The following is a 57,671-nucleotide window of genomic DNA, read 5'->3' as shown; positions in this document are numbered from 1 at the left end:
AAATTCTGTGTCCGATGGTGCGATCGGCAAAACCGTGCGCGCTGATTCCACTCGTTTAGAGGAGAACGATCATGAGGCGAGGTAATTTTTCGGTGGCTTGCTTGGTTGTTGCACTCAGTATCTCAGCCGTGGACAGCTTCGCCCAGTCCACATCGGGGCAAGACCAGGCGGCCATGCCCGAAAGCAGTGCTCAGGCGTCCACGAACATGACATCGCCGCCCACGTCCGGTACGTCAATGACACAGCAAAAATCGCGCGCGGACGTAATGCGCGAACTGAGCGATTTCCAGGCCAGCGGCGGGGCGGCAAAAATGCTCGACATCTATAAAGGGGGCAGCTAATCGAAAACACGACCGGGCAGAAGATGATTACGAACGTGAAGAATCGCTCGCGAATGGCAGTGAATGCGCGGCTAACTTTTGTTTGTTGTCCCGAAGTGATAGCGTTACGCAAGAAAGGCGGGGACTCGGGAGTATCGCCATGGGGTGGCCACGATTAAAGGTGCACACGTTCAAATCAGCGGCTCAGGAGCGTGCGTTCCGAATGGACTACGCGCGGCGTTTCTTTGGACAGCGGCGGCTCGCGATTGCCATCTTCACTGCGCTATGGATCGTGTTCTCCATCGCGGATTTCGGGCGGCTAGGCGTGCTCGATCCCTCTCATCGGCACCATGGCGAACTCATTTTCTTGCGCATTGCCGGGGCAATCGGAATGACGGTGCCCGTGCTGTTATGGACTCCACGCGCGCTCGACGAACGCTGGGCGGTCGCACTGCTCAGCGTCTGGACAATCAGTTGCTGGTTTGCCGTCCTGAGGATGGTCCAGATCTATCCGGACAATCTGGCCTGGAAAGAAGCCTACCCGATCCTGACGTTCTGCCTCTTCATGATCTTCATGGCGTTTCGGCTCCGGGTGGTCACGGCCGCGAAGTTGCTCGGGATATGCATTGCGAGCTACCTGGTGATGCTTTATCTCAGGCCGAGCGGACAGCCTGTCAGCGTGCGCCTCGATTCCGTCATTTCGCACGCGACGATGGTGCCGATGACCTTCATCGTCGGCTTGCTCGTCAGTATTCCGCTGGAACGCGCCGCGCGACGCGAATTCATGTATCGGCGATCCTTGCGCGCGGCCAAGGCGCGTGTCGAAGCGGCGTCGCGCGCGATCATCGAGCAGAACAGGCGCATGCAGGAACTCGTGAAGGAGAAGGAACGGTTCTTTTCATCGGCGTATCACGACATCCAGCAGCCGCTTGCCGCGATCAACCTGTTCATTCGAAGCGCCCGCACGCGTATCAGGGACGGATACGCGGTGGAGCGCGATCTCGATGTCATCGAGGAGACCGCGTTCGATATCCTCGATATGTTCAAGGACATTCAGGATTACAGCGAGCTTGGCTCCTATTCGCCTCGTCTTACGGCTGTCAACACGTATGACGTGCTGACCGAAGTGTTCAAGCAATATCGGGAAATGGCGCGACTGCGGGGCATCGATTTCAGAATCGCGATGCGGCGACGATTGCCGCCGTCCATCGAAACGGACAGATCGCTTTTCAAGCGGGCCTTGGCCAATCTCGTATCGAATGCGATCAAGAACACGTCGTCGGGCGGAGTCGTGCTCGGATGGGTGCGATTGAATGAGCGCGTGCGCATCGATGTGTGGGATACGGGAGTAGGTATCGGCTCTGCGCATCGCGAGGCAATCTTCTCCGAGTATTATCAGATCGACAATCCGGGGCGCGATCGTTCGAAAGGGCTGGGACTGGGGCTGTCGATCGTGCAGCGTGTCGTCGGCATTCTGCCGGGGCATGGCATGAGTTTCGCATCGGTCGAAGGGCGTGGATCGCGTTTTTCTCTCTACGCCACGGTGTCCGAATCGACGCCGGTGGCCGGTGCGAACGATCAGGATCGCGATGTCTGCACGCCCGATCTCACTGGCACGTACATGCTCTTGTGTGACGATGAATCGAGTGTCCTCGAAGGCTTGCGGCGTCTATTTTCGAGTGCCGGCGCGCTCGTGCACGCTGCGGATTCGATAGCCGGATTCGACGTCATTCTCGAAGACGACAGCCGCATTCCCGATCTCATCGTCACCGATATCCGGCTGCGCGACGGCACCACCGGCAAAGATCTGGCCCACCGGATCAGGCGTCACTTCGCCTGGGCGGGCGCGATTCCCGTTGCGTTCATCACGGGCGAACTCCTGTCCGATCGCGTCCTTCGCGACTTTCCTCAACCGTTCGTGCTTTTGCGCAAGTCCACCGCGCCGGAAGAGTTGCTCGCGGAGATCAGCCGATACGTCGCCGCTCACCGGCAGCCGGTTTCCGACCTGGCGAAGGATCGCTGACCGTAAGCGAACCGAGCGTGATGCCCTTGTCCGCCAGCATGACGATGAGTTCCGTGCGACGCCGCAGGGTGAAGTGCGCCAGCAGATGACTGATGTGTTTTCGCACCGTGACGTCTTCGAGCCCCATCTTCGACGCAATGGCTTTGGATGGAAGACCGCGCACGATCCACGCCAGCGTTTCGAATTCGCGGGGCGTGAGGCCGAGACCCGGCGCGTCCCAGATTTCTCCGTGAGCGTTCGGCGGTGCGTGTCCTGATTCGCGCGCCGGAGCGTCGTCGGCGTCGATCATGCGTCGCAATCCGCCGATGCTCGCTGCGGGCAGGAACACGCCGCCCGAGAGGACGGCACGGATGGCGGCATGCAGGGTTTCGGGCGACGACGATTTCGGCACGTAGCCCATGGCGTGAAGTTCGATACATCGGCCGACGGTCTCCACGCTTTCGTCAGCCGATATCACGACGACGGGCAGGGCAGGCCGCGCCGCTTTCAACTGCACGAGCGCGTCGAAACCGTGGCCGTCGGGAAGTTCGAGATCCAGAAAAACGATGTCCGGCTGTTCGGTCATCGCCAGATTCACGCCTTGCGACAACGTACTGGCATGAATCAGTTCGACATCCGGAAGAAGCTCTTTCATGAGCAGCGCGAGGCCGGCCCGAAATAGCTCGTGGTCATCGACGAGTAGTACGCGCATCTCATCGCCCCCGCCAATACGTGCATCGTCATTGCGAATGACGCAACCGTGATCGCATCGAGACTGACCGTGACGAGCGACCGCCAGCCAATATTACACGCGGTTCGGCAGTGAGACATCCTCGACTGCCATCGCCGATGGCGACGCAGAACGCTATATGCATCAGTTGGGCGATGGCCCTGACGACGACTTCACAACGACTGCGACCCGTTCGAGCAGGGCGTTCATCGCGAAGGGCTTGGTCAGCATGTGCGAATTCCGGTCCAGTTGCTGTTCGAGGGACACTTGCTGCTGCGCATAGCCGGTGATGAAAAGCACCTTCAACTCGGGCAGAGAAACGCGCGCCCGTTCGATCATTTCAACGCCGTTCATCCGAGGCATGCCGACGTCGGTCACGACGATATCGATGGTCGCTTCCGATTGCAGGACTTCGAGCCCCTCGACGCCATCGTTTGCTTCGATCACCTCGTATCCTGCATCGCGAAGAATCTCAGCCAGGAGCGTTCGTACGCCGGTCTCGTCGTCGACCAGCAGCACAGTCAGCGTGGCGGGCAATGCGATTGCCGTTCTGGGCGAAGCGGCATCCTGTGTGGCGGCGCGCTCCGGTCGCAGCTCAGGCAGCCACAGGCGGACCGTGGTTCCCTTTCCGGGCGCCGTGTCGATGCTCGCATGCCCTTGCGATTGTCGCGTGAAGCCGTAGACCATCGACAGACCGACCCCCGTGCCTTTGCCCATCGGCTTCGTGGTAAAGAACGGATCGAAGGCGCGTTCGGCGACCTCCGGCGTCATGCCGTCCCCGTTGTCGGTTACCGCCACCGAGACATAATCGCCCGGCGCGAGTCCAAAGCGCCTGGCCCGTTGCTCATCGAGCGTTGCATGATCCGTATCGATGTGAAGCTGGCCGCCATTCGGCATGGCGTCCCGTGCGTTGATGCACAAGTTGAGCAACGCGTTCTCCAGCTGCGGCGGATCGCAGTGAGTCAGCATCGGATCCGCATGCAGCCGTGTCTCGACTTTGATCGCGGGGCCGACGGTGCTCTTCACCAGGTCCGATATCTCGAGCACCAGCCTGTTCACGTCCACCGGCTTCGGATCGAGCGTTTGCTGGCGGGAAAACGCGAGCAGACGGTGCGTCAGTGCGGCGGCCTTCTCGGTCGCGCCCGAGACATTGTGCGCGTAGCGCCCGAGGTCGGTCACATTCCCCTGTCTGATGCGCAGTTTGATTAGTTCGGTATTCGAACTAACGATTTGGAGAAGATTATTGAAGTCGTGCGCGAGGCCTCCCGTCAACTGACCGATTGCTTCCATCTTCTGCGATTGCCGCAGCGCGGCTTCGACTTCCATCAAGGCGGCGGTTCGCTCTTGCACACGCGCCTCCAGATCTCGCGCGGCCAGTTTCAGTTCGAGCAGATGGGCGCGCGTCTCGTGCTGGCGCGCTCGCGCTCTTACGATGCCGCGCGCGGCGCTTTCGAGATCCTCTCGACGCAGCGGCCGGGCGAGCAGCGTGACATTGCCCAGACTCTTGAAAAGCGCCCAGCGTTTGCGGCTGCTCGTACGGTTGCCTGCGACGGTCAGGATAATGACGGGCAGGTCGGACCAGACCGGCTGTTGACGCAGTGCGCCGGCGAGCGCGAGTTCGTCGACCAGTGCTTCCTCCGTCACGAACAGGCCGGCGAACTCCTCGCCATCTTCCGTGGACAGACGCGCACCCAACTCGTCCAGGCTGGCGAGAATGCTCGTTTCCAGATCGATTGCGTTGATCGCCTGCGCGATGGTGTCCGCATCGATACCGGACGGCGCGCAAATCGCAATGGCACCCATGACGGGGCTAGCGTGTCGATTCATCGCGTGTTCCGTCGTCGGGCACGGCGTCCAGCAGTTCCTCATGCGCGCCCGTGTAGACCGGCACGCCGGTGAATATGCCGCGCAACTCCGTCAGTTCGGGGCCGACTTGCATGCCTGCCGATGACAGTCGATATTCATGGATCGCCAGATCATGCGCGCCGGTGCGACGCTTGACGATGGCTAAGGCGCGGCGCAGCGTTCCCGCGGCCTCGAAGAAGCGGCAAAGCACCACGGTGTCGCTGAGGAAGCTCAGATCGATCGGATTCTCGACATCGCCCACTACGCCTTGTTGCGCAAGCACCAGGATCGTCACGATGCCCTGCTTGTTGAGATAGCTGAGCAACTCGTGCAAGTGCAGTATCAGCGACTGTTCTTGAGGCATCGTGCTGAGATACGAGTTGATACTGTCGATGACGACCACGCGGACGTTGCGGCCTTCGACGTCTCTTCTCACTTGCCAGACGAACTCACCGGGAGAAATGCGCGACGGATTCATGCGCCGCCAGTAGAACTTCTCGGCGCGGATCGCATCGGTGGGATCGAGATTCATCGATTCGCTGCGACGCAGGAACGTCTCATAGGTTTCATCGAAGGAGAAGAAGCTCGCCGATTCGCCCGATTGCGTGGCAGCGAGCGCATAGCTCATCGCGAGTGTGGACTTCGCCGCGCCGGAGGGGCCGATCAACATGGTTGTCGTTCCGCGATCCAGGCCCTGCGGAAATACACCATTCAGGTCCTCGAACACGCTCAGAAGCGGTGCGCCCTCCACGACGCCCTGATGCTCCTCTGCAATCAGGCTCGGAAAGACCAGGAATTCCCCGGTGACGATCGCATAGTCGTGCCATCCGCTCTGGAAATTGACACCGCGCATCTTGGCAACGCGCAGACGCCGCCGCGCCGCGCCGTAGTCGCGCTCGAACAGGCGCAACGACAGCACGCCATGAACGAGACTGTGAAGATCGCCCTTGTCGGTTTCGGTCAAGTCGTCCAGCAGCATGACGGTAACGTTTCTTCCCTGAAGATATCGCTTGAGGGACGTCATCTGCAGGCGGAATTGCAGAGGGTCCTGCGCGAGCATCCGCACTTCGGAGACGCTGTCGATGATGATTCGGTCGGGATTCGATCGCTCGATTCGATCGATCAATTGCTGAATGGTCTTTCCAAATTCCACTTCTGCCGGAAACAGCACCGTCTGCTGCCGCTCGGGAAGCGCTTCCTCCGGTATGAGTTCGAAGAATTCGATCTCGTCGATATTCCATCCATGCGTGCTCGCGGCGGTCTTCAATTCCTCCGTCGACTCGGAGAGCGTGACATACAGGCATCGTTCGTCACGACTTATTCCGTCGAGCAGGAAGCGAAGACCCAGCGTGGTCTTGCCGGTACCCGGCGCTCCCTCGATGAGATGCAGGCGGTTCCTGGGTAGCCCGCCTCGAAGAACGACGTCCAGCTCCGGAATGCCCGTTTCAATAATTGGAAGATTTGACTGCTCAGCCATGCGACGCGCCTGATCAAAGGTAGAAACGCGTTTAATGGCAAGTTTCGGTCCTGAGGTGCTCGACGAAATGACAATGGTCTGCGGGACCTTGCGCCGGCGCGCATGGGGAATGGATGCTGCCGTTGCAAAGCGAGTGCTTGAGAGAGAACCTTTCAAGTGCCTTCAACTTCGCGTGCCTATCTGAATGAGTCCGATAGCAACGACCGATTCGATTTTCATTCCGATGACTTTCTCTGGCGGGGTTCGGCCGGACCTGCGGCGCGGACAGCAGGTCTGATTGCCAGCATGGTTTTAAGTTCTTCTTATTGATTGGCTGCGGCCGATTCAGTCCGAGAGCGTTCGTCGCTATCCAACTAGTCGACTTGGCAAGAAGCGCTAAAACAGTGAGTTGGACAATGCTGAGCGCAGCCGTTCAGTCGGATAGCCGCATCATCAACGAGCAGAGAAATGCGGTCCGAGAATTGCTCAAGGCGGTTTCATCACGGGGTGACTTCCCCCGAGTTGAATAAATGGAGCAACGATGAAGTCCACGGACGTTCTCTTCCTGATCGAGTCTCTGGAACGACGTGCGCGAGAGGAGCCCGAGTGGGCAGAGTGGCTTTTGACGCGCGAAGTCCATCAAATAGCCTGGCTTTCTGAAGAGTGGCTTCATTGCGACCTGGAGCTGAGGCAATGCTTGGCTGTGGTTCGCTCATACCTGGTCCTAAGACAGCCCTACGCGGCATTGATTCGCCTTCACGCGACCATGCAGCGGCTCGCTAATAAGATCTCGTCGGAACAAAACGTGGACAGACTTTGCGCGAGTGAGTTGCCTGGAGAATCTCCAGGCAACAAATTACTTGACGGCGCGAGTGCCGCAGAGGGACTCGCTGACATGTGCCACAGCACTATCCAGTCCGGAAGAGTCAGTGATAGCAGGTAAGTAATGCATGTTTTGTCCACCGGGACCGAGTAAATTGCACGCGCCGAGAGAGATTTTCGTTAAGATGCACGGCAATTCCTCATGCAATCCGGCAGGCGTACTGCGGCCGTCATCGAGTTCCAGAGGGATATGGACCTTTCCGCCTTCATCGAACAGGAAATCCCGGCAATCGTCACAGAGTGGGCACAGCAGGCGTTGCGTCTGGCGGGCGAGGGGCGACCGCTGTCCATCATCGATCTGGAAAAGGCCGGTGCGCAACTGCTTTCCAGCGTGGCCGCCGATATGCGTACCCTGCAAGAGGACGCCAGCCAGGTTGCGAAGTCACGAGGTGAGTTCGCCAAGGCGCCTTCAGCCGTCAAGGACGCCGCGCAACGACACGCCGACGACCGGCTGTCGCAAGGCTTCAGCCTCGACGACATCATTGCCGAATACCGCGCGTTGCGCGCAACGGTCCTGCGTTTGTGGCAGGAAACCGATTCGGACGGCGCAGCCGCTTTCCAGCAGATGATTCGCTTCAACGAGGCCATCGACGAAGCGCTGACGGAGTCTGCCCGCGAGCATCAGAAGCGCACGGAGAAGGAGCGCGCCCTGTTAGCGGGCATCCTCGCGCACGACCTGCGTTCTCCGTTGTCGGCCATCACCATTTCGGTCGAGTTGATAGACCGCGTCCCTGGCACGCCGCCGGTCGTCATGAAGGCCGCCGACAATGCGCGGCGCAGTGCCTCCCGCATGAAGCGCATGATCGACGATCTTCTCGACTTCACGCGTGCTCGCCTGGGCGAGGCGTTGCCGATGACGGTCTCGCCGCAAGACTTGGCGCCACTGTGTCAACACGCGCTCGATGAAGTGCGCACATCCTATCCCGACGCTCAGATCGAACTCACCATCAGCGGCGATGTGAGCGGCGTGTGGGACGGCGCGCGCCTCAGTCAGATCCTCGTGAACCTGCTCGTCAACGCGGTCCAGCATGGAAGGGGCGAGGTGAACTTGCGGGCGATCGGTGATGACGAGACGGTGCGAATCGAAGTGTCGAACGTGGGCGACCCTATCCCGGATCACGCGATGCGCGCCCTTTTCGATCCGCTGATGCGGACCTATACCCCTCCTGAGCGACGCGGCGCTGCAGCGGGCCTCGGCCTCGGTCTCTACGTTTGCGACTGCGTGGCCAGGCTTCATCACGGATCGATCGAAGTGGAATCCAGCGTGGACGCGACGACGTTCACCGTGAGACTGCCGCGCGTCACCGCTGCTTGACCGCCGGACAGCAAGCCCAACCCGTTTCCCGACGGGTGCCCATTCCGGCTTCAGTTTTCCTGATGAGCGGCCGATAAGAGGTTTGCGAACCCGCGTAAACCCTATCGCCGGACCTGTCATGAAACTCCGCCTCAAAATCCCGCTCGCTTTTGCAGCGGCCCTGCTTGTCATGTTTGCCGCCGCTTTGTACGGCGTCTTCGCCCTCGATCAGTCGATCGATGCTTACAGGACGGTCGTCGCGCGCAACGTCGCGAACGAGCGCATGGTGTCGGCGACGCTCGTCGCTTTCAAGTTGCAAGTGCAGGAGTGGAAAGACACGCTGCTGCGCGGAAAGGACCCGGCCAAGCTCGACAAGTACTGGACGGCCTTCCAGTCCCGCGAAGCGACGGTGGACAAGCTCGCCGACGAACTCGAACGCACGTTGCCGGCGGGCGAAAGCCGCGCGCTGATCGAGCAGTTCGCGACGGCGCATCACGCGATGGGCGACGGCTATCGGCGCGGCTTCGAAGCGTTCAAGGCGCAGGGCTTCGAGCCGTCCGCGGGCGATAACGCCGTCGCGGGCGTCGATCGTCAACCGGCCGCGTTGCTCGAGCAGGCCGCGAGAAAGATCGCCGCAGACAGCGCCGCGGTGTCCGAAGCGGCCGATCGCGCCGGCGAGCGGGCCACCGTCATCAGCATCACGCTGATGTTGGTCGTGCTCGTGCTCGCTTCCATCGGCGGCTATCTGTTCAGCCGGACCGTGTCGCGTCCGCTTGCGCGTGCGCTCGGCTGTGCGCAGGCAGTGGCGGCAGGCGACCTTTCGCTCGACTTCCATTCGAACGGCAAGGACGAGATCGCGGAATTGCTCGTCGCGCTCAAGCACATGCAGTCGAGTCTGGCGAGCGTGGTCAGCAAGGTGCGCATGAATGCACACAGCGTCGCGACGGCGAGCGCGGAGATCGCCTCGGGCAATCTGGATCTTTCGTCGCGCACCGAAGAACAGGCGGCATCGCTGCAGGAGACCGCGGCAAGCATGGAACAGATCACGTCGGCGGTCCGTCAGAACGCGGATCACGCGGCGGCGGCATCGTCGCTCGCAGGATCGGCGTGCGAAACCGCAGCCAGCGGCGGGCAGATGATGGAGCGGGTCGTCGAAACGATGCACGGCATCTCCGAAAGCTCGGCGAAGGTCAGCGAGATCATCTCGGTCATCGACACGATCGCGTTTCAGACCAACATCCTCGCGCTGAACGCGGCTGTCGAAGCGGCGCGCGCGGGTGAAGAAGGGCGCGGTTTCGCCGTGGTGGCGAGCGAAGTGCGGGCGCTCGCGCAGCGCAGCGCAGGGGCCGCGAGGGAAATCAAGGCGTTGATCGAGCAGTCCAGCGAGCGCGTCGAGACGGGTTCGGCGCTCGTGCGCGACGCCGGAAGCATCATCGCGGACATCGTCGCTTCCGTGCAGCGCGTGACGGGCGTCGTGGGCGAGATCACGTCGGCGTCGGAAGAGCAGCGCACCGGCATCGAGCAGGTCAATCTCGCCGTCACGCAGATGGACCAGGTCACGCAGCAGAACGCCGCGCTGGTCGAAGAGGCATCGGCGGCGGCGCACGCGCTGGCGGAGCAGGCCGGGTCGCTGCGGGACGCGGTCGCGGTCTTCAGGCTTCGGGACGATGCGGACGTCGCGCATCGGGCGCTGGTCAACGCGTGACGGCAGGCGTTCGCGATCAACGGCGGCGCGGGACGGCACGCGAAACCGCGCGTTCATTGCTACGCTAAGCGCGGAACGTCTTTCCCAGCTCTTTACCCGCGAGTCTGAAATAGTGGCGAAAGTTGTAGATCAGCGGTGACCATTTCAGCGGATCGATATGGTTGCCGTCCTTGACGAAGGCTTCGTGTGCATGCACCCGGACGATCTCGATCTCCGCCGCGACGCCGCCCCCCAATTGCTCGAGTTTGTCTCCGCCCATGCGATGGATGTGGCGAACCCTGGCTTCCAATTGCATCGGGCACTCGGCTACGCGCGCCGGTTTGACGAGTTCCGACGCCATCGGCGTGAAGTCGCCCGCTTCGAATTTGTCTTTCTCGAAGTGAAACTGCCTGGCCTTCAGATCGGGGACAGGATCTTTACCGGTAAGCGGCGCCAGTTGCTCCACCTGTTGCCACAGTTCGGGTGACGGAACATTGACGACGCACTCGGGATGCCGCATGAGGTTATCGGCGGTTTTCGTCTCGTCGAGGAGACCGAGCATCATGGTCCAGCCGAGTGCCCAGAATGACGATATGGGCGCGATATTCGTCGTTCCGTCCTCGTTGCACGAACTGACGAGTGCGACCGGCGTTCCGAAATAAAGGATCTTGGGGTCAATGGTTTCGAACGAGGTTTCAGTCATTGCGTCTCCGCACGATCGAGCGATTGGCCGCGCTAAGAGTACGCGGTCAATGCAGTATGCGCGGCTTGCTTGCCTGACGTTTCGCCCTATAGCGAAGTATGAAATCCGAGCGGCGGCCGGCCGTCGAACCACATCGGCAAGCACCACGCGCCGTCACCCACGCGTCAAACCCGCCCGCTCACCGGAATCGACGCGCCCGTGATGCATCGCGCCTCGGGCGAAAGCAGAAACGCGATGACCGCGCCCAGTTCTTCCGCCTTCACCCAGCGCGAGAAATCGGCGTCGGGCATGTCGCGGCGGTTCGGCGCGGTATCGATGATCGACGGAAGCACCGCGTTCACCGTCACGCCGCGGTCCTTGAGTTCCTCCGCGAGCGCTTCGGTGAAGCGCATCAGCGCGGCCTTCGACGCCGCGTAGGCGCCCATGCCCGCGCCGGCTTTCAGCGCGGCGAGCGCGCCGACATTGACGATGCGCCCGCCTTCCCGCGCGCTCAATGGCGCGAGCGCCGCTTTCGATGCGTTGAGCGCGGTTTTCACGTTCACGTCGAACATCGATTGCCACGTGTCGACGCTGCCGTCCGCGATCGTCTCCCACGCAAACGCGCCCGCGACGTTCACGAGCGCATGCAGGCCGCCCATGCGCTGAACGATCGTATCGATGGCGTGTTGCGCCGAATTCGCATCCGTCAGATCGATGCCCGTCACGATGCATGCATCGGCGAGCGGCGCGGACAGCGCATCGGCCTTGTCGCTGCGTCCGATCAGCGCGATGCGCGCGCCGCGTGCGGCCAGCACGCGCGCCGTCGCGAGTCCCAGGCTGCCGAAGCCGCCCGTGACGGCGACGATCTTTCCTTCGAGGCTGCTCATCACGCTCTCCATCACAATTCCACTCCGATTGCATGGCGTGTGATGAAGCATAGGACGGAACGCGGCGCGCCGCGCTATTCCGGCAACGCCGATCCAGCTTTTCCCTGCGCTTGCGCGAGGCTCTCGGTCCGCGCGCGGGCGCCGAGCAGCCAGACCGCCGCCGCGATCGTCAGCGCGCAGACGCCCGCCACGCCGAGTGCGGAAGAAAACCCGCTCGCGAAACTCTCGCGTGCGATCGCGGTGACCGCAGCGCCCGCCGGGCCGCTCAGGTTTGCGCCGGCGTGCGCGAGATCGCCCGCGAGGAGGCGGGAAAGAAAGGCCGCGTCGAATCCGTTACCGGCATGCGCGGAATGCGCGAGATCGCCCGCGTGCGCGTCGAGTGCGGCTTGCGTGCGTGTCGCGAGCACCGCGCCGAGCACGCCGACGGAAGTGACGATCGCGGTGAAGCGCGTGGTCGTGCTGATGCCCGAGGCCATGCCCGTCCGATTCGGCGGCACGCACGCCATGATCGCCTTCTGCGTGTCGCCGTTGAGCACGCCCGCGCCGAGTCCGGTGACGATCATCCCGGCCGTGATCAGCGCGTAATCCGACATGCCCGCGAACAGCGCCGTCAGCAGATTGCCCGCGCCGATGATCGCAAGCCCGAGCGTCAAGAGCGCCATGCCCGGCACGCGCTTGCCGAGCGCCGCGCCGATGTACGGGCCGACGACCATCGCGATCGCGAACGGCAGCATGCCGATACCCGCGCGCACCGCCGGCAGGCCGAATGCGTTCTGCAGATAGAGCGGCAGGAAGGTCATCATCACCTGCGCGCAAGCGGCGTAGCCGAACATCGCGAGCACGGCGGCGACGAAGCGCGGCTGGCGGAAGAGCGCGAGGTCGATCATCGCGTGGGCGCGCGAGCGCTGCACCCGCACGAAAACGACGAACAGCACCGCGCATGCCGCCAGACGCGCCTCGGTGCGCCAGTTCGCCCAGCCGTCCGCTTGCGCGTCGATCAGCGCCCAGATGCCGAGTGCGAGCGCGGCGGCGAACAGCGCGCTGCCCGCGAGATCGAGCGCGCCTGCATCGCGGTTGCGCGATTCGCTCATGCCGCGCCACGCGCAGGCCGCGAGCAGCGCGCAGACCGGCAGGTTCATCAGGAAGATCCAGCGCCATCCGGCCCATTGCGTGATGACGCCGCCGACGAGCGGCGCGATGGTCGTCGACAGGCCCATGCACGTGCCCCACACCGCCCACGCACGCGCGCGCGCCGCGCCTTCGTGGAAGGTGTTCGCGATGATCGCGAGCGCCGACGTGAGCAGCATTGCCGCGCCGACGCCCTTTGCCGCGCGCGCGACGTTCAGCGCGACCGCCGACGGCGCGAGCCCGCAGCCGAGCGACGCCAGCGCAAACGCGGCGAGCCCGGCGATCAGCATCCGCTTGCGGCCGATGCGGTCCGCGAGCGCGCCGGCGGGCAGCAGGCACGCGGCGAACGCGACCATATACGCGCTGACGACCCATTCGACGTCGGCGAAACCGGCGTGGAAATCCCGCGCGATGGACGGCAGCGCGACCGCGACGACGTTGGTATCGAGCGTGATCAGCGCGCACGTCGCGGACGCGGTGAGCAGCACGAAGCGGGCAGAACCCGCGCTTTCGTTCGATTCGGTCATGACGTGGGACGGAAAGACAATCGGATACGCCGATGCTAGCGGCGCGAGTCTTTCCTGTCATTGGCATAGAATCGCAGAATAATTAACGAATGTGTGAATACTGAAATGCCTGTCGAACTGCGTCATGTGCGCTGCTTCCTGAGTGTCGCGAGGCATCTCCATTTCGGGCGCGCCGCGGAAGAACTCGGCATCGCGCCGCCCGCGCTCACGCGGCAGATCCAGGAAGCGGAGCGGCTGCTCGGCGTGGGCCTCTTTCATCGCACGAAGCGTTCGGTCGAACTGACGGCGGCGGGCGTCGCCTATCTCGACGAAGCCGCGACGGCGCTCGATCATCTCGCGCGCGGCGCCGAACGCGCGGCGCTGGCCGAGCGCGGCGAACTGGGCAAGATCGTGATCGGCTATGTCGGGTCGGCGGTGTATTCGGGCGTGCTGCAGGCGACCGTGCGCGGCTTTCGGGCGTGCTTTCCGCAGGTCGAGATCGGCATCGAGGAAATCGTGATGCGCGACGCCGGTGCGCTGCTGGGCGACGGCCGCATCGACATCGCGTATGTGCGCCCGCCCGTGCCTCATCCGGAAAGCGTGGAGGCACGCACCGTGCATCGCGATGCGTTCATCGTCGCGTTGCCCGCCGATTCGCCGCTGACGGCGAGCCGCGTCATCGCGCCGGCGCAGTTGCGCGATCAGGCGTTCGTGGTGCCGGAGCAGGAATCCGGCACGCTCGAAGTGGCGCGGCGCGGACGCTTTTCGGCGCGCATCGTCGCGCGGCCGGGCACGCTTGCCGCCGTGCTCGCGCTCGTGTCGCTGGGCGGCGATGTCGCTGTCGTGCCGCGTTCGCTCGCGCAGTGCGTGACGGTGCCGGGTGTGGAGTATCGGGAGATCGCGGGGAAGGCGGTGCCTTCGGAAGTCGCGATGATGTACCGGCGCTTCGAGCGGGCAGCGGCGGTGCGGGCGTATCTGGATTTCGCGGCGCGAACGTAAGTGTCGTGCATCGCGACGTTCGATTGCTGCGCCTTTACGAAGGCACGACTCAGATTCAGCAGCCAGTCATCGGCAAGCATTTGATGAAGGCTTCGTGAGCATGAGTCCGCGACGCTCGACGCCGCCTACCATCGCAAAAGCCGCGGCCCGAGCCATGCGCCGATGAGCGCCGGCAGCAACATGCCCATTGCGTACCACACGCCCCAGAACGCGGGGCTCATCTCCGGGCAATGCAGGCAGTACACGATGGTGGCGGTCGAACTCGCCAGCAAGCCCGCGACGGCGCCCGCGAGCCGCAGGCGCGTCGGTGCGAGCGATTGCATCGCCCACATCGCGGCGGGAAACGTCGGCACCGAGAGCAGCAGGATATTGAACGGGCACGTGCGCCACGTATGCCCGAGCACGAGCGGCCAGCGCGCCGTGGAATCCGCCGCGTCCAAAACGAGCCAGCCGCCGATCCACACAGCGACGAACGGCAACGCGACGATCGCCCACGAATAGCCGAGACGCGCGCCCGGCCGCCCGATCCTTTCGATGGCGAGCATTGCGCCGATGGCCGTCGCCAGCGGAAACGCGAGCTTTGCCCAGAAGATGCCCGTGCGCGCGACGACGCCGATGTCATGCCGCACGCCGAACACGATGCTCATCAGAACGAGCGAGCCTGCCGCGCCGAGCAGCAGCGCCTGCGCGAAGCGGCGCGACGCGACCGTGCGATCGACGCGCGTCACCTGATTCGAGAGCAGGGTGATGAGTTCATCGGTTTTCATCGGAGTCCCCGGATCTTGGCGGCGAGTGCCTTGAGACCGCGATGCACGCCCACTTTCACGGCCGATTCGGAAAGACCCGTGATCCGCGCGGTCTCCGTCACTGACATGCCCTCCAGTTTCATATGAACGATCGGCAGGCGCTGCTTGTCCGGCAGATGTTCGAGCAGCTTGCCGACGTCGTGGCGCGCCTCTGCCGGTTCGTCGTCGATGGCGCCGAGCAGTTCCTCATGATCGTCGAGCGGGACGTTCAGCGAGTCGCGGCGCGCATGCGCGCGAAAGAAGTCCATCAGCTTGTAGCGCGCGATGGCGTGCAGCCACGCCGTCAACGGCTCATCCGGACGATACGTGTGCCGCGCGTTATGAACCGCCAGCAGAATTTCCTGCACGAGGTCTTCGACATCGTCGGGACGACGCGCGATGCGCTTGCGCAGATAGCCGCGCAAATGCCGCGTGAGGTCCTGCAGAAAGCCGCGATATGCGCTCTGGTCGCCATCGAGTCCGCCGATGAACAGCGCTTTCAACCGGCTTTCCGCATCTTGCAACATGGTTCCTGTGTATCCGGTGCGACGAGGCGAAGTAAGGGATGAAGCAGCGGACCACGCAAGCGCCGCTGCAAGAGAGAAACGGCCGCCGTGCCGCGGCTCGATCGCTTCAGGGTAGCCGAAGCCGTGATTCGTCTCAATAGCGCCTTCCTGATCCATGGTTGTCGTTCACCTCCTTGCTTACGTTAGTTCGCTGCCTGGCCGTCGCGCGTTACAGCGCGGCTGTAACTTTTTTCGGGCGGCGGGCGAACTCACCTGACGAAGACGAAGACGCAAATTCGATGAAACGCGTGTAACCGGCGACGCATCCGCGACGAACTAACCAGTAACCGACTCACAGGCCGACGATCAAAGGTGACCGACATGGAAACGACGGAAACGATCAAAGCGCCGCTGGCATCCGCGCACGAACGCTCGCCCCGCGATGCGCCGATTCATCCGCGATGGCTGCGCGTGACGCACTGGCTCAACGCATTGGCCGCGCTGATCATGATGTTCTCCGGCTGGCGCATCTACGACGCATCGCCGGTGTTCAGGCAGATCGTCATTCCGCCTTCGATCACGCTCGGCGGCTGGCTCGGCGGCGCGTTGCAGTGGCATTTCGCGGCGATGTGGCTGCTGGTCTTCAACGGCATCGTCTATGTCGTGCTGAACGTGGCGAGCGGCCGCTTCTTCTCGAAGTTCTTTCCGCTGTCGCCGCGCGCCGTGCTGCGCGATCTCGTCGCCGCGTTGAGCGGAAAGCTCTCGCACGCGGATCTGCGCCAGTACAACGCGGTGCAGAAGCTCGCTTATCTCGCGGTCATCGTCGATCTGTTCGTGCTCGTGCTGTCAGGACTCGCGATCTGGAAGTCGGTGCAATTCCCGCTGCTGCGCGACCTGATGGGCGGTTACGACAACGCGCGCATCGTGCATTTCTGCGCGATGGCGTTCATGGCGGCGTTCGTCGTCGTGCATGTGGCGATGGTCGCGCTCGTGCCGCGCTCGCTGCTCACGATGCTGCGCGGCCGCTGATGCAACCCGGACATGACGCCATGAAAACCGACGACAAGCGAATCATCAACGTGGATCGCGCATCCGTGCTGGCCGATGCGCACCGCGAACTCGACAACCCTTCGCGGCGCCTCTTCGGCAAGCGCGTGCTGACGCTGGGCGGGCTGTCGCTTCTGACAGGCTGCTCGCTGACCGACGACAAATCGGTGAACACGTTCCTCGCCGCCGTATCGCGTTTGAACGATCGCGCGCAGGCGTTGCTCTTCGACCCGAAGCGGCTCGCGCCCACGTACACCGAGGCGCAAATCACGCGGCCGTTTCCGTTCAATGCGTTCTATGGAATCGACGACGTGCCCGAAGTGAACGGCAACGACTATCGCCTGAAGGTGAGCGGTCTCGTCACGGGCCAGCGCGTATGGACCTTGCCGGAGCTTTACGCGCTGCCGCACGCGGAGCAGATCACGCGGCATATCTGCGTCGAAGGGTGGAGCGCGATCGGGCGCTGGGGCGGCACGCCGTTCTCCGAATTCCTGCGTCGCGTGGGCGCGGATACGACGGCGAAGTACGTGGGCTTTCGTTGCGCCGACGACTACTACGAGAGCATCGACATGCCCACGGCGCTGCATCCGCAGACGCTGCTGACTTTCGAATACGACGGCGAGCGTCTGCCCGCGAAGTACGGCTATCCGATGAAGCTGCGCATGCCGACCAAGCTCGGCTACAAGAACCCGAAGCACATCGTCGAGATATTCGTCACGAACACGTATCCGGGCGGCTATTGGGTCGACCAGGGATACAACTGGTTCGGCGGCTCCTGAGCGCCGCGCCATCCACCGGTTCCGGATTGTCCGGATGCCATGCAAGACTCACCAAGGAGAGAAGCAATGAAACGATTGATGACGGCAGTACTCGCAGCGGCGCTTTCGATGGGCGCGATCAATGTGTTCGCCCAGGCGAGCGGCGCGATGTCGAACGACGCCATGTCGCACGATTCCATGTCGCACGATTCGATGTCGAAAGACTCGATGAAGAAGGGCGGCACGTCGCACGGCTCGATGAGCAAGAGCGACAAGATGAAGAAGCACGATGCGATGGGCATGGACCATCCGGCATCGGGCGCGATGTCCCAGTAACGCGCGCGAAAAAGGACCGGGCGTGCGGACAAGCCCGGTCCCTTTCGCGTTCATCTATTTGATTAACTATCCCGCGATACATCCGCGTCGCCGCTGCTATAGAGCGGAACGGTCTTCCCGCTGGCGATACTGTTGCCGACAGCCTGAAGGTCGAGCGACGGCGCTCTCGCCAGCAGCACATAAGCGAGCCGGTTCGCGCGCCACGTGACCGTCTTCATTTCGCCGACCTGACCGGCGTGCACCGGCGCGTCGCCCTTGTTTTCCTCGATCACGCACAACGCGACCGGATCGCCGCGCTCCGGCAGATACACCATCTGAATGAGCGGGCGGTCATGGTAGTTCAGGCGCTGCACGCGCTTGAACTTGAGACCGGCCTGACGCAGATCCGGAACGTCGACCGGCATGCCGTCGCGCTGATGGATGTCGGCGAGCACCTGCTGCGTGCTCACCTTGTCTTCGCGCAGATTGGAAACCGTGTCGCGTCCGTACAGCACCTGATAGTCGGCCACGCTCTGCACCCACGGATCGGCGCCGCGATTGAACGGGTTGTAGCCGCCGAGATAGCCGGTCAGCACGCCCGAGCAGATCGCGCCCGCGACGAACGCCGCAGCCGCCCACTGCATCGGGATCACGGAAAAGCGGCGCGAGGCGCGCGAACGCTTGCGCTCTTGCGTCGTGCTCACGCTCACGAGTTCCTCGATACGGCGCGTGAGGCTTTCCGGCACGGGCGGCACCGTTTGCCGGTCGTACGCGGCGCGATACGGCAGCACCGACGCCTGCAGCGCCGCCGCGCGCGCCGCGAGTTCGTCGGAGTGCGCGATCGCCGCTTCGACTTCCGCGCGCTGCTCCGGCGAAAGCTCCCCGTCGACGTACGACATCAGCAGCGAATCATCGACATTCATCATAAGGATTCCCCTTTTCTGGCTGCTCCCGGCGCCTGCACGCTGAACCGCTGACCGATGGTCAGCCGCGCGCGCGACAGCCGGCTCATGACCGTGCCGATCGGCACGTCGAGCACGTCGGCCGCCTCGCGATAGCTCAATCCTTCGATCGCCACCAGCACCATCACGACGCGCTGCGCTTCGGGCAGCGCCTCGACCGCGTCGATCACCTGGCGATGCAGCAAGTCCAGCTCCGGATTGCGCGCCGAAGGATCGGCGAACGATTCGATTTCCTCGTCCTGCCAGTCCATGCTGCCCCGGCTGCGAATCGAACGTGCGCGCAATTCGTTCATCCACGTCGAATGCACGATCGAAAAGAGCCAGCTCAACGTCGACGTCCCCGGCTGCAACTGACTGCGCCGCTCCAGCGCCCGCACGCAGGCGCGCTGCACCAGATCCTCGGCGTCGTGCTGGTTCTGCGTGAGCCGCAGTGCGAACCGCCACAAGCGCGGCAACAGCGTCGGCAGAACGGTCGGCAGATCGTCGTCGTTCATCGGGGCAGCTCCTGTGATGGGCGCGCTCATGATTGACAACACTCGAAAAGCCGATCTATTCCGCGAATTTTTCGATTTTTTTTGCGGAATAAGCGGACGGGGGCAGTTGTTTTCGGGTCACGGATCGCGCAACGGCGCGCACTCGAACCGAATAGGAGACAGATCATGGAGACCCTCCTCGACCGCGCACGGCAGGCAGGCATGGCGGTCATGCTGGACGCGTGCATCGGACGCGAACGTTTTCATAGCATAGCCGCTTCGACGGCAACGCTCGAACGTTTTGCACAGCTTTGCGAAGCACCCGCCGTGAGCCGCGAAACGCTCGAACACTGGGCGGCGCTCTGCGAACGCGGTGACGTGACGGCCGTGGCGGCGTCGATCCGCCGGGCGCTCGCCTAAACGCGTCGCGTTTCGCACGCGGCGAAGCATCGGTATCAATTAGACATCCGAACGAAATCAACCTTCGCGATCAATGGCGACGCGAATTTTGCCTGTGCCGCGAGGCGCATTTTTCTCTGGAGACTGAAATGGCTTTCGACATGTTTCTCAAGCTGGGCGATATCAAGGGTGAATCTCTGGCGGCGGGTCACGCCGAAGAGATCGAGGTATTCAGCTGGTCGTGGGGATGCGCCCAGACCGGCACGATGCACAGCGGCACGGGCGGCGGCACCGGGACGGCGGCGGTGCAGGACCTTTCGATCAGCAAGTACGTCGACAAAAGCTCGCCCACCATCGTGCAGTCGTGCTGCCAGGGCGTGCACATGCCCGAGGCCGTGCTCACGCTACGCAAGGCGGGCGGCAAGGACCCGGTCGAGTATCTGAAGATCACGCTCAAGGAAGTGCTCATCAGCAGCCATTCGATGGGCGCGGGCGGCGGCGATCAGATCTCCGAGACCATCACGCTCAATTTCGCGCAATTCAACATGGAGTATCAGCCGCAGGACAACACCGGCGCGAAGAAGGGCGGCGTGGTGACGGGCAAGTGGAACATCCCGAAGAACAAGTCGGAATGAGCCGCCTCACGGACTAACCCACGCCTCTCACGGACCTCACCATGAATCGCGCAGATATCGCAGCCTGGCTCGCCGACCTCACGCCGGATCGTCCGTGCGGCGAGGACGAAGAGTACAGCGCCGATTTCCGGTCGCTGGAAGAGGCGATCGCCGGCAAGCCCGACGCCCAGTACGGCGGCACCGTGATCGCCGCCACGCCGCCCGACTGGACGCTCGCCCACGCGCTCTCGATGACCCTGCTGGAACGCACGCGCGATCTGCGCGTGGCGGTGCATTACACGCGTTCGAGCACGGTTCGCGAGGGTTTCGCAGGACTCGCGCGCGGCTTGGCGCTGATCGAAGGGCTGCTCGATCTGCACTGGAGCGGCGTGCATCCGCAACTCGACGCCAACGACGGCGACGATCCGACCGCGCGGGTCAACGCGCTCTCGGCGCTCATCGACGACGCGGGACTCGTGGGCGAACTGCGCGACGTGCCCTTCGTCGCGCCGCGCGGCCAGCGTGGGTTCTCGCTGCGCGAACTCGATGTGATGTCGGGCGAAGCGCCGCTTGCCGATGGCGACGAGATGCCGACGTTCGCGGCCATCGATGCCGCCTTCGCGCAGGCAGGCATGAGCGAAGCGCGGGCGATGGACGAGGCGCTCGCGTCGGCGAGGGCATCGCTCGCGAATATCGAGAGCACGCTGACCGCTCGCGTGGGGCCGTCGCGCGCGCTCGATTTCGGCTCGCTCGCCCGGCCGCTCGGACGTATCGGCGAGTTCGTCGCGGCGCGGGTCGGCGTGCTGGAGCCGGCTACGGGGGAAAGGAGCAGTGCGACGGAGACCGGCAGCAGTGAAGAGGGCGCGGGTTCCGGTCCGGCGACGCATCGCGCCGCCGCGGCCGGACCCGCCACGCCCCGGCGCATCGCGAGCGCGCGCGACGTGAGCGAAGCGCTCGACGCGATCTGCGCGTACTACGCCGAATGCGAACCGTCGAGCCCGTTGCCGGTGCTATTGCAACGCGCGCGGAGACTGGTCGGCAAGAGCTTCATCGAAATCATCGAGGACGTCGCGCCGGATGGCGCACATCAATTCAGGCATCTGGGCGGGGTCGTCTGACGGTCCCGAACACAAGCAAAGGAATGGACATCATGGCCAAGGAAAGCAGTCAGAAATTCATTGCGCGCAATCGTGCGCCGCGCGTGCAGATCGAATACGACGTCGAGGTTTACGGCTCGGAAAAGAAGGTCAACTTGCCCTTCGTGATGGGCGTGCTCGCGGATCTCTCGGGACAGCCCGCCGAGCCGCTCGCGCCCGCCGCCGAGCGGAAGTTTCTCGAAATCGACGTGGACAACTTCGACGAGCGTCTCAAGTCGATGAAGCCGCGCGTCGCGGTGCAAGTGCCGAACACGCTGACAGGCGACGGCAACGTCGCGGTCGACCTCACGTTCGAGAGCATGGACGACTTCACGCCCGCCGCGATCGCCCGCAAGGTCGAACCGCTGCGGCAACTGCTGGAAGCGCGCACGCAACTGGCGAACCTCATGACCTACATGGACGGCAAGACCGGCGCCGAAGCACTGATCGCGCGCCTGCTGGAAGAGCCCGCGCTGATGAAAGCGCTCGCCGCCCAGCCGCGTCCGAACGACGACGCCGATCAACCCCACACCGGAGCATGACGCGATGAACGATCTCAGCATCCAGCCACAGCGCAGCCCCGCCGTCATGGACGCGGCGCCCGAACTCGACGACTTCTCCACGCTGCTGCAAAAGGAATTCAAGCCGAAGTCCGATCATGCCCGCGACGCCGTGGAGAACGCGGTGCGCACGCTCGCGGAGCAGGCATTGCGCGACACCGGCGTGATTTCCGGCGATGTCCTCGCGACCATCGAAGCGCTCATCGCGCAGATCGACCGGACGCTCACCGGGCAGATCAACCTGATCCTGCATAGCGAGCCGTTCCAGAAAGTCGAAAGCGCATGGCGCGGCCTGCATTACCTCGTGAACAACACGGAGACCGACGAATCGCTCAAGATCCGCGTGCTGAACATCTCCAAGCCGGAACTGCACAAGACGCTGAAGAAGTATCGCGGGGTCGCGTGGGATCAAAGCCCGCTCTTCAAGAAGCTCTACGAGGAGGAGTACGGCCAGTTCGGCGGCGAGCCTTACGGCGCGCTCGTCGCGGATTACTACTTCGATCACAGCGGCCCGGATGTGGACCTGCTCACGCAGATCGCGAAGATCGCGGCGGCGGCGCACGCGCCGTTCATCGCGGGTGCGGACCCGGCTGCGCTTCTGATGGAATCGTGGCAGGAACTCGCGAATCCGCGTGATCTCACCAAGATATTCCAGACGCCCGAGCATGCCGCGTGGCGCTCGCTGCGCGATTCGGAGGACTCGCGCTACATCGGTCTCGCGATGCCGCGCTTTCTCGCGCGCGCACCCTACGGCGCGAAGTCCGATCCGGTCGAAGCATTCGACTTCGAGGAAGACACGGCGGGCGCGAACAGCAGCAAGTACGCGTGGGCGAACGCATCGTATGCAATGGCGGCGAACATCACGCGCTCGTTCAAGACGTTCGGCTGGTGCTCGCGCATTCGCGGCGTCGAGTCGGGCGGCGCGGTCGAGGGGTTGCCCGTGCATGCATTCCCGACGGACGACGGCGGCGTCGACATGAAATGCCCGACCGAGATCGCGATCAGCGACCGGCGCGAGGCGGAACTGGCCCGCAACGGCTTCATGCCGCTCGTGCACAAGAAGAACTCGGACTTCGCGGCCTTCATCGGCGCGCAATCGCTGCACAAGCCGGCTGAATACGAAGACCCGGACGCCACCGCCAACGCGAATCTCGCCGCGCGGCTGCCGTATCTGTTCGCGTGCTGCCGCTTCGCGCACTACCTGAAGTGCATCGTGCGCGACAAGCTCGGCTCGTTCAAGGAACGCGACGACATGGAGCGCTGGCTGCAGAACTGGATTCTGCAATACGTCGACGGCGATCCCACGCATTCCTCCGACGACACCAAGGCGCGCAAGCCGCTCGCCGATGCGCAGGTCATCGTGGAAGAAGTGGCGGGCAATCCGGGCTACTACACGTCGAAATTCTTCCTGCGTCCGCACTATCAGTTGGAAGGTCTGACGGTGTCGCTGCGGCTCGTGTCGAAGCTGCCGACGGCGAAGGCCGCGTGAAATCCAACCATTCCGTGCACAAAGGAGCCGCCATGTCCGAACCTTCCGCCCGCGACCGCCTGCAGCCTTCGTTGCTGGATCGCCTGACCGATTTCGAACCGCAAGCGCGTCACGAATCCCGCGAGCGTCGCGTGATCTCGGCGCGTGCGCTGCGCGAGAGCGTGCAACGCGATATCGGCTGGCTGCTGAACGCGAGCGGTCTCGGGAATGGAACGGACGCGGCGAATCTGCCGCATGTGGCGACGTCGGTGCTCAACTACGGCCTGCCGGATCTCGCGGGCCGCGACGTCGCCGCGCTCGCATCGGGTGCGCTGGAGCGCCTGATTCGCGATGCGCTGTGGGCGTTCGAGCCGCGTCTCGCGCGCGAATCGGTGCGCGTGACCGCGATCGACGACGCGAAAGGCGCACGCGGCGGCCACGTCATCCGCTTCGAGATCGAGGCGGACATGTGGTCGCAGCCGTATCCCGAACGCCTGTTCCTGCGCACGGAACTGGATCTCGAAGCGGGCGAGGTGCGCGTGTCGGACGCATCGGCGATGGAGCAGTCAGCATGAACCCCGCCTTCCTCAAGTACTACAGCCAGGAGCTTCAGCACGTGCGCGAGATGGGCGGCGAATTCGCCGCCGCGTTCCCGAAGATCGCCGGACGGCTCGCGCTGGATGGCGTCGAATGCGCGGACCCGTATGTCGAGCGGCTCTTGGAAGGCTTCGGCTTTCTCGCCGCGCGCGTGCAGATGAAGCTCGACGCCGAGTTCCCGCGCTTCACGCAGCATCTGCTGGAGCTGGCGTATCCGCACTATCTCGCGCCGACGCCGTCGATGGCGGTCGTGCAGCTTCAGTCCGATCACGCGAATCCGCAACTCGCGGGAAGCGCCGATGGCATCGTCGTGCCGCGTCATACCGCGCTGCGCGGCATGCTCGACAAGTCCGCGTCGACGCGCTGCGAATTTCGCACCGCGCATGCGGTCACGCTGTGGCCCGTCGAGATCGCGCAGGCGAAGTTCTTCACGCATGCGGGCGCGCTCGGCGCGCAATCGCCGGCGTTGCCCGCGAACGTCAAGGCGGGACTGCGCCTGCGGCTGCGCGCGACCGGCTCGCTCGGCTTCGACCGGCTTTCGCTCGACACGCTCGCGCTCTATTTGCGCGGCCCGGACGGTCTGCCGTCGAAGCTGCACGAACGCCTGCTCGCGCATTGCGTCGGCGTCGCGGTGATGCAGCCGGGCAATGGCACGAGCAACGGCGCGAGCGCTTCCACGACGCTCGCCGTGTTGCCGAAGACCGCGCTGCGGCCGCTCGGTTTCGCCGAAGACGAGGCGCTGTTGCCGGTCGGCCGGCAATCGTTCGATGGCTACCGGCTGCTGCAGGAGTATTTCGCGTTCGCGCCGCGCTTCATGTTCGTCGAACTGAACGGCTTGCGCGACGCGTTGCGTCATTGCCGCGGGCGGGAAGCGGAGATCGTGATCCTGCTAGATCGGGCCGATGCATCGCTCGAACGCAGCGTCGATGCATCGAACTTCGCGCTCGATTGCACGCCTGCCATCAACCTGTTTCGCCGGCGCACCGACCGCGTCGCGCTGTCGGAGACGGAGTTCGAATATCACGTCGTCGTCGATCGCACGCGTCCGATGGACTACGAAATCCATCAGATCGACGAAGTCACCGGCTACGGCGCGGGCGCGGATGCGCAGAAGCAGTATCGGCCGTTCCATTGCGCGAAGGATCTCGACATGCCGGGCGAAGGCGGCGCGTTCTATCAACTGCGGCGCGAGTCGCGGCGCGCGTCGGTGCGGCAGCAGCAGAACGGCGCGCGCAGCAGCTACCTCGGCAGCGAAGCGTTCATCGCGCTGGTCGATGCCGCTAGCGCGCCCGAGCGCGGCGACGTGCGTCAGCTCGGCATCAGCGCGTGGTGCACGAATCGCGATCTGCCGCTGTCGATGCCCGTCGGCGCGGGATCGACCGACTTCACGCTGGAGACCGAAGCGCCCGTCACCGCCGTGCGCTGCGTCGCGGGCCCGAGCCGGCCGCTGCCTTCGTTCGCGGAAGGCCCGGCGGCGTGGCGGCTGCTCGACCATCTTTCGCTCAACTACGCGTCGCTCGTCGATGCCAACGAGCACGAAGGCGCACGCGCGCTGCGCGAACTGCTCGCGCTCTACTGTCCCGCCGGCGATGCCGCCGCGCATCGCCAGGTGGAAGGGCTGCGCTCGGTGTCGTGCGCGCCGGTCGTGCGGCGGCTGCCGTCGCCGGGGCCGATCGTCTACGGGCGCGGCCTCGCGATCGCGCTGCATTTCGACGACGCCGCGTTCGAAGGCGCGAGCGCCTTCCTGCTCGGCGCGGTGCTCGCGCGGTTCTTCGCGCAGTACGTGTCGATCAATTCGTTCACCGAGACCGCCGTCGCGACGCTCGCGCGCGGCCCGATCATGCAGTGGCCAGCGAGGACCGGACGATGCGCGACGCTCTGACCATCGACGGCATGCTCGCGCGCGACGCCCGCCGCTTCGACTTCTTTCAGGCGCTGCGGCTGATCGAGCAGGCGCATGGCGAGCGTCCGCGTCTCGGCCGGTCGCTTTCCGCGCGCGACGACGCCGTGCGGCTCTCGCAAGACCCGGAACTGATCTTTCATCCGACGACGCTCGGCGATTACGTCTCCGGCGAGGACGGCAAGCCCGGCCGGCTCGCGGTGAATTTTCTCGGCCTGCTCGGACCGAACGGCCCGCTGCCGACGCATCTGACCGCGTATGTGCGCGAGCGCGTGCGCCACGCGAACGATCCGACGCTCGCGCGCTTTCTCGACGTGTTCCATCACCGGATGCTCTCGCTGTTCTATCGCGCATGGGCGGATGCGCAGCCGGTCGTGAGCGCGGACCGTCCGCACGACGATCGTTTCGCGGATTACGTGGGCAGCCTGTTCGGTCTGGGCGCGCCCGCGCTCGCCGGTCGCGACGCCGTCCCCGATTCCGCCAAGCGTCATTTCGCGGGCGTGCTTGCCGCGCCGACGCGCCACGCCGACGGGCTGCGGCTGATTCTCGCGCGCTTCTTCGGCGTGAAGGTGTCGATCGAACCGTGGCGCGGCCACTGGATCACGCTGCCGGAAGACGCGCGCACGTGTCTCGGCGGCGCGCGGCTCGGCGTATCGACGGTCGTCGGCACGCGCGTGTGGGACTGCCAGCACAAGTTCCGCATCGTGATCGGGCCGCTCGGTCATGCCGATTTCACGCGCTTTCTGCCGGGCGGCGCGAGCCTCGCGAAGCTCGCCGACTGGGTCCGCAACTACGTGCGCGATCCGCTCGACTGGGACGTGGCGCTGCATCTCACGCGCGATGAAGTGCCGCTGCTGCGTCTGCAGGCGAATGCGAAGAGCGGCGCGCGTCTCGGCTGGAACACGTGGCTCACGAGCGGCGCGCCGGTCCATGACAACCATCGGGTCGTGATCGCCGGGCAGGCGAAAACGGGCCAGAAGCCAACCCCAGGCAAGGAGATTCATCATGACTGAAATCAGCCGCATGGCGTTGTTCGGCAAGCTCGATCCGCTTGCCTATCGTGCGATCGAAAACGGCGCCGCGTTCTGCAAGCTGCGCGGCAATCCGTATGTCGAACTGGCGCACTGGATGCATCAGATTCTGGTCGCGGCGGATTCGGATGTGCGCCGCCTCGTGCGCCATTTCGAGCTGGACGAAACCGCGCTCGAACGCGATCTCACCGCCGCGCTCGATCGCCTGCCGCGCGGCGCGACGTCCGTTTCCGATATCTCCGCGCAAGTCGACGAAGCCGTCGAGCGCGGCTGGGTCTTCGGCTCGCTCATGTTCAATGCGGCGAAGGTGCGCACGGGGCATCTCGTGATCGGCATGTTGCGCACGCCGAACCTGCGCAATGCGCTTTACGCGCTGTCGCGGCAGTTCGAGAAGATCAGTTTCGATGCGCTCTCCGCCCGCTTCGACGCGCTGCTCGCCGGTTCGCCCGAAGCGCACGCTTCGGCTGTCCCCGAGGCCGCGGAAGCCGCGGAAAAGGCCGCCGCGCCGCTCGCGCAGAACGATGCGCTCGCCCGCTACACCGTCGATCTGACCGCCGAGGCGCGCGAAGGCAAGCTCGATCCTATCGTCGGGCGCGACATGGAGATTCGCCAGGTCATCGACATTCTCATGCGCCGCCGGCAGAACAACCCGATCCTCACGGGCGAGGCGGGCGTCGGCAAGACGGCGGTGGTGGAAGGCTTCGCGCAGCGCGTCGTCGCGGGAGACGTGCCGCCCGCGTTGCGCGACGCCGTCGTGCGCACGCTCGATGTCGGTCTGCTGCAGGCGGGCGCGAGCGTGAAGGGCGAATTCGAGAACCGCCTGAAGCAGGTGATCGAAGCGGTGCAGGCGTCGGAGAATCCGGTGATTCTTTTCATCGACGAGGCGCACACGCTCGTCGGCGCGGGCGGCGCGGCGGGCACCGGCGACGCGGCCAACCTGCTCAAGCCCGCGCTCGCACGCGGCACGCTGCGGACCATCGCGGCGACGACGTGGGTGGAATACAAGAAGCACATCGAGCAGGACCCGGCGCTCACGCGGCGCTTTCAGGTGGTCAAGGTGCCGGAGCCGACGGAAGCGGGCGCGATCGCGATGATGCGCGGCCTCGTGCGCAAGATGGAGCGGCATCACGGCGTGCAGGTGCTCGACGAGGCGCTGGAGGCGGCGGTCAAGCTGTCGCATCGCTTCATTCCGGCGCGCCAGTTGCCGGACAAGGCCGTGAGCCTGCTCGACACCGCCTGCGCGCGCGTCGCGGTGAGCCAGCAGGCGCTGCCGCCCGCCCTCGACGATGCGAAGCGGCGCATCGAGACGTGGACGACCGAAAGCGAGATCGTGGCGCGCGAAGCGGCGCTCGGCATCGATACGACAGAACGCGCCGCCGATGTCGCCGCGCGGCTCGACGCCGAGCGTTCGCGCCTCGCCGATCTGACCGCGCGCTGGGAAGCGGAACGCGCGCTCGTCGGCCGCATTCTCGCGGCGCGGCGGGTTATCGAAGAAGGCGGCGAGTCCGTCACGCTCGCGGACCTCAAGACGCTGACCGGCGAACTCGCGCAACGCCAGGGCGAAGCGCCGCTGATTTTGCCGGGCGTGGATGCGCACGCGGTCGCATCGGTGGTGCAGGACTGGACCGGCATTCCCGTCGGCCGCATGGTGCGCGACGAAGCCGCGAGCGTGCTCGATCTGGCCGAGACGCTGAATCGGCGCATCGTCGGACAGGATCACGCGATGAAGATGATCGCGCGACGCGTGCAGACCGCGCGCGCCGGCCTCGACGATCCCTGCAAGCCGGTCGGCGTGTTCATGCTGGCGGGCACTTCCGGCGTCGGCAAGACGGAAACCGCGCTCGCGCTCGCCGAGGCGCTGTATGGCGGCGAGGACAACGTCATCACCGTGAACATGAGCGAGTATCAGGAAGCGCATACGGTCTCGCTCTTGAAGGGCGCGCCGCCGGGATATGTGGGCTATGGCGAGGGCGGCGTGCTGACCGAGGCGGTGCGTCGCCGTCCATACAGCGTCGTGCTGCTCGACGAATTCGAGAAGGCGCATCCGGACGTGCACAAGCTCTTCTTTCAGGTCTTCGATAAAGGCCGCATGGAAGACGGCGAAGGCCGCGAGATCGACTTTTCCAACACGCTGATCCTGCTCACGACGAACGTCGGCACCGAACTCATCACGCATCTGTGCGGCGGCAGACATGAAGCGCCGTCGCCGGAAGACATCGCGCGGGCGTTGCGCGAACCGCTGCTCGAAGCGTTTCCGCCGGCGCTGCTGGGGCGCGTCGCGGTGATCCCGTATTACCCGCTAGACGCAGCGATGCTCGATGCGATCATCCGCCTGCAACTCGCGCGCATCGGGCGGCGCATCGGCGAGCGGCATCGCGTGAGTTTCGTGTATGACGACGCGGTGGTCGGCCAGATCGCGCGGCGCTGCACGGAACGCGCGAGCGGCGGCCGCATGATCGACGCGATCCTGACCAACACCGTGCTGCCGCGCGTGAGCACGGAGTTTTTGAGCCGTCTCGTCGATGGCCGCAGCGTGGAGAAAGTCGAAGTCGGCGTGAGCGACGGCGACTTCACCTATTCGTTCGATTGAGCGTTCGACTGAGTGTTCGATTCAGGAGCCAGCCATGCCACAACAAGTCGTCATGGGCGCGACGTTGCAATGCTCGTTCGGCGTGACGCCGTCCGCGCTCGTCGTGCTGCCCGTCAACCGCGTGCGCTGCGAAGGATCGATCGCCGCGAACATCATGGATCACGAGCCGCTCGTGAACATCATGCCGTTCGGCATGTGCACGTCGCAGGCGAATCCGGAAGTCGCCGCGGCCACGGCCGCCGCGTTGGGCACGCCGACGCCGATGCCCTGCGTGCCCGCGACGCTGACCCCGTGGGTGCCCGGCGCGGTCACGGTGCTGCTCGGCAACGAGCCGTCGCTCGACAACGTCTCCAAGTGCGTCTGCAACTGGGGCGGCGTGGTGACGATCGTCGATCCGGCGACGCGCGAAACGCAGATTCCCTAACGAGGCCGCGATGATGCTCACCGATACCGATCGCATCGCGCAGGTGACCTGCGCGCTCGGCAAGAACGCGCTCGTGCTCTACCGCATGCGCGGGCGCGAGGAACTGGGACGTCTCGCGCAATGGGATATCGAACTGCTCGCGGAGCGCTCGAATGCCGATATCGCGAAGATGCTCGGCAGCGACTTCTCGCTGTCGCTTGCCATTCCTTCCGGCGGCACGCGCGAGTACAACGGCATCGTCACGGCGTTCGAGCTGGCGCGGCCCGCGAGCACGCAGCCCAATCTCCCGGCGATGTATCGCGCGACGGTGCGCCCGCGCCTGTGGCTGCTCACGCGCGCGTCGCACTGCCGTTTCTTTCATCAGATGAGCGTGCCCGCGATCATCGGCAGCGTGCTCGCGGACTATCACATCGACTTCGAGAACACGTGCTCGGCGGCGTATCCGGCTCTCGAACATTGCGCGCAGTATCGCGAGACGGATTTCGATTTCGTGAGCCGGCTCGCCGAGCGCGAAGGCATTTACTACTACTTCGAGCATCGGGGCGGCAAGCATCGTTTGATTCTCACGGATTCCTCGCAGGTTCACGACGCGACGCCGCATTGCAAGGCGCTGCCGTTTCGCGCGCAGACCGGCGCGCCGCACGAACACGAGTGGGTCTACGCGTGGTCCACGGGCGGCGAAGTGGCGACGGGCATCGTCGAGATCAACGACTATGACTTCGAGAAGCCGTCGCAATCGGCGCAGCAAGGGCTTGTGGCGCGTGCGCATCGCGTGAAGCGTTTCGATGAAGCCGTCTACGCCATGCAGGAGCACGCGCCGGGCTACACGCGCCACGAGGACGCCGAGCGTCTTGCGCGCGCGCATGTCGAGGCGCATCAGGCGGCCAATGTCTTCGTGAACGCACGCACGACCGCGCGCGCCATCTGGCCGGGCGGCATCGTGCAGTTGAGCGATCATCCGCTCGCGCAGCATGACGGCGAATATCTCGTCGTCTCGGCTGAATACGAAATCAGTTCGGATGCCTATCTTTCTTCGTTGGATGCGCGCGACCGTCCGCCCGTTTTCGATTGCGCTTTCACGGCGCTGCCGCGAGACGCCGGATTTCGCGCCGCGCGCAGCACGCCGCGTGCAAGCGTCGCGGGGCCGCAGACGGCGGTCGTCGTCGGGCCGAAAGGCGAAGAGATTCATACCGACAAATACGGCCGCATCAAGGTGCAGTTTCATTGGGAACAGCTCGCGCCCGATGCGTCGCGCGAGTCGCTGCAACGCTGCTGGGTGCGCGTCGCGCAGCCGTGGGCGGGCAAGGGCTACGGCGCGTTCTTTCTGCCGCGCATCGGACAGGAAGTGCTCGTGCATTTCATCGAAGGCGACCCGGACCAGCCGCTCGTGATCGGCAGCGTCTACAACGCGGCGCAGACCGTGCCTTACGAACTGCCCGCGAAGATGGCGCGGACCACGATCAAGAGCAATTCGACGAAAGGCGGCAACGGCTTCAACGAAATGCGTTTCGACGATACGAAGAATGCCGAACAGTTGTTCTTTCACGCCGAGCGCGATCTGGAAACCTGGGTCAAGCACGACGCGCTCACGCGGATTGGCAACGAGCGGCATGTCATCGTAGAGAAGGACGACTTCGCGCGCTGCGGCGGCAATCGCAGCGACGCGGTGCAGGGCAGCCAGCGCACGCACATCGGCGGCAAATTTTCCCTCGATGTCGGCGGCGATACGCAACACAAAAGCGGGGCGAATATTTCGGTGGGGGCGGGTGTTAACGTCGATGTGAAGGGCGGGGCCAACGTCACCATCGAGGCCGGCGCGACGCTCACGCTCAAGGCGGGCGGCAACACCATCGTGCTCGGACCGTCCGGTATCGCGATCAGCGCGGCCGGGCCGGTGTCGATCGACGGCGTGGTCGTGCAGATCAACTGCGGCGGTGCAGGCGGCGGGGCGGGGGCGGCGAGCGCGTCGCCCGATGCGCCCGATGCGCCGCGCCAGGCCGACGACGGTTCCAGATGAACGGACACGAAGGAGACTCCATGTATCTCACGCTCACGGTGGAGAGCTATCAGGGCAGCGCGCCGGATGCGCCGCTCGCGAGCCGGTTCGGCACGGCGGGCGGCACCATCGGGCGCGGCCCCGGCAACGCGATGGTGCTGCCGGATGCGGCGAAAACCGTGTCGCGCGTGCATGCGCGGATCGACTGGACGGAGGACGGCTGGCGGCTCGCGGATCTCGGCAGCAATCCGAGCCGCGTCGGCGGACGTCCGCTCGCGGCCGGCCAGCGCGCGCCGCTCGCGGATGGCGACGTGCTGGAGATCGGCGGCTATCGGCTCGGCGTGCGGACGATGACGCGCGCGCCCGCCGAAGCCTTCGACGCGCCGCTCGGCGTGCACGACCAGCGCGGTTTCGATCCTTTGCACGCGGCGACCGATGAAGGCGTTGCCGCAGCGCTCGCGCACGATCCGCTCGCCTGCGCGGCGGTGCTGGCCGATTCGCCGCTGGCGGGGCCGCGCTTCGATCCGCTCGACGCGGCCTTCGGCTGCGCGCATGACGCGCCGCATCGGTTGGACGGCCACGCGGCGTTCGCCGGATCGCAGAGCGATCACGTGCCGCCCGAGCAGATCGCTTACGTGCCGCCCGTCCGTGCGGCGGCGCATGCGCCCGCAGTCGGCATTCCGCACGACTACGATCCGCTCGGCGACATCGCGTTCGCGCCTTGCACGAGCGCCGCCGCGAACGACGCCATCGCCGAATCGGCCTATGCGGCGCTGCTCGACGGCATGGGCGTCGATGCCGCCGCGCTCGGCGCCCGCGACGCCGCCGAGGTCGCGCGTCTCGCGGGCGCGATGCTGCGCACGGCGGTGCGCGGCGTGGTGGACGTGCTGCTGTCGCGCTCGGTCTTGAAGCGCGAGATCAGCCTCGACACGACCATGCTCGTCCAGCGCGACAACAATCCGCTCAAGTTCTTTCCCGACGGCGACGGCGCGCTCGCGCAAATGCTGCGCGGCGCGAGCACAGGCTATCTGCCCGCGCAGACCGCGCTGGAAGGCGCCTTCGACGATATCCGCCGTCACGAACTCGCGGTCCTCGCGGGCACGCGCGCGGCGATGCAGCATCTGCTCGGGCGTTTCGATCCGCGGACGATAGCGGCGTCCGGCACGCAACGCGGCTGGCTCGACTGGCTGCCCGCGTGCCGCAAGGCGCGCCAGTGGGATCGTCTCGTCGCGCTGCACGCCGAACTGACGCGCGCGAGCGCCGACGATCTCCAGGCGCTGTCCGGCAGCGCTTTCAACGACGCATACGAGCGGCAGGCGAGCGGTTTCGCCGATGCGAAGCCGCTTGCTTCTTCACTCTGAATCCACGCGCGAGGCGACGATGTCCAGGAACAACAAGGTGATCTGGTCCGAAGGCATGCTGCTTCAGCCGCAGCATTTGCAGCAGCACGACCGCTACGTGCGCGCGCAGATCGACGCGCGCTGCGCCGCGCTGCGGCCCTATGCATACGGCTTCTCGGAACTGGAGATCGATGTCGAGCAACTGAAGCTCGGCCGCATCGCGCTGATTGCGTGCGCGGGCGTGCTGCCCGACGGCAGTCCGTTTCGCCTTCCCGCCGACGACGAGCTTCCGCTGCCGCTCGCCGTGCCCGAGGACGCGCGCGATCTGACGGTCGTGCTCGCGCTGCCCGTCGCGCGTCACGGCGCGCCCGAGGCCGCGTATGCGGCGCAGGCCGGTCACGATGGCTTCGCGCGGCATCGCATCGCGGAAACGGAAGTGCTCGACAGCAACGAGGGCGCGACCGGCGCCGCGCTCGTGCAGGTCGGCAAGCTGCAACTGCGCCTCGCGTTCGAAGCGGACGTGGCGCACGCGCATACGTCGCTCGGGATCGCGCGCATCGTGGAGCGTCGCGCGGACAACAGCATCGTGCTCGATGCGGCCTACGCGCCGCCGTGCCTCGACTATCGCGTGTCGCGCCGGCTTGCCGGATTCGTCGACGAACTCACGGGCCTCATGCACCAGCGCGCCGATGCGCTCGCCGCGCGCCTCGCCCAGCCCGCCGCGACCGGCGCAGCCGAAATCGCCGACTTTCTGCTGCTTCAGGTGCTCAACCGGGCGGAGCCGTTGTTCGCGGGCATTGCATCGACGACGGGCTTGCATCCGCACGACCTGCATCAGCACGCGCTGCAACTGGCGGGCGAGCTTGCCACGTTCAGCCAGTCGGGGAAGCGTCCCGCCGCGTTTCCGGCGTATCGCCACGAGCGGCTCGACGAGACGTTCGCGCCGCTCGTCAACGCGCTGCGCGCCGCGCTCGCCGCCGTGATGGACCCGCATGCGGTGCCCATCGCGCTGGAGGAGCGCAAGTACGGGCTGCGCGTGGCGATCGTGCCGGATCGCGAACTGTTCCGCTCGGCGAGCTTCGTGCTCGCGGTCAAGGCCGATCTCGCGCCCGCCGCGCTGCTCAACGGCTTTCCGCAGCAGGCGAAGCTCGGGCCGGTCGAGCGCATCCGCGACCTCGTGAATCTGCAATTGCCGGGCATCGCGCTGCGTGCGCTGCCGGTCGCGCCGCGCCAGTTGCCGTTCCATGCCGGCTTCACTTATTTCGAGCTGGAACGCGGCGGCGATTTGTGGCGGCAGTTCGCGACTTCGGCGGGCGTGGCGCTGCACGTGGCGGGGGATTTTCCCGGCATCGAGTTCGAATTCTGGGCGATCCGTCCATGAATCCCCGGCTCCATTCGACGAAGGAACGCAACGTGAATGCATCGACCTTTCCGCAAGCCGGCTTCGATCCGGACGACACCATCCTGATTCCGCAACCGGGCGGACGCGTCGCGGAGCGCGCGCCCATGGAAGACGCGCCGCGCGCGCCGGCTCTTGCGACCGCGAGCGGCCTGAACCCGCTCGTGCGCGCGGCGAATCCGCTCATCGAACTGGCGCTGCCGCTGCGCCAGCGGGCCGCGATGACCGATATCGAAGGGCTGCGCGGCGAACTCGTGCGCATGGTGCGCGCGTTCGAACAGGAAGCGCGCGCGAGCGGCGCCGACACCGAAAAGCTCGCGGCGGCGCGCTATTGCCTGTGCACGTTCATCGACGAGGCGATCGCGGGCACGCCGTGGGGCAGCGGCGTGTGGGCGAGCCGCAGCCTGCTCGTGACGTTTCACAACGAAGCGTCGGGCGGCGAGCGATTCTTTCTCATCCTGCAACGGCTCGCGCAAGATCCGGCGCGCAACGTCGACGTGCTGGAACTGCTCTACGTGATCCTGTCGCTCGGTTTCGAAGGACGCTATCGCCTGATCGATGGCGGACGCAGCCAACTCGAATCCGCGCGCGAGCGGCTCGAACGCATGATCCGCGACCGGCGCGGCGCTTTCGAGACCGAGCTTTCGGTGCGCTGGCGGCCCGCCGAGCGCGCGCGCCGCCCGCTCGGGCAGCGCGTGCCGCCTTGGGTCTGCGCGGCGCTCGCGGGCGTCGTGCTGGTGGCGACGCACATCGCGCTCGCGATGAGCCTCAACCGCACATCCGATCCCGTATTCGACGCGCTCAACCGCATTCGCGTGAGCGCGCGCCCCGCCGCGCCGCCGAGCGTGATCGCGCCTGCCGCGATGCCCGCCGCCGCCGCGACGCTCGCGACCTTCCTCGCGCCTGAAATCCGTCAGGGGCTGGTGTCGGTGCGTGAGGCGGCGGACCGCTCCATCGTCACGATCAACGGCGACAACCTGTTCGCCTCCGCCAGCGCGACGCTCGATCCCGCCTACGACGCGCTGATCGCGCGCATCGCGGACGCGCTCAAGAGCGTGCCCGGCAAGGTCGTCGTGACGGGCCATACCGACGATCAGCGGCTCGTGTCCGCGCGCTTTCCGTCGAACTGGCATTTGTCGCAGGCGCGCGCGGAGAGCGTTCGCGCGATGCTCGCGTCGCTGACCGGCACGCCCGCGCGCTTTTCCGCGGAAGGACGCGGCGACGCGGAGCCGCTCGCATCGAACGATACGCCCGCCGGCCGCGCGAAAAACCGCCGCGTGGAGATCACGCTGCTCGCGCCGGGCGCGTCGTCGTGAGTCACTTGTAAAGCACAACAGCACGGAGACATCGATGAAAAAAGTTGCCGAAACGCTCAGGATGCCGAAATGGTTCACGCTGGCGGGCGTGCTCGCGCTGCTCGTCGTCGTGTGGTTCGAAGGGCCGCTCTTCGCGTTCAACGGCCACGCGCCGCTCGAAACGCCGCGCAGCCGCTGGATCGCGATGGCCGCGCTCGTCGCCATGTGGGGAATCGTCTGGGGCGCTCGGCTGATCGCCGCGCGGCTCGTGAATCTGCGCTTCACGAGCGGCATGTCGGGGCAGGGACAGACCGCAGCCGCCGGAAGCGCGGAGCTTGTGATCCTGCGCGAACGTTTCGAACAGGCGCTCGCGATCCTGCGGCAAGCGCGCATGAAAGGCGTCAACGGCCGGCAATGGGTGTATCAGTTGCCGTGGTACATGTTCATCGGCGCGCCGGGGACGGGCAAGAGCACGGCGCTCGCGCATTCCGGCCTGCGTTTTCCGCTGCGCGACAAGCTGGGCGACGAGGCGATCGGCGGTGTCGGCGGCACGCGCCACTGCGACTGGTGGTTCACCGACGACGCCGTGCTCGTCGACACGGCGGGCCGCTTCACGACGCAGGACAGCGACGCGCAAGCCGACGAATCCGCGTGGACGGGCTTTCTGCAACTGCTGCGCAAGTACCGGCCGCGGCGTCCGCTGAACGGCGTCATCGTCACGCTGTCGGCGGCGGATTTGGTGCGCGAGGACGACGCCGCGCGCGACGCGCACATCCGCGCCATCCGCAGCCGTCTCGCGGAACTGAGCGAGCGGCTCGGCGTGCGCTTTCCGGTGTATGTCGTCGTGACGAAGTGCGATCTGCTCGCGGGATTCACCGAGTTTTTCGACGATCTCGGCGAAGCGGAGCGCAATCAGGTGTGGGGCATCACGTTCGCGCTCGACGAAGCGCCGGGAGCGGGCGCGGGCGCGGCGCTCGCGGCGTTCCCCGCCGAATTCGATGCGCTCGGCACGCGGTTGCAGGCGCGCGTGCTGCATCGCATGCAGCGTGAGACGGACGTCGCGCGGCGCGCGCGCATCTACGGTTTCGCGCAGCAGTTCGCGGGATTGCAGCCGGCGCTCGGACGTTTTCTCGACGGCGCGTTTCGCGGCACGCGCTTCGAGGCGTCGCCGCTCCTGCGCGGCGTGTATTTCACGAGCGGCACGCAGCACGGACGGCCGATCGATCGCGCGATCAGCCGCATCGCGCAATCGCTCGGCTTGCGGCGCGACGCCGCGTATAACCGCGACGCGTCGGGCCGCGCGTATTTCATCAACCGGATGCTGAAAGACGTGGTGATCGCGGAAGCCGGGCTCGTCGGCGCGAACGCACGCTTCGAGCGTTGCAGCGCGTGGCTGCGGCGCGGCGCGCTCGCGTTCGTCGGCGTCACGCTGATGCTCGCGCTCGCGTGCATGGCGGTGAGCTATCAGCGCAATCGCGCGTATGTCGCGGCGTTCGAGCGCGAGACGCAGCACGTGGCGCAACTCTCGCGCGAAGCGAACGCCACCGCCGATCCGCTCGCCGTGCTGCCGCTGCTCGACGCGGCGCGCGCACTGCCCGGCGGTTACGCGGACGCGGCAAGGCCAGTGCCGTGGCTCACGCGGCTCTGGCTGTATCAGGGCGACAAGCTCGGCCAGGAAGCGCGCGTGACGTATCGGCGGTTGCTGGATCAGACCTTGCTGCCGCTCGCGGTCGGCAAGCTGACGCAGGAATTGCGCGACGGCGGCGGAGGAAATGATTCGGCATCCGAAACATATAAATACGAAGCGCTGCGCGCCTATCTGATGCTCGGCGACGCGCGCCATTTCGACGCCGCCGCGCTGCGCACGCATCTGGTTCCGGCGCTCGCGGGCGACGCCGCTCCGGCGCAACGCAGCGCGCTCGATGCGCATCTCGCCGCGCTCTTCGACAAGACGCATTTCGATCCGTCGCTGCCGCTCGACGACGCGCTCGTCAAGGCGGCGCGCGCGCGGCTGGCGCAGTTGCCGCTGTCGCAGCGCATCGGCAACCGCGTGGATGGCGAACTCGCGCAGGCCAACGTCCCGGCGTTCAGCGTGAGCGCCGCCGCCGGTCCCAACGCGCCGCTGCTGCTGCGGCGCACGAGCGGCGCGCCGCTCACGGCGGGCGTCGCGGGCGCGTACACGCGCGCGGGCTACGCGCAATACACGCGTTTGCGCGACGCCGCGCTCGGCAGCGTCGCGAAGGACGCGTGGGTGCTCGGCAGCGAGGACGCCGCGCTCACGCCCGACGGCATCGCTTCGTTGCGCGCCGCGCTCGACGAGCGCTACTTCGACGCCTATATCCGCGCATGGGACGCTCTGCTCGACGACGTGACCGCGGCGCCCGTCACCGGTCTCGCCGATGGCGCGCGCATCGCGAACGAACTGTCCGCACCGGATTCGCCGCTCAGGAAGTTCATCGTCGCGGCGTCGCGCGAAACGACGCTGGCGGGGAACGCACCGACGCGCGTCGACGATCATTTTCAGCCGCTGCATCAACTCGCGGGCAAGCCGGGCGACGCCACGGCGCTCGATCGCGCGCTCGCGCCGCTCAAGGACGCCGCCGTCTATCTCGATGCCGCCGATGCCGCGCGCAGAATGGGCCAGCCCGCGCCCGCCGCCGACGCGCTCGGCAAGCTGCGGCTCGCGAGCCAGACGAGTCCCGCGCCGCTCACGCCGGTCGCTGCGTCGATCGCCACGGCGGGCACGGCGCTCGTCGAAGGCGGCGAGCGCGCCCGGCTCGACGCGCAGTGGAACGCGAACGCGGGCCCGCTCTGCCGCCGCGCGCTCGATGGCCGCTATCCCTTCGTGCGTGCATCGACTCGCGATGTCGCCGCCGACGACTTCGGCAAGCTGTTCGCGCCGGGCGGCCTCATCGACGATTTCTTCCAGAAGAACCTCGCCGCGCTGGCCGATACGAGCGGACCCGTGTGGCAATGGCGCGCCGGCACGCCGCCGGCGGGCATGCCCCGCGACGCGCTCGCGCAATTCCAGCGCGCCGCGCAGATTCGCGATGCGTTCTTCCACGACGGCAGCCGCGACATGTCCATCCGCTTTCGCGTGAAGGCGCTCTCGTTCGATCCGGCGATCACGCACGTGAATCTCGACATTGACGGGCAGCAGCTTGCGCTCACGCAGGACGGCCTTCAGTCGATGCTGCTGCAATGGCCGAGCGGCAAGAACACGGGCCGCGCCAGCGCGCAGTTCGATCCGGCTTCCCCGGCGCAGTCCGCTGCGTTCGACGCAAGCGGTCCGTGGGCGCTGCTGCATCTCATCGACGCGGGCAGGCTCGACGCCACCGCGCAGCCGGACCGCTACAAGCTCACGCTCGATTCGGCAGGACGCAAGGCCGTGCTCGAACTCGATGCGACGAGCGTCGTCAATCCGTTCCGGCGCGCGCCGCTCGAACAGTTCCGCTGTCCGGAGCATGTGTGATGGCGTCGCCGGGCGTCGCCGGATGCTTCGGCAAGCTCCGCTGCAATGGCGACTTCGTGACGCGGCGCTTGCCCGCGCGCTTCGTCGATCCGTGGGATGCGATGTTGCAGGCGGGCCTGCTCGCGGGACGCGCGGCGCGCGGGCGTGCATGGCTCGACGCGTATCTGACCGCGCCGCCGTGGTGCTTCGCGATTGGCGGCGGCGTGCTGGGAGAGAGCGGCTGGGCGGGCGTGCTGATGCCGAGCATCGACAGCGCGCGCCGCCACTTTCCGTTGACGATCGCCGCGCCCGTCGAGCCGCACGCTTGGCCCGTCTGGCGCGCGCATGCGGATGCGTGGTTCGCGCGTTGCGCCGCGCTCGCGCTCGCGACGCTCGACAAGCACGCGCGTCTAGCCGATTTCGATGCCGGATTGCTGGCGCTATCGCTTGAGAATGACGCGAACGGCGCTTCGATGCCGCCGCATGCGGGCGCCTCGGAAACGAGCGTATGGTGGCACGCGGAAACGGTGCGCACGAGCGCAGGTTTGCCCGATGCCGCGTTCGTCGCGGCGCTTTTCGATGACTGCGTCGATTAACCGCCGTCGAAGCACGCGATGACCGCCGTGATGTTGTCCTTGCCGCCTGCATCGAGCGCGAGCGCGATGAGCCGCCCGCATGCGCCGGCGATGTCGTGCGGCGTCATCGCGGCGAGCGTCGCTTCGATCTCGCCGTGCGGCACTTCGCCGTGCAATCCGTCGCTGCACAGCAGGTAGCGGTCGCCGGGCAGCCACGCATGCGCTTCCACGGCGGGCGCGATGGACGGCAGCGGCCCGAGCGCCTGCAGCAGCATGTTGCGCGGCGGCATATGTTCGACGGCGCCCGACTCCAGCGCCTGCTGATAAAGCGTCTGGTCGCGCGACAGTTGCACGAGCGCGCCGTCGCGATACCGATAGAGCCGGCTGTCGCCGACGTGAAACGAAATCAGCCGCGCCGATCCGGCCGGCTGCCAGATGCCCGTCAGCGTGGTGCCCATCGCACGATGCGCGAGACGCTCGCGCAGGTTCATCGCGTGGAGCGTCGCGTTGGCGTGGCCGATCGCGTCGGCGGCGGCGCGCATCGCGCAGGCGGACGCATCGTGGACGGTGGCGTCGGGATCGTTGGGATCGTCGCAATGAGCGGTATCGGCGGCATCGGCGGCGAGTTGCGTGGCGATGCAGTCGAGCGCGGTCGCGCTGGCGCGCGCGCCGAACGCGTGTCCGCCCATGCCGTCCGCCACCGCGACGAGGTTCAGCGCCGGATCGATCAGAAAGCGGTCCTGATTGTCGCGGCGCATGCGGCCGGCATCGGTGACGCCGAACGCGGTGCACGCGGCAAGCCGGATCGGCGCGCGGCGGATGAGCGTGTCGGGATTCATCGGTCGTGCTCCTTCGGATTCGTATCGTGATGAGCGTGATGAGCGGGCTACGGCCCGACATCGCGCTGAAAACGCGCGCGGTCGTGTTCGTTGGAGATCGCCGCCGCGAGCCGTTCGTGCAGCGCGCGCAGGCTGTCCGCGCGCGCGGACTCGCGTTTCGCGATGATCGTCGCGATCGGGCCGAGATAGACGGCGAGCTTGAGCGCGGCGGCGCGCACCGCTTCGGCATCGAGGGATGAAGGAGCCGATGTCGAAGCCGATGCCGTGCCCGCAACGGACCCCTCCGCGAACGCCGCGACGAATTGCGCGCGGCCCTTGTCGGAGGGAACATGCGGCGCGAGCAGCGCGACGAGCGCGGGCAGGTCCGGCGCATCCGCGATGCGCGCCGCCGCGCGCCGCACGAGCAGACGCGCGACCGGCCCGATCTGCGCGGCGAGCCGCGCTTCGACCGAGGCGAGCGTGGCGGCGGGCCACATCGTCAGCGACGGCAGCGATTCGCCGCGCCACGAACCCGTTCCCGACGCGAGCGGCGCGGCTGGCGTCACCGTCTGCGCTTCGAGGATGGTGCAGTCGTCCGTGGCCGCGGGCGTGCCGTGCGAGGCATCGGCGAGCGCCTGACGCAGCGCGTCGGCGGTCTGAAAACGTGCGGCGGGACGGCGGGACAGCGCGCGCATCAGCACGTCGTCGATCTCGTGCGGCAGCGCCGGATTGCAGGCGGACGGCAAGCGCGGCGTCTCGTGCATCACTTGCCGCATCACTTCGGCTTGCGACGCGCCCGCGAACGGCCGGCATCCGGTCAGCATCTGGTAAAGCACGATGGCGGCCGAGAACAGGTCGGAGCGCCCGTCGACGGACTCGCCCGTGAACTGCTCCGGCGACATGTAGCACGGCGTGCCGATCATCGCGCCCGCGAGCGTCAGCGTCGACGATTCCACATGCGCGACGCCGAAGTCCGCCACCTTCAGCCGCCCTTGCTCGCTGACGAGCAGGTTCGCGGGCTTGATGTCGCGATGCACGACGCCATGCGCGTGCGCGAAGCCGAGCGCGGCGAGCAGTTGCGCGAACCAGTCGAGCGCGGTCGCGAGGTCGAGCGGACGGCCCGCGTCGAGCCAATGCTTGAGCGCGCGACCGTTGACCAGTTCCATCGCGATGAAGGCGGTGTCGCCGGTTTCGCCATAGTCGTACACGCCGACGATGTTCGGATGCGCGAGCCGTCCCGCCGCCTGCGCTTCGCTGCGCAAGCGCGTCATCAGACTTGCGCGCTCGCCGGTTTCGAACAGCTCGTGACGGACCGTCTTCAGCGCGACATGCCGCTCGATATGCGGATCGAACGCGCGATAGACCACGCCCATCGCGCCCGCGCCCAATATCGCTTCGATGCGGTACTTGCCGAGTTCCGTGATGCGCGGCGGGTCCATCGCGGCGGCGTTCACCTCATGCCTCGATCATCTTGAACGCTTCCACGAGGCTCGTCTTCATGCGCGCGAACGACGCCGCGAGCGAAGCGATTTCGTCGCGGCCGCGCTCGGTGAAGTCCGCGCCGTCGAGTTGTCCGAGGCTGGCTTCGTCGGCGGCGCGCGAGAGGGCGCGGATGCGCCGCGTGACGAGCAGATGCACCATCACGTTCAGCGCGATCAGCAGCAGCACGAACACGGCGAGCAGCGAGCCCAGGAACGTGCGCAGCACCGCGTCGCTGCGCGCGACCGGCAGCGCCATCGGCACCGAGACGAAATCCGCGCCGATGACATCGTGCATCGTCCAGTTGAAGCCGTTGTCGGGACCGTATTTGTCGATGAGCGTCTTCGGCGCCCGCGACGGCACGCTGTGACATTCCATGCACGCGGCGTCGTTGATGCGGTTCGGGCGCGCGATGTACAGGGTCTGCCCGGACGGCGTGTCGCGCAGTCCGACGATTTCCTTCAGTTCCGGCTTGTCGTGCAGATGGCGGATGACGTCCGTTTCCCAGTCCGATGGACGGTCGCGCGGATTGGTCGGATTGAGCATCGTCGAGCGATACGAATAGCCCGCGAGGCGCTTTTCCAGCGTCATCAGCGTTTCGACCGCCGAGAAGGCCGGCACCGACTGCGGCACGAAGCTGTATTTGAGCTGCGTTTGCAGGAGCGGCGTGACTTGCGTGGCGGTGTAGTTCTGCGCCGCGCTCGCCGCTTCCATGAGCACGCGCGCGTTCTGCACGGTTTCGTCGATGGCCTCGCGACGCAGCAACTCGCGCGCCGCGTACCCGGCCGACACGAAGCCGACGACGAACACCGCGAGAAACACCAGATTGAACTTGACGGCGAGCGACAGTCTCATGACTCCACCTCGGTTGATTGGTCCTGCACGGGCGCGGACACAGGCGCGAGCGCGCGCCGGCGCGGCATGGCGGGCGGCGGGCACAACACGCGCCGCCATTCGGGAAGATCGCGCAGGTTCTGGCGCACCTGGGCGCGAAACGGCGCGCTCTGCGCAAGCGGCCGAAAGCGTGCGACGAAGCTGCGCCGGATGGACAGCGGCGCGACGAGCCAGTCGGCGATATCGGCATAAGTCGCCGTGCGGCCCTGCGCAGGCGCGACGAGCTTCGTCTTCGCGGGCGTCGCGGCGGGCGCGAGCGGATCGCGAAACGGCAGCGGCATCGCGGCGATGAACGACTGCGCGGGGCGCGTGCCGACGTCCAGCGGCTTGCCGGTCGCGCGTTCGGCGTAGTGCTCGCCGTCGAGTGGCCGATGCGCGTCGGCATGTTCCGGCAGCGCGAGCGTCGTGCTGCCCGTTTCGATGAAGAGCGCGGTCGTGTCGCGGCTCGCATGCAGCACGGCGGCGCCGTCGCGCAGGCCGATGTCGAGCGCGGGCGTGCCGATCGACAGGGAATCGGCTGCGCTCGTTCGCGGACGCGCGACCTTGATCCAGCCCGAGAGCAGCGCGAACGCATCGCCGTGCGGCGCGGTATCGATCGCGATGCGCGTGTCCGCACCGAGCGCGACGATCGTGCCGTCGCCGGCTTCGATTTGCGCGCTGGCGTGTGCGTCGGTGGCGAGCAGATCGCCGGGCTGAAGCGCGATGGGCGCATCGACGTTGAACACGGATGTCGCGCGGATCAGCGTGACGGCGCCTTCGGGCAGCAGCGTCGCGTCACCCGCTTGCGCGCCGTGAAGCGCGCACAGACATGCGAGTGCGACGCCGAAGCGAATGGTGTGCAGCAAGGTCCGGGCGTTCATCGCGGCGATGCCTCGAAGCGTGAAGGGATTGCGACGAAAACAGCCGAGCGCGGGGTTCTATTCCAGAGTTTTTTTTGGCGCGTCGTGCTTCACGAAGGCCAACGCCTTCGCATGAGCGAAGGCGTCGGCGGGTTCATGCGCGAAGCGCTTCACGCGTTCAAAAAACCGAGCACGGCTTTGCGCACCTTCAAGTCCCACGTCTGCTCTTCCTTGTGGCTCGTGGCGAGCTTGAGCAGGCCTTTGATCATCGCATCGCCGGAATCGAAGGCGAAACCCGCATCGCCCAGATAGTCCGAGCCCCACACCTTGAGGCTGTCGACGTACTTGCAGCCGGCCGTGAATTGCGCCTGCGTGACGATGCTGTCGTCGTCCTTGAACATCGCGAGGAAATGCATCTTGTCGCCGCAAATGCCCGAGTTCAGCGCGAGCACGGAAAGCGCGGGAATCGGCACTGCATAGCGCTTGAACCAGCTATTGAAGGCGATGGGCCGCGTATGCAGCGCGTCGCGTTGCAGGCGTGCGTCCCAGTGTTCCTTCGCCTGCTCGCAGAACCGCTTGATACGCTTGATCTCCACGATCTTCCAGATGACCTTCGCGAGCGTTTCCATGATGGACACCACTGCATCGATGATGGTCGATGCGCCCTGGCTCGCGAACTGCAAGCCGAGGCTCGCGCCGCCTTTGACGAGATCGTAGACGCCGGAACCGATGCTCAGTTTCATCGCGCGCCTGATGGCTTCCACGATGGTGCCGGGATGCCCGGCGAGCACTTGCACATCGCGGCCTAGCACCCATTCGCGATACTTGCTGATGCTGCTGTCGACGGTATTCGCAATGCCCTTCGCGATATCGAGGCCCGCGCCGATGAACGGCGCAAGCGTGGCAAGCAGCTTGCCGCACAGGAAATCGACGAGCTTGCGCAAGAGCCCGGGCATGGTGTCGAGCGCGAATCCGCCGGGATCGCTGCGAATGTCGGCGACCTTCTCGCGAATCATGTCCCACAGCTTTTTCGCGCCTTCCGCGACTTTCGCGCGAATGGCCTCGTAGAGCCGCCGCGCCGCGCTGCTCAACGCGGGCAGTGTCAGTGCGGAAGCCGTGAGTTGATTCGACTTCACGAGCGTCGGTTCCTTGCGCTTCGTGATCTTCTTCTGCACCTGTTCGAGCGCGAGCGATGCCGACTTCTGCACGACGCTGTTGTCCAGTATTTCCGACGCACGCGCCGCCGCGACATTCGTATCCGGCGCGAAGCCGAGCCCGACGTTGGTGACATCGAAAGCGCCTTCCAGCAGTACCTGAAAGGTGTCGTCTTCCAGTTCGAGATTGCCGAAGAGATACAGCACGCCGAGCCGCGCGTTGATGAGCGCGGGCGTCATGAAGTCCTGCGCGCCGGCTGCGGCGTCCGTGTCGCCCTTGCCGCGTAGTTGCTGATCGAGCAGCGTGAAATACTTCGAACCGTTGCGCGAGGCGCTTTTCCAGACATCGTTGGGACCGGCTGAATCTTGCCAGCGCTCGAACGCCTTCACGAGCGCGTGAAATTGATGCACCGTCCGATTGCGGTGATACATGAGGATCTGCTGATCCAGCTCCTTCAGCGCCGCGCTGCGCACCTGAAGCAGCGCCGAGGTTCCTCTGAGCCATTCATCGTGGGGAACGATGTCGGGCAAGTGGGCGTAAGCGTAGGGCATGGATGGGTCTCCTCGAAAATCCGATGTCGTCGTTGAATGTCGGGGAGGCGCGCTAGCACCACGCGATATCGCTCAGCTTCACATAGTGCGTTTCGATTAGGCGGCCGCTGCGACTGCGCAGGTCCACCCGATAGATGCAGCCGAAGCTGAAGAAGTTGTGTTCGAGGACGAAGAGTTCGCGGTGCATGATGCCTCCTGCCGGTGCGATCGTGGCCGCTGTGGGATGTCGCGACCGTCGATAGCAAAACAGCGGGGCTCAAGGATTTGTTCCGCGTGGAAATGGCGATTTATTTGTGCGGGCAGGGCGGAATAAAGGCGCGGCTGAAGTGTCTGGCGTGCGCGTCGTCGCTCGTACTCATTGATCAGTCGATTGCGACTGCATCACCGAATCGCCAGCGCATCGTGAAGTTCGGACAAGACCCGCGCGCAGCAGTGCCCGAACGTTGATTCAGTGTCTTACTAGCGATATGCTTGATTCGTTCGTCGTCGAATAGCGTCAACCGGAGACAACCGATCGATGAAGCGCGCGTGGACCGTGTTGTGCATGTTCGCCTTGAGCGCAGCCCTATGCGGATGCGGCAAGAAAGGATCTCAGGACGCGGCTCAGGAGTCGGGCGCATCCGCGAGTCAGGCGTCCTCCGAACCGCAGGCATCGAGCGATGCAGTCGCCGCATCGGGCGCGCTGGCGCGAGGCCCGTTGGCTTCGGTCGGCCAGAAGCAGTTGCCCGACGAAGCGGTGGAAACGCTGCGGCTCATCAAGGCGGGCGGACCCTATCCTTTCAGCGAAGACGGCGTCCTCTTTCGCAACAGCGCAACGCTGCTGCCGCAACACGCTCGCGGCTATTACCACGCATACACGGTGCGCACGCCCGGAGCGGCCAATCGCGGGCAACGCCGGATCGTATGCGGTGGCCCGCGCAAGCAGACAGGCGACTGCTACTACACCGACGACTATTACGTGAGCTTCAAACGCATCGCGCAATGAGTGCCGCGGGCGCGATGCACGTATCGTCCGCGTCTATAAGCCGTAAGCGTGAATCTTGTGGTCGAATCCCGCGACGAAGAGTTGTCCATTCACCACCGTCGGCGATGTAAAGATGCCGCCCGCCACACGGTCCGCTGCCGGAAGATTGTTAGTGCTCCAAAGTTGTAATCCACTGCGTGCATCGACGGCGAATACTTCGCTTCCCACTCCGTCGGCGTAATAGACAACGCCGTTTGCAACGATGGGCGAGATCGACGGATTCTGCCCCGCCGAATTCACGCCGACCGGCAGATTCCACGCGATCGCAACCGAGCAGTCCGATTGAATGGATAGCGCTACGAGGCCATGGCCGACGATGCCCGAACTCGAATCGACCGGATTGCCGAGATAGATTCGATTGAGCACCGGATCGAAGGCGGGCAGGCCGATGAAATTGCCGGCCGGTGTACTTCGGCCGATCTGGAATGAATAGATGGGACCGTCGGCGAGCGTATTGCGGTCATAGATATAAAGCCTGCCGGTTTTCTGCATCGCGGCCAGCATCGGGTGACATGATGCGGTTTGAAAGAGCAGGGGCGTCGCGCCGAAATCCACGTCGATGGTGGTGGAGAGCGGCGGGGCGTTCGCGGCATCGAGTGTCAGGTTCCTCGTGAGCCTCACGACATGTTCCGCATAAGGCGCGTTCTGTGCGTCCGGAAACGCGTTGCCCGTGGCCGTGTAAATCCACAGTCCGTTCGGGGAAATGGATACGCCGCCCGGTCCCCAGATGCCGCCTCCATCCGGACCGTTCGCGCCCGTCGTGTACCACCTGTTCAGAATCGCACCGTTCGTCGTCGAGACGCGCACGACCTGACCGTGATACGGCCGCACGTCGCATGGGCTGGCCGTGGTGATGTAGATATCGGAGCCGTTCAGCGTGGGACTGCCGAATACGATCGTTTTCGGCGATGCGCTCTGCGCGTCGATCAACTGAACCCACGGCATGACGTCGGCGCCCGTGGACAAGTCGAGCGCATGCAGAAAGCCGTAGCCTGTGACGACATACATCCGGTTGGTGCTGCGGTCCAATGTCGGCGTGCCGACTGTCCCCACGAAGCCTTGCGATGGATTGAAGTTGCTGCAGCGCGTTTGCACCGTGGGCGCCTGAACGCTCCAGATGATCGCACCCGTCGCGGCATTGAGCGCAACGATTCGCCCCGACCACGTGGCCGCGTAGACGACATCGGTTGGCCGGCCGTTGATCGGCACGCCCGTGATCAGCGTCGGCTGCGTGGTGATCGGGCCGCCTATGTCGGTCGTCCAGTGCGCGCGGAGTTGAGACACATTACCGGTATTGAGCACGCGCTCGACCGCGTTATAGCCGGAACGCTGTCTGTCCATGCCGAAGGTGGGCCAGTCGGTGGCCGCAGTGAGTGCCGAGGCGCCCGGCACCGTCGACGCGGTATTCCTGCTCAACTGGGGACTCGCGATGAAAGGCGGATCCATGCGCAAGCCGTTTCCCGGTGGCACACCTTGAGCGAGCGCAGTGGCATTCATCGACATAACCGATGCCATGCCGATGAGCATCGCAGCAAACCGACGCGCGCAGTGAGTTCGTTTCATGCCACACCTCTCGATCGAGAAGACGGAGTTGCACCGGTAGGGTATGGACGGGCTGGGTTTGATGGAGTACGAACTAACGTTCGCAAAAATGGAAGCGTGACGCGTCACTTCGTTATAGCAGGTCTGGATGCAAGCTCAAGCGCTTGCTCGATCAATCGCCAGGCAATGGCGCGACGTTACCGCGCTTGGAGTTAATTGTCTGGAGGGAGTGACTTTCAAAGATAGCCTGACGCTGCCACGTCTTGCGATGATGACTTACGACAGAAGACGTTCAGGCAACGCGACGCAAATGTTATTGGTGTTGCGCGATTTTTCAACTATAAAAGTCTCGGGAGACTCAGTGGCGAGCGACCTTCGCACGACCACCATCGACGGCCAGAGAGGTGCTTTCATGATGAATCACCCGCCGAAACGATTCGCAATTGCCATCGTGTTGTGTGTTGCAAGCGGTGGCGCTCTGGCGAAAACCGAAACGTGTCATCCGGCGTCGAGCAAACAGATTGCCGCACTGTTCGATCGATGGAACGATTCGCTCAAAACGGGCGATCCTCGGAAGGTCGTGGCGAACTACGCTCCACGTTCGATTCTGCTGGCAACCGTATCGAACAAGCCGCGAGTCTCGGTCGAGGATAAATTGGACTATTTCAAGCACTTTCTGGAAAGCAAACCCGTCGGCACCATTGACTTCCGCGACATCATGATCGAGTGCAACACTGCGATCGATGCCGGAACCTACACGTTCAAGTTCGGCGACGGTTCGACGGTGAAAGCGCGTTATACGTTCACCTATGTGTGGGACGGCCATAAGTGGCTAATTACTAGCCATCATTCGTCGAAGATGCCGGAAGGCGATTAAGCGAGACAGGCTGAGCAGGCGCGCCGTTGGCGCGAATGGCGCAGGCCGCTCCTCATGAAGAGAGTTTGCGTGGCAGAGGGCGATTCCTCTTCTTACGCCGGGTGTCTGGCCGCTTTCGCGCTGTAGCAGTGACATCCCATGAAATGGATTCTTCCATTTCCAAGGAGCCGTTTCGCCTACTCTGTGTGTGGCTCGACACCGCCCCTACGCCAACTAAAAGAATCGGTGCTGGCCGATTTAGTCGTATCAAACTCTTACCCCACATAGAACATACCCATATTTGCATAAGGAGTGCTATCCATGGATAGGCGCGATTTCATCAAAAAGACATCGGCCGTCGGCGCTGCCATCGCAACGACGAATGTAGCCGCTCAGAGTGCCGAAAGCGCTCAAGGCGGCAAGCCCAACATCTTGTTCATCCTTCTGGATGAGATGCGTTTCCCCCGCGTATTTCCGAAAGGCGTTTCGGATGCGCGTGAGTTTCTCAAGACCTATATGCCCAGGACGTTCGATCTCTGGCGAAAAGGCGTCAAGTTTTCCGGCCACTACACTGCGGCCTCGGCATGCAGCCCGGCGCGCGCGGCACTCATCACAGGGCTATATACGCACCAGAACTGGCTGCTCACGACCATTCTGGATTCACCCGACACCAAGGTTTCCATTCAACCGGTGTTGAATCGTCAATTTCCAACCTACGGCAAGATCCTGCAGTCTCTCGGCTACATCACGCCGTATATAGGGAAGTGGCATCTGTCGATTGTGCATAAGGGGCAAAGACCGCTTGCGCTCTATGGCTTCGAGGGCATGACATACCCCGATCCGACTGGCAGCAACCTGCAGGGCACGATCGGAGATCCGGGGGAAGGTTACTTGAGCGACACGAATATCGCCGATCAGGCAACGCAGTGGTTGCAGCGGCGCAGACCCGCAGACCCGCCGTGGTGTCTGACCGTCGGCTTCATCAATCCGCACGACAAGGAGTTCTTTCCTGCGGGCACGGAATTCAAGCGCTTCACTGAACTCTTTGCTTCGAACAAGTACAACCCGAACGGCTATTCGCAGTGGATCGACTACACCGCAGGCCCACCGACGTACAACTGGGAATTCAATCCGCTGCGCAATCCGCCGCAGTATGGGTATCCATCAACTGCGCCGAACTGGGAGTCCGGTGCGCAACTGGCCGCCAACAAACCGCCGATGCAAACTTTTAACCGCACACTTCAGGAAGCGGTCTGGGGTGGCGTGCAGGACACGCGTGGAACGGATTACGAAATCTCGGCTTATCCGCTCAATCCGAACTTGCCGCCGCCTTCCGTGATCAAGGGGGTCGCGAAGGCGCCTTTTCACTACTGGAAGCGGGGCCTCGATTCCTATACGCAGATCATGTCCATCGTCGATTCGAAGATTGGCCAGGTCGTCGACTCGTTGCCGCCTGCCGTCGCGAAGAAGACGATCATCGTGCTGACTGCGGACCACGGCGATTATGCGGGCGCTCACGGCCTGATCTCGGGCAAGACCGGGACGTGCTACGAGGAGGCGTTCAACGTGCCGCTCATCGTCGTCGATCCGACCGGGCAATACAACGGCGATCTCCATGTCGTCCGGAGCGGACTGACCTCGTCCGTCGATATCGTTCCGATGCTGGCCAGCATCGCCAACGGCGGCTCGCGAAGCTGGATCACCGGGGACTATGCGCAAATGTATGGCTGTCGTCACGACATGCTTCCGATGCTAAAGAGCGCGAGTGCGCCGGGGAGGCCTTATGTGGTCTTCGCGTCCGATGAAATCGTGCCCGAGGTGTACAACTTCAATTCGTCGGCTTCGCACATCATTGGCGTGAGAACCGACGAGGGCAAGCTCGGAACCTACTCGAACTGGGCGCCATCGACGACGACCATTACCGGCAAGAGCGATCTCGAGTATTACGACTATTCGACCGAGCGAGGCAGGCTCGAACTGGACAACCGCAGCGGGTCGCCCGCGGCGAACGACCTTTATCACCGATTGATGACGGACATCCTTCCGAATGAGTTGCAGGCTCCGTTACCCGGCAAATACGTTTCCGCGCAAGATACGGCGCAGTCGCGTTATATCGAGTACATCAGCTTGATCAACAGCGGAGGTAACTTCGAACTGCCGTTCAAGATCGGGGATGTTTGAGCATTGAGATAGCGGTGTCGGTGTTGCGGTGCCATGGGCGTGCTCGGATCAGAGATTGATCTGACCGCCCATCTCGACGACGCGGTTAGGCGGCAAGCTGTAGTATTCGGCCGCCTGCGCCGCGTTCCGCACGAGAAACGCGAACAGCCGTTCTCGCCATAACGACATCGCGTGACTCTTTCCCGTCGCCACGATCGTGTCTCTGCCGAGAAAGAACGAGACGTCGGCGGGATCGTATCGCCAGTCGGGAATCTGCTTCTCCACGAGTTCGAGAATGGCCGGGACGTTCGGAATCTCCATGAATCCATGACGCACCGTCACGGCATAACAGCCGTGGCCGAGGCTCTCCACACTCACTCTGACATCGTCGGATACATGCGGCGTGTTGTCGGTCGAGCCGGCCAAGAAAATGTTGATGCGATGCATCACGCCGTTATGCTTCAGGTTGTGCAGAAACGCGGTAGGCGTCATGCGGGCCACGCCGCCGGGAAACACTGCTGTGCCTTGCGTACGCATGACAGGATGTTCGCCTGCGGTGAGCGACTTGATGAGCGGCGCGAGTTCCAGGCTCTCACTTTTGATTCGCTCGACGATCGTTTCGCGTCCCTTGTGCCATGTCGTCATGACGGTGAATAGCGCGGCGCCTGCGAGAAGAGGAAACCATCCGCCGTCCATGATCTTGTTCGCATTGCTCGCCACGAACAGCGCATCGACGAGCGCCATCGGGCCGATGACCGCAATGGTCGCGATCGGTCGCCAGCGCCACAGGCAATGCGTGACGAAGTACATCAGGAGCGTCGTGAGCAGCATCGTGGATGCGACTGCAATGCCGTAAGCGGCCGCGAGATTGTCGGATGACCGGAAAAACAGAACGAGAAAGACGACGGCCACATACAGCGTGAGATTGATGAACGGCACGTAGACCTGACCCACTTCATGGCTCGATGTATGAACGATGGGTATGCGTGGAAGCATGCCGAGTTGCACCGCCTGCTTGGTCATCGAAAACGCGCCGGATATGACTGCCTGTGAAGCGATGACGGTGGCGAGCGCTGCCAGCAAAACGAGAGGAATGAGCGCCCACGCGGGCACCGACTCGAAGAAGGGCTGGCTGATGACCGACGGCTTGTTCAGTACCAATGCGGCCTGACCGAAGTAGTTGAGCACCAGCGCAGGAAACACGAGCAACAGCCACGACAAGCGGATGGGCGTCTTGCCGAAATGCCCCATGTCCGCATAAAGCGCCTCGCCGCCTGTCAGAGCGAGAAACACGGACCCGAGCACGATGAAAGCAGTACCCGGCGCATGCGCAAGATACTCGAGCGCAAACACAGGAGACACCGCCCGCAGAATGCCGGGCCGGCTCGCGATGTTCATCACGCCGGTCACCGCGAGCGTGAGGAACCATATCAACATGACGGGTCCGAACACTTTGCCCACCGCACCCGTTCCACGCTTTTGAAACCTGAAGAGCGCCGTGAGAATGACGAGCGCAATCGGGACGATCCACGTCGAAAGATGCGGGTCGACCAACGTCACGCCTTCGACTGCGGAGATGACCGAGATCGCGGGCGTGATCATGGAGTCGCCATAAAACATGGCCGCACCGAAGACGCCGAGTGTCAGCAGCACGCGACGAAGGCGCACGGGCGCCACGCCCGACGCGAGTGCGGTCAGCGCGAGAATGCCGCCTTCGCCGTCGTTGTCCGCGCGCATGACGAAGCATACGTACTTGAGCGTGACCACGACGATGATCGACCACAAGATTAATGAAACGATGCCATAAACGTTTGCCGGATTAACACCGCCAGCGGCTTTGAGACATTCCCTTAGCGTATAGAGCGGGCTCGTGCCGATATCGCCGAACACGACGCCGATGGCGCCGAGCGCAAGCGCAGGCGTGGCGCGTTTGGCTTGTGCAGCAGTCTGTAGGGCGGATGTAGACATAGTGCAAGCTGAGTGAATTGGCGGACGCGGGGCGCAGAGATTCAACCGTCGTGCGCAGAATCCGGACCTGACGGGCGGCGAAACCGGCGTGATGTGTGCGCTGGATAGCACATCGACTTTATTATCGAAAATCAGAACGGCAGGCTTACACACGCATTGCAGTCAGTTTTCATTGAGAACTGGTTCGGACGACGCAAAACAATTAGACATCCGAATGATCGAATCTGTGCATAAACGTGACGTGCGATCCCTCAGCGTGCGCAAGAACAGAAACGCTCGCGCGATCCGGCAACTCACTCCGAACGCAACGCGGAAGTATCGGCCGTCCAGCCTTATGGCTTGCTTAAGTCACGCGCGCTCGCATGCCGGTGAAAACGATAGCAATCTTTTGTGTCGCGTCGTACGTATTCTGTGCGGGCGTCCGTGACTTGCGACGCGCGCTGCATGCAGGCTATTCAACCGTTGGAGGGGATAAGCAATGCAAACGTATAGGTGGAAACAAGTCTTGGCGGCCACAGCCGTCATCGCGCTCGCGGGGTGTGGAGGTCATGACGACAACAATAGCGGGCCGCGCTATGTGTCGGATATCGCCGTGCCCAATATCAAAGCCGGTGTAAATTTCTCCTTCGATATCGGCGCGATTGCGGGCACGCGTTACGTCTTTACCGATCGCAATAACGCGTCTCTCGATTCGATCGATATCAATTCGAAGGCATTCCTCAAGACGATACAGGGAAGCGGCGACCTGGCTTTCGCGGGACTCGGCCCAGGCCCGAACGCTTCGGCAGGTCCGGACGGGGCGATCACGGTCGGCAATCTCGTGTATGTCGGAGACGTCAACTCGGTGAAGATCGTCGATCCCGCAGCAGGCGTCGTGCAGAGCAAGATCACCGTGAGCAGCACCGGCGTGCGCGCCGACGAAGGCTGTCTCGATCCGACGCACGGCATCCTGATGATCTCGAGCCCGGAAGAACCGACACCGTTCGCCACTTTCATCGACACGGCGACGCAGCGGATCGTCGCGAAAGTGACTTTCACCGATAACGCAGGAAAACCGACTGCGGGTCTCGAAGCGTGCAGGTACGACCCGACGGGCGACAACTTCTATGTGAACGTCGACGGCAGCACGGCCAACCCGCATGGCGAACTGGTCAAGTTGCCGGGCGCAGCCGTACGCGCCATCCCGAGCGGCGGCACGCAGAACTACACGGCGCTCGCCGGCGTCGCCATGTACGCGGAAGGCAATTGCGATCCCACTGGACTCGCGCTCGGACCGGGAACGGATATCGCCGTGGGATGCAGAGAAGCGACGACCGGCGCGCCATTGCTCGTGCAGATCATGAACCGGTCGAGCGGCGCGCTCGTTGCATCGCTTAATGCAGGCGGCGGCGATCAGCTCGAATACGATGCGCCGACTAACCGCTACTACAACGCGGCAAGCCGGTGGACATCGTCGGGCAACGCATCGACGAACGGGACGTGTTCGACCGCCTCGCCCTGCACGCCGGTGTTGACCATCATCGATGCAGCCGCGCGCAGTGTCGTGACGCGGCTCAACGCGGGCAACAACGCGCATTCCGTCGCAATCGATCCGGCGACCGGGATGATCTTCATGCCGTATTCGTCGGCGACATCGCCAGCGGGATGTCCGGGTTGCGCGGCGAATGGGTTCGTGAACGGCGGCGTGTCGGTTTTCGCCGCCAAGTAGTGAGTATCGCTAGCTAGCAGGAGAAGGGCGGTGCGTCGCGCCGCCCTTCGCATCAACGCGAAAATCGACTCACTTGAATAGCGTCATTTGCAGTACCTTGAAAACCACGAGTCCCACCGCGATCACCAGATAAGCGCGCAAGACGCCCATCCATACACGCGTCGCGAGCGTCATTTTCTGCGGCTTGAGTGTGTTCAGCGAAGGCATGCGCCACGCATTGCGCTGCGCGTGATCGACCGTCGCTTGCGGTGCATGCTTGTTCGCGCTTGCGCGACGCATTAATAGCGTAGAGGCGTAACCGACAATAGCGAGTGCGGTACCGCCGACCAGTACGTCGATAATCGTCTTGCCGGCGATGTCGGGATACATCACCGACGCCGTGAGGATGATCGACAACATCACGAGCATCCAGATCACCGAGCCCGTGAAGAGGTTGAGCTTCTTCGAGTTGACCCACGGACCGAGCACGGCTGCGTCGTTGCAAAGGAGCAGCAGGAACACCGTGGCGCTGGGCAGCAGCACGCCCGCCAGTGTTTGGACCGCTTCCGTCAACAGGCCGAGCGGACTTCCGGGAATCAGCACGATCGCCGCCGCGAGCGCGACGATGCCGAAGTACACCAGATAAAAGCCCTTTGCATCCGATACGCCGCGATGCAGCGAGTGACGGATCTTGAAGACGTCGCCGATGGCATAGGCGGTGGACAACGAGACGGCCGCCGCGCCGATGATGCTCGCATCGAGCAGCGCGACCGCGAACAGCGTCGCGCTGGTGCGGCTCACGTACTTCCCGAGGCCCGCAATGACGCCGCCCGCATCGGTGAAGTTGCCGGCCTCCGGATGGCCCGCGAAGAGCGCCGCGGTGAAACTCATCATCGCGACTGCGCCGATCAGCACGAACGCGATGCCGATCCACAAGTCCACCTTCTCGTACTTCATGAAGCGCGGCGTGATGCGCTTGTCGATCACATAGCTCTGCTGGAAGAACAGTTGCCACGGCGCGACCGTCGTGCCGACGATGCCGATCACGAGCAGCATCACGTCCGACAGCTTTGCATGAGCGGGCCAGTTGGGCACGACGAGATCGCGCGTCATCTGCGAGACCGGCGGATGAATTGCGACGAGCACCGGCACGAGCACGAGGCTCAGCACGCAAAGCCCCACCGCGAAGCGCTCGAAGCGCCGGAAGTCGCCGGTACTCACGGCGGCCATCGTCAGCGCGGCCGCGATGCAGACGCCCGCGATCCGGGGTATCCCGAAGAAGTCGAGTACGAACGTGATGCCGATGAATTCGGTGACGATGGTGAGTGCGTTGAGCAGGAAGAGATCGATCACGCTGAACGCACCCCAGAACTTGCCGAAGCGCTCGAAGATCAGTCGCGCATGGCCGACTCCCGTCACCGCGCCGAGACGTAGCACCATTTCCTGGTTGACATAGAGCACGGGCACGAGCAGCAGCATGGTCCAGAGCAGCGTCGTGCCGTAGTTCTGGCCCGCTTGCGTGTAGGTGCCGAACGCACCGGCGTCGTTATCCCCGACCATGACGATGAGGCCCGGTCCGAGAATGGCGAGCAGCGTGCGCAGACGCGCCCACCAGGTGCCGCGCGGTGCGGTGTCGTGATGCGCGATCGAGCCGAACGCGCCGCGAATGTCGCCGATGTGCGCGTCGTCGAGGACGGCGCCGCGTTGAGTGATATCCGGCGGAGAGACGTTGGATGGCGTGGACATGTTGGCCCCCGTGGCAACTCATGTTTTTTGGACAAACGTCGACTCTCGGCATCCGCACGCAACGACTGCTTGCGCATGCCGAGACACGCTTGGTGTGTCAGGAAAACAGGGCTTTCAAATGGCGCAGGAAACGGACCAGCACCGACTGACGCGCATCGAGCGCGAGCATCGCTTCGTAGTGGGCACGCGATGCGTCGCGCTGCGGCAGTTGCGAAAGAAGAAGGAAGTTCATGATCTGGCTCCGTGCGGCAGCAGCATGTCTGCTCACCGCGTCATGGGCGCGGGCCAGTCCGGCGGAGCTGAGCTGACTCAGGCTACCTGGCCGAAGTGTCCCCGCGACCCGGGTTCAAAAGGGTCGTGCGGCGTAAGGGACAACTGTCACTGTCGCTCATGGCGGCTCCTGTTCGATGTTCCGGAAGAACACGGTTGAGCGCCGTCCGGCATGCGCTTACCGCGTACGCGAGCCTGACGAAAGGCGTGCGTAAGCGCGGCCGCAAGCAAAAACGGCGGCAAAGCCAGACCGGCGCATGCGCGAAGGCGCTACGCAATCTGACGCGAATGAGGTGCACGTGGAAGTGACTGGAAAGTACTGCTGCGCGCACCGCTTGCCTGGGTGACAAACGGCGGCGTTGATAAGGCGCGGACGTGAGTCGCTCAGGCGGAAATCTGGTTCGAAGGTCGACTACTGCTTGTGTCCAAGGCGTTCGCCCAATTGTTGAAGACTGTCAATTTTATGGATTTAATTAAGTCGCCGTCAACCCTTTGGTGTTCGTTAGCGACACTTTCTTTTTCGTCGTGAAAACGGAATGAATCGCGTTTGGAATTTACGGGCGAGTCGCGTTAGGCAATCGAAGGGAAGGGCGAGTAGTTACAGACTTGCGAATGCATTTAAATATATGGGATCCTAACAAAAGGA

Annotated in this window: 48 protein-coding genes; 28 read left to right on the top strand and 20 right to left on the bottom strand. The window is 64.5% G+C overall.

What is annotated here, in order from left to right; genetic code table 11:
* The first annotated feature begins 71 nt into the window (after positions 1 to 71).
* Together NCR39_RS24750 and NCR39_RS24745 are read left to right on the top strand one after the other, a co-directional pair.
* Entirely contained in the window at positions 72 to 341 is a 270-nt protein-coding gene (locus tag NCR39_RS24750) for a hypothetical protein (protein ID WP_250454760.1), read from the top strand.
* 202 nt (positions 342 to 543) lie between these two features.
* Entirely contained in the window at positions 544 to 2,343 is a 1,800-nt protein-coding gene (locus tag NCR39_RS24745) for an ATP-binding response regulator (RefSeq protein ID WP_250454758.1), read from the top strand.
* Here NCR39_RS24745 and NCR39_RS24740 read toward each other — a convergent pair.
* From NCR39_RS24740 to NCR39_RS24730, 3 genes are all read right to left on the bottom strand, one after another.
* Positions 2,285 to 3,034 (bottom strand): response regulator, encoded by a 750-nt coding sequence (locus NCR39_RS24740; RefSeq protein WP_284507346.1) that lies wholly within the window; start codon positions 3,032 to 3,034, stop codon positions 2,285 to 2,287. The genes NCR39_RS24745 and NCR39_RS24740 overlap by 59 nt on opposite strands.
* A gap of 162 nt (positions 3,035 to 3,196) precedes the next feature.
* Positions 3,197 to 4,879, bottom strand: a complete 1,683-nt coding sequence (locus NCR39_RS24735) for a response regulator (protein WP_250454753.1) — start codon at positions 4,877 to 4,879, stop codon at positions 3,197 to 3,199.
* Positions 4,863 to 6,530, bottom strand: coding sequence for an ATPase domain-containing protein (locus NCR39_RS24730; protein WP_250454751.1), 1,668 nt, complete (start codon positions 6,528 to 6,530; stop codon positions 4,863 to 4,865). Before NCR39_RS24730 ends, NCR39_RS24735 begins: the two co-directional genes overlap by 17 nt.
* An 847-nt stretch (positions 6,531 to 7,377) precedes the next feature.
* Between NCR39_RS24730 and NCR39_RS24725 the strand changes: the two genes are divergently transcribed.
* Positions 7,378 to 8,550, top strand: coding sequence for a sensor histidine kinase (locus NCR39_RS24725; RefSeq protein WP_250454749.1), 1,173 nt, complete (start codon positions 7,378 to 7,380; stop codon positions 8,548 to 8,550).
* Positions 8,551 to 8,668: 118 nt separating this feature from the next.
* Positions 8,669 to 10,234, top strand: a complete 1,566-nt coding sequence (locus tag NCR39_RS24720; RefSeq protein WP_250454746.1) for a methyl-accepting chemotaxis protein — start codon at positions 8,669 to 8,671, stop codon at positions 10,232 to 10,234.
* Positions 10,235 to 10,298: 64 nt separating this feature from the next.
* On the opposite strand, the gene NCR39_RS24715 is transcribed toward NCR39_RS24720, so the two are convergent.
* From NCR39_RS24715 to NCR39_RS24705, 3 genes are all read right to left on the bottom strand, one after another.
* Positions 10,299 to 10,916 carry a flavin reductase family protein gene (locus NCR39_RS24715; protein WP_250454744.1) on the bottom strand — a complete coding sequence of 206 codons (618 nt, stop codon included), beginning with the start codon at positions 10,914 to 10,916 and terminating at the stop codon, positions 10,299 to 10,301.
* Positions 10,917 to 11,080: 164 nt separating this feature from the next.
* Entirely contained in the window at positions 11,081 to 11,785 is a 705-nt protein-coding gene (locus tag NCR39_RS24710) for an SDR family NAD(P)-dependent oxidoreductase (RefSeq protein ID WP_250455169.1), read from the bottom strand.
* Between the two features lie 71 nt (positions 11,786 to 11,856).
* Complete coding sequence (locus NCR39_RS24705; RefSeq protein WP_250454742.1) at positions 11,857 to 13,437, bottom strand: MFS transporter; 1,581 nt, start codon at positions 13,435 to 13,437, stop codon at positions 11,857 to 11,859.
* 105 nt (positions 13,438 to 13,542) lie between these two features.
* Here NCR39_RS24705 and NCR39_RS24700 point away from each other — a divergent pair, with 105 nt between their 5' ends.
* Positions 13,543 to 14,415 (top strand): LysR family transcriptional regulator, encoded by an 873-nt coding sequence (locus tag NCR39_RS24700; protein WP_250455167.1) that lies wholly within the window; start codon positions 13,543 to 13,545, stop codon positions 14,413 to 14,415.
* Positions 14,416 to 14,540: 125 nt separating this feature from the next.
* Here NCR39_RS24700 and NCR39_RS24695 read toward each other — a convergent pair whose 3' ends face one another.
* Both NCR39_RS24695 and NCR39_RS24690 read right to left on the bottom strand, forming a co-directional pair.
* Positions 14,541 to 15,182, bottom strand: a complete 642-nt coding sequence (locus NCR39_RS24695) for a DUF1109 domain-containing protein (protein WP_250454740.1) — start codon at positions 15,180 to 15,182, stop codon at positions 14,541 to 14,543.
* Positions 15,179 to 15,724: a sigma-70 family RNA polymerase sigma factor gene (locus tag NCR39_RS24690; RefSeq protein ID WP_250455166.1), complete on the bottom strand. Its 546-nt coding sequence runs from the start codon at positions 15,722 to 15,724 to the stop codon at positions 15,179 to 15,181. Before NCR39_RS24690 ends, NCR39_RS24695 begins: the two co-directional genes overlap by 4 nt.
* Before the next feature lie 363 nt (positions 15,725 to 16,087).
* On the opposite strand from NCR39_RS24690, the gene NCR39_RS24685 reads away from it, so the two are divergent.
* The 3 genes from NCR39_RS24685 (at position 16,088) to NCR39_RS24675 (ending at position 17,847) form a co-directional block, all read left to right on the top strand.
* A complete protein-coding gene (locus NCR39_RS24685) occupies positions 16,088 to 16,735 on the top strand; it encodes a cytochrome b/b6 domain-containing protein (RefSeq protein WP_250454738.1) in 648 nt (215 codons plus the stop codon).
* A 20-nt stretch (positions 16,736 to 16,755) separates the two neighbouring features.
* Complete coding sequence (locus NCR39_RS24680) at positions 16,756 to 17,532, top strand: molybdopterin-dependent oxidoreductase (protein WP_250454735.1); 777 nt, start codon at positions 16,756 to 16,758, stop codon at positions 17,530 to 17,532.
* A 66-nt stretch (positions 17,533 to 17,598) separates the two neighbouring features.
* Positions 17,599 to 17,847 (top strand): pentapeptide MXKDX repeat protein, encoded by a 249-nt coding sequence (locus NCR39_RS24675; protein ID WP_250454734.1) that lies wholly within the window; start codon positions 17,599 to 17,601, stop codon positions 17,845 to 17,847.
* 62 nt (positions 17,848 to 17,909) lie between these two features.
* Here the strand turns inward: NCR39_RS24675 and NCR39_RS24670 are convergent, their stop codons facing one another.
* Both NCR39_RS24670 and NCR39_RS24665 read right to left on the bottom strand, forming a co-directional pair.
* Entirely contained in the window at positions 17,910 to 18,752 is an 843-nt protein-coding gene (locus NCR39_RS24670) for an anti-sigma factor family protein (RefSeq protein WP_250454732.1), read from the bottom strand.
* Positions 18,749 to 19,282 (bottom strand): RNA polymerase sigma factor, encoded by a 534-nt coding sequence (locus NCR39_RS24665; protein WP_250454730.1) that lies wholly within the window; start codon positions 19,280 to 19,282, stop codon positions 18,749 to 18,751. The genes NCR39_RS24670 and NCR39_RS24665 overlap by 4 nt, the downstream gene beginning before the upstream one ends.
* 165 nt (positions 19,283 to 19,447) lie before the next feature.
* Here NCR39_RS24665 and NCR39_RS24660 point away from each other — a divergent pair, with 165 nt between their 5' ends.
* The 16 genes from NCR39_RS24660 (at position 19,448) to tagF (ending at position 40,057) form a co-directional block, all read left to right on the top strand.
* Positions 19,448 to 19,681 carry a hypothetical protein gene (locus NCR39_RS24660; RefSeq protein WP_250454728.1) on the top strand — a complete coding sequence of 78 codons (234 nt, stop codon included), beginning with the start codon at positions 19,448 to 19,450 and terminating at the stop codon, positions 19,679 to 19,681.
* Between the two features lie 128 nt (positions 19,682 to 19,809).
* Complete coding sequence (locus NCR39_RS24655) at positions 19,810 to 20,295, top strand: Hcp family type VI secretion system effector (protein WP_250454726.1); 486 nt, start codon at positions 19,810 to 19,812, stop codon at positions 20,293 to 20,295.
* Positions 20,296 to 20,336: 41 nt separating this feature from the next.
* A complete protein-coding gene (gene tssA, locus NCR39_RS24650) occupies positions 20,337 to 21,392 on the top strand; it encodes a type VI secretion system protein TssA (RefSeq protein WP_250454723.1) in 1,056 nt (351 codons plus the stop codon).
* A 32-nt stretch (positions 21,393 to 21,424) separates the two neighbouring features.
* A complete protein-coding gene (gene tssB / locus NCR39_RS24645; protein ID WP_250454721.1) occupies positions 21,425 to 21,952 on the top strand; it encodes a type VI secretion system contractile sheath small subunit in 528 nt (175 codons plus the stop codon).
* A 46-nt stretch (positions 21,953 to 21,998) separates the two neighbouring features.
* Positions 21,999 to 23,459: a type VI secretion system contractile sheath large subunit gene (gene tssC, locus NCR39_RS24640; protein ID WP_087128788.1), complete on the top strand. Its 1,461-nt coding sequence runs from the start codon at positions 21,999 to 22,001 to the stop codon at positions 23,457 to 23,459.
* A 32-nt stretch (positions 23,460 to 23,491) separates the two neighbouring features.
* The gene (gene tssE, locus NCR39_RS24635; protein ID WP_250454719.1) at positions 23,492 to 24,013 is read left to right on the top strand and encodes a type VI secretion system baseplate subunit TssE; all 522 of its coding nucleotides are present in this window, start codon (positions 23,492 to 23,494) and stop codon (positions 24,011 to 24,013) included.
* The gene (gene tssF / locus NCR39_RS24630) at positions 24,010 to 25,917 is read left to right on the top strand and encodes a type VI secretion system baseplate subunit TssF (RefSeq protein ID WP_250454717.1); all 1,908 of its coding nucleotides are present in this window, start codon (positions 24,010 to 24,012) and stop codon (positions 25,915 to 25,917) included. Before tssE ends, tssF begins: the two co-directional genes overlap by 4 nt.
* Complete coding sequence (tssG, locus tag NCR39_RS24625) at positions 25,902 to 26,948, top strand: type VI secretion system baseplate subunit TssG (protein ID WP_250454715.1); 1,047 nt, start codon at positions 25,902 to 25,904, stop codon at positions 26,946 to 26,948. The genes tssF and tssG overlap by 16 nt, the downstream gene beginning before the upstream one ends.
* Positions 26,941 to 29,556: a type VI secretion system ATPase TssH gene (gene tssH, locus NCR39_RS24620; protein ID WP_250454713.1), complete on the top strand. Its 2,616-nt coding sequence runs from the start codon at positions 26,941 to 26,943 to the stop codon at positions 29,554 to 29,556. The genes tssG and tssH overlap by 8 nt, the downstream gene beginning before the upstream one ends.
* Before the next feature lie 34 nt (positions 29,557 to 29,590).
* Entirely contained in the window at positions 29,591 to 29,980 is a 390-nt protein-coding gene (locus NCR39_RS24615; protein WP_250454711.1) for a DUF4280 domain-containing protein, read from the top strand.
* A 10-nt stretch (positions 29,981 to 29,990) separates the two neighbouring features.
* A complete protein-coding gene (locus tag NCR39_RS24610; RefSeq protein WP_250454709.1) occupies positions 29,991 to 31,997 on the top strand; it encodes a type VI secretion system Vgr family protein in 2,007 nt (668 codons plus the stop codon).
* Between the two features lie 20 nt (positions 31,998 to 32,017).
* Entirely contained in the window at positions 32,018 to 33,337 is a 1,320-nt protein-coding gene (gene tagH / locus NCR39_RS24605) for a type VI secretion system-associated FHA domain protein TagH (RefSeq protein ID WP_250454707.1), read from the top strand.
* A gap of 19 nt (positions 33,338 to 33,356) precedes the next feature.
* A complete protein-coding gene (gene tssK, locus NCR39_RS24600) occupies positions 33,357 to 34,697 on the top strand; it encodes a type VI secretion system baseplate subunit TssK (RefSeq protein ID WP_250454705.1) in 1,341 nt (446 codons plus the stop codon).
* Positions 34,694 to 36,031: a DotU family type VI secretion system protein gene (locus NCR39_RS24595; protein ID WP_250454703.1), complete on the top strand. Its 1,338-nt coding sequence runs from the start codon at positions 34,694 to 34,696 to the stop codon at positions 36,029 to 36,031. The genes tssK and NCR39_RS24595 overlap by 4 nt, the downstream gene beginning before the upstream one ends.
* Before the next feature lie 34 nt (positions 36,032 to 36,065).
* Positions 36,066 to 39,482: a type VI secretion system membrane subunit TssM gene (gene tssM, locus NCR39_RS24590; protein ID WP_250454701.1), complete on the top strand. Its 3,417-nt coding sequence runs from the start codon at positions 36,066 to 36,068 to the stop codon at positions 39,480 to 39,482.
* On the top strand, positions 39,482 to 40,057 hold the full coding sequence (tagF, locus tag NCR39_RS24585) for a type VI secretion system-associated protein TagF (protein WP_250454698.1): 576 nt from the start codon (positions 39,482 to 39,484) through the stop codon (positions 40,055 to 40,057). Before tssM ends, tagF begins: the two co-directional genes overlap by 1 nt.
* Here the strand turns inward: tagF and NCR39_RS24580 are convergent.
* The 6 genes from NCR39_RS24580 to NCR39_RS29705 form a co-directional block, all read right to left on the bottom strand.
* A complete protein-coding gene (locus NCR39_RS24580) occupies positions 40,054 to 40,875 on the bottom strand; it encodes a PP2C family protein-serine/threonine phosphatase (protein WP_250454696.1) in 822 nt (273 codons plus the stop codon). The genes tagF and NCR39_RS24580 overlap by 4 nt on opposite strands.
* Before the next feature lie 47 nt (positions 40,876 to 40,922).
* Complete coding sequence (locus NCR39_RS24575; protein WP_250454695.1) at positions 40,923 to 42,308, bottom strand: serine/threonine-protein kinase; 1,386 nt, start codon at positions 42,306 to 42,308, stop codon at positions 40,923 to 40,925.
* 1 nt (position 42,309) lies between these two features.
* Positions 42,310 to 43,188: a Tll0287-like domain-containing protein gene (locus tag NCR39_RS24570; protein WP_250454693.1), complete on the bottom strand. Its 879-nt coding sequence runs from the start codon at positions 43,186 to 43,188 to the stop codon at positions 42,310 to 42,312.
* The gene (locus tag NCR39_RS24565; RefSeq protein WP_250454691.1) at positions 43,185 to 44,087 is read right to left on the bottom strand and encodes a FecR domain-containing protein; all 903 of its coding nucleotides are present in this window, start codon (positions 44,085 to 44,087) and stop codon (positions 43,185 to 43,187) included. Before NCR39_RS24565 ends, NCR39_RS24570 begins: the two co-directional genes overlap by 4 nt.
* A 149-nt stretch (positions 44,088 to 44,236) precedes the next feature.
* The gene (locus tag NCR39_RS24560) at positions 44,237 to 45,772 is read right to left on the bottom strand and encodes a hypothetical protein (RefSeq protein ID WP_250454689.1); all 1,536 of its coding nucleotides are present in this window, start codon (positions 45,770 to 45,772) and stop codon (positions 44,237 to 44,239) included.
* Between the two features lie 52 nt (positions 45,773 to 45,824).
* Complete coding sequence (locus NCR39_RS29705; protein ID WP_284507344.1) at positions 45,825 to 45,959, bottom strand: hypothetical protein; 135 nt, start codon at positions 45,957 to 45,959, stop codon at positions 45,825 to 45,827.
* A gap of 330 nt (positions 45,960 to 46,289) precedes the next feature.
* Here NCR39_RS29705 and NCR39_RS24555 point away from each other — a divergent pair, with 330 nt between their 5' ends.
* Positions 46,290 to 46,757, top strand: a complete 468-nt coding sequence (locus tag NCR39_RS24555; RefSeq protein WP_250454687.1) for a ribonuclease — start codon at positions 46,290 to 46,292, stop codon at positions 46,755 to 46,757.
* Positions 46,758 to 46,790: 33 nt separating this feature from the next.
* Here NCR39_RS24555 and NCR39_RS24550 read toward each other — a convergent pair whose 3' ends face one another.
* Positions 46,791 to 48,242, bottom strand: a complete 1,452-nt coding sequence (locus NCR39_RS24550; protein ID WP_250454685.1) for an outer membrane protein assembly factor BamB family protein — start codon at positions 48,240 to 48,242, stop codon at positions 46,791 to 46,793.
* A 511-nt stretch (positions 48,243 to 48,753) separates the two neighbouring features.
* Here NCR39_RS24550 and NCR39_RS24545 point away from each other — a divergent pair.
* Together NCR39_RS24545 and NCR39_RS24540 are read left to right on the top strand one after the other, a co-directional pair.
* A complete protein-coding gene (locus tag NCR39_RS24545) occupies positions 48,754 to 49,215 on the top strand; it encodes a DUF4440 domain-containing protein (RefSeq protein ID WP_250455163.1) in 462 nt (153 codons plus the stop codon).
* A gap of 300 nt (positions 49,216 to 49,515) precedes the next feature.
* On the top strand, positions 49,516 to 51,375 hold the full coding sequence (locus NCR39_RS24540) for a sulfatase-like hydrolase/transferase (RefSeq protein ID WP_250454683.1): 1,860 nt from the start codon (positions 49,516 to 49,518) through the stop codon (positions 51,373 to 51,375).
* A gap of 48 nt (positions 51,376 to 51,423) precedes the next feature.
* On the opposite strand, the gene NCR39_RS24535 is transcribed toward NCR39_RS24540, so the two are convergent.
* Entirely contained in the window at positions 51,424 to 53,322 is a 1,899-nt protein-coding gene (locus tag NCR39_RS24535) for a potassium transporter Kup (RefSeq protein WP_250454681.1), read from the bottom strand.
* Positions 53,323 to 53,827: 505 nt separating this feature from the next.
* Here NCR39_RS24535 and NCR39_RS24530 point away from each other — a divergent pair.
* Complete coding sequence (locus NCR39_RS24530; protein ID WP_250454680.1) at positions 53,828 to 55,030, top strand: hypothetical protein; 1,203 nt, start codon at positions 53,828 to 53,830, stop codon at positions 55,028 to 55,030.
* Between the two features lie 69 nt (positions 55,031 to 55,099).
* Here NCR39_RS24530 and NCR39_RS24525 read toward each other — a convergent pair whose 3' ends face one another.
* Positions 55,100 to 56,755 carry an NRAMP family divalent metal transporter gene (locus tag NCR39_RS24525; protein WP_250454679.1) on the bottom strand — a complete coding sequence of 552 codons (1,656 nt, stop codon included), beginning with the start codon at positions 56,753 to 56,755 and terminating at the stop codon, positions 55,100 to 55,102.
* Positions 56,756 to 56,852: 97 nt separating this feature from the next.
* Positions 56,853 to 56,987, bottom strand: coding sequence for a hypothetical protein (locus NCR39_RS29700; protein WP_284507343.1), 135 nt, complete (start codon positions 56,985 to 56,987; stop codon positions 56,853 to 56,855).
* Positions 56,988 to 57,671 lie beyond the last annotated feature (684 nt).

Source organism: Caballeronia sp. ATUFL_M2_KS44 (assembly GCF_023630965.1).
GTDB lineage: Bacteria > Pseudomonadota > Gammaproteobacteria > Burkholderiales > Burkholderiaceae > Caballeronia > Caballeronia concitans.
Note: the sequence above shows the minus strand (reverse complement) of the source record. Positions and strands in the feature narration are given on the sequence as shown.

What these genes read in the sequence shown, in the direction of transcription:
- NCR39_RS24750 (WP_250454760.1), top strand. Translation starts at nt 72, where the DNA reads ATGAGGCGAGGTAATTTTTCGGTGGCTTGCTTGGTTGTTGCACTCAGT.
- NCR39_RS24745 (WP_250454758.1), top strand. Translation starts at nt 544, where the DNA reads ATGGACTACGCGCGGCGTTTCTTTGGACAGCGGCGGCTCGCGATTGCC.
- NCR39_RS24740 (WP_284507346.1), bottom strand. Translation starts at nt 3,034, where the DNA reads ATGCGCGTACTACTCGTCGATGACCACGAGCTATTTCGGGCCGGCCTC.
- NCR39_RS24735 (WP_250454753.1), bottom strand. Translation starts at nt 4,879, where the DNA reads ATGAATCGACACGCTAGCCCCGTCATGGGTGCCATTGCGATTTGCGCG.
- NCR39_RS24725 (WP_250454749.1), top strand. Translation starts at nt 7,378, where the DNA reads ATGCAATCCGGCAGGCGTACTGCGGCCGTCATCGAGTTCCAGAGGGAT.
- NCR39_RS24720 (WP_250454746.1), top strand. Translation starts at nt 8,669, where the DNA reads ATGAAACTCCGCCTCAAAATCCCGCTCGCTTTTGCAGCGGCCCTGCTT.
- NCR39_RS24715 (WP_250454744.1), bottom strand. Translation starts at nt 10,916, where the DNA reads ATGACTGAAACCTCGTTCGAAACCATTGACCCCAAGATCCTTTATTTC.
- NCR39_RS24705 (WP_250454742.1), bottom strand. Translation starts at nt 13,437, where the DNA reads ATGACCGAATCGAACGAAAGCGCGGGTTCTGCCCGCTTCGTGCTGCTC.
- NCR39_RS24700 (WP_250455167.1), top strand. Translation starts at nt 13,543, where the DNA reads ATGCCTGTCGAACTGCGTCATGTGCGCTGCTTCCTGAGTGTCGCGAGG.
- NCR39_RS24695 (WP_250454740.1), bottom strand. Translation starts at nt 15,182, where the DNA reads ATGAAAACCGATGAACTCATCACCCTGCTCTCGAATCAGGTGACGCGC.
- NCR39_RS24685 (WP_250454738.1), top strand. Translation starts at nt 16,088, where the DNA reads ATGGAAACGACGGAAACGATCAAAGCGCCGCTGGCATCCGCGCACGAA.
- NCR39_RS24680 (WP_250454735.1), top strand. Translation starts at nt 16,756, where the DNA reads ATGAAAACCGACGACAAGCGAATCATCAACGTGGATCGCGCATCCGTG.
- NCR39_RS24675 (WP_250454734.1), top strand. Translation starts at nt 17,599, where the DNA reads ATGAAACGATTGATGACGGCAGTACTCGCAGCGGCGCTTTCGATGGGC.
- NCR39_RS24670 (WP_250454732.1), bottom strand. Translation starts at nt 18,752, where the DNA reads ATGATGAATGTCGATGATTCGCTGCTGATGTCGTACGTCGACGGGGAG.
- NCR39_RS24665 (WP_250454730.1), bottom strand. Translation starts at nt 19,282, where the DNA reads ATGAACGACGACGATCTGCCGACCGTTCTGCCGACGCTGTTGCCGCGC.
- NCR39_RS24660 (WP_250454728.1), top strand. Translation starts at nt 19,448, where the DNA reads ATGGAGACCCTCCTCGACCGCGCACGGCAGGCAGGCATGGCGGTCATG.
- NCR39_RS24655 (WP_250454726.1), top strand. Translation starts at nt 19,810, where the DNA reads ATGGCTTTCGACATGTTTCTCAAGCTGGGCGATATCAAGGGTGAATCT.
- tssA (WP_250454723.1), top strand. Translation starts at nt 20,337, where the DNA reads ATGAATCGCGCAGATATCGCAGCCTGGCTCGCCGACCTCACGCCGGAT.
- tssB (WP_250454721.1), top strand. Translation starts at nt 21,425, where the DNA reads ATGGCCAAGGAAAGCAGTCAGAAATTCATTGCGCGCAATCGTGCGCCG.
- tssC (WP_087128788.1), top strand. Translation starts at nt 21,999, where the DNA reads ATGGACGCGGCGCCCGAACTCGACGACTTCTCCACGCTGCTGCAAAAG.
- tssE (WP_250454719.1), top strand. Translation starts at nt 23,492, where the DNA reads ATGTCCGAACCTTCCGCCCGCGACCGCCTGCAGCCTTCGTTGCTGGAT.
- tssF (WP_250454717.1), top strand. Translation starts at nt 24,010, where the DNA reads ATGAACCCCGCCTTCCTCAAGTACTACAGCCAGGAGCTTCAGCACGTG.
- tssG (WP_250454715.1), top strand. Translation starts at nt 25,902, where the DNA reads ATGCGCGACGCTCTGACCATCGACGGCATGCTCGCGCGCGACGCCCGC.
- tssH (WP_250454713.1), top strand. Translation starts at nt 26,941, where the DNA reads ATGACTGAAATCAGCCGCATGGCGTTGTTCGGCAAGCTCGATCCGCTT.
- NCR39_RS24615 (WP_250454711.1), top strand. Translation starts at nt 29,591, where the DNA reads ATGCCACAACAAGTCGTCATGGGCGCGACGTTGCAATGCTCGTTCGGC.
- NCR39_RS24610 (WP_250454709.1), top strand. Translation starts at nt 29,991, where the DNA reads ATGATGCTCACCGATACCGATCGCATCGCGCAGGTGACCTGCGCGCTC.
- tagH (WP_250454707.1), top strand. Translation starts at nt 32,018, where the DNA reads ATGTATCTCACGCTCACGGTGGAGAGCTATCAGGGCAGCGCGCCGGAT.
- tssK (WP_250454705.1), top strand. Translation starts at nt 33,357, where the DNA reads ATGTCCAGGAACAACAAGGTGATCTGGTCCGAAGGCATGCTGCTTCAG.
- NCR39_RS24595 (WP_250454703.1), top strand. Translation starts at nt 34,694, where the DNA reads ATGAATCCCCGGCTCCATTCGACGAAGGAACGCAACGTGAATGCATCG.
- tssM (WP_250454701.1), top strand. Translation starts at nt 36,066, where the DNA reads ATGAAAAAAGTTGCCGAAACGCTCAGGATGCCGAAATGGTTCACGCTG.
- tagF (WP_250454698.1), top strand. Translation starts at nt 39,482, where the DNA reads ATGGCGTCGCCGGGCGTCGCCGGATGCTTCGGCAAGCTCCGCTGCAAT.
- NCR39_RS24580 (WP_250454696.1), bottom strand. Translation starts at nt 40,875, where the DNA reads ATGAATCCCGACACGCTCATCCGCCGCGCGCCGATCCGGCTTGCCGCG.
- NCR39_RS24570 (WP_250454693.1), bottom strand. Translation starts at nt 43,188, where the DNA reads ATGAGACTGTCGCTCGCCGTCAAGTTCAATCTGGTGTTTCTCGCGGTG.
- NCR39_RS24565 (WP_250454691.1), bottom strand. Translation starts at nt 44,087, where the DNA reads ATGAACGCCCGGACCTTGCTGCACACCATTCGCTTCGGCGTCGCACTC.
- NCR39_RS24560 (WP_250454689.1), bottom strand. Translation starts at nt 45,772, where the DNA reads ATGCCCTACGCTTACGCCCACTTGCCCGACATCGTTCCCCACGATGAA.
- NCR39_RS29705 (WP_284507344.1), bottom strand. Translation starts at nt 45,959, where the DNA reads ATGCACCGCGAACTCTTCGTCCTCGAACACAACTTCTTCAGCTTCGGC.
- NCR39_RS24555 (WP_250454687.1), top strand. Translation starts at nt 46,290, where the DNA reads ATGAAGCGCGCGTGGACCGTGTTGTGCATGTTCGCCTTGAGCGCAGCC.
- NCR39_RS24550 (WP_250454685.1), bottom strand. Translation starts at nt 48,242, where the DNA reads ATGGATCCGCCTTTCATCGCGAGTCCCCAGTTGAGCAGGAATACCGCG.
- NCR39_RS24545 (WP_250455163.1), top strand. Translation starts at nt 48,754, where the DNA reads ATGAATCACCCGCCGAAACGATTCGCAATTGCCATCGTGTTGTGTGTT.
- NCR39_RS24540 (WP_250454683.1), top strand. Translation starts at nt 49,516, where the DNA reads ATGGATAGGCGCGATTTCATCAAAAAGACATCGGCCGTCGGCGCTGCC.
- NCR39_RS24535 (WP_250454681.1), bottom strand. Translation starts at nt 53,322, where the DNA reads ATGTCTACATCCGCCCTACAGACTGCTGCACAAGCCAAACGCGCCACG.
- NCR39_RS24525 (WP_250454679.1), bottom strand. Translation starts at nt 56,755, where the DNA reads ATGTCCACGCCATCCAACGTCTCTCCGCCGGATATCACTCAACGCGGC.
- NCR39_RS29700 (WP_284507343.1), bottom strand. Translation starts at nt 56,987, where the DNA reads ATGAACTTCCTTCTTCTTTCGCAACTGCCGCAGCGCGACGCATCGCGT.